The organism is Streptomyces virginiae, from assembly GCF_000720455.1.
Lineage (GTDB): Bacteria > Actinomycetota > Actinomycetes > Streptomycetales > Streptomycetaceae > Streptomyces > Streptomyces virginiae.
Genome location: NZ_JOAK01000030.1, coordinates 1 through 56,071, shown reverse-complemented (window position 1 = coordinate 56,071; position 56,071 = coordinate 1). Strand labels below are relative to the sequence as shown.

The 56,071-nt window shown below is 72.0% G+C and carries 52 protein-coding genes (1 of these 52 cut by a window edge); 16 read left to right on the top strand and 36 right to left on the bottom strand.

The features are described from left to right. Both alc and allB read right to left on the bottom strand, forming a co-directional pair. Positions 1-717, bottom strand: the 5' portion of a protein-coding gene (gene alc / locus IG86_RS0131985) for an allantoicase (protein WP_030822404.1). The gene continues 402 nt to the left of window position 1, outside the view; 717 of the gene's 1,119 nt are visible here — the first part of the coding sequence; it begins with the start codon at positions 715-717; its stop codon lies off the left edge, out of view. Between the two features lie 3 nt (positions 718-720). Further along, positions 721-2,055: an allantoinase AllB gene (gene allB, locus IG86_RS0131980; protein WP_385872321.1), complete on the bottom strand. Its 1,335-nt coding sequence runs from the start codon at positions 2,053-2,055 to the stop codon at positions 721-723. A gap of 337 nt (positions 2,056-2,392) precedes the next feature. On the opposite strand from allB, the gene IG86_RS0131975 reads away from it, so the two are divergent. After that, complete coding sequence (locus IG86_RS0131975) at positions 2,393-3,196, top strand: IclR family transcriptional regulator (RefSeq protein ID WP_030656658.1); 804 nt, start codon at positions 2,393-2,395, stop codon at positions 3,194-3,196. Positions 3,197-3,260: 64 nt separating this feature from the next. On the opposite strand, the gene IG86_RS0131970 is transcribed toward IG86_RS0131975, so the two are convergent. Then, positions 3,261-3,950: an ABC transporter ATP-binding protein gene (locus IG86_RS0131970; protein WP_030901544.1), complete on the bottom strand. Its 690-nt coding sequence runs from the start codon at positions 3,948-3,950 to the stop codon at positions 3,261-3,263. Continuing rightward, positions 3,947-5,032: an ABC transporter permease gene (locus tag IG86_RS0131965; RefSeq protein ID WP_030901542.1), complete on the bottom strand. Its 1,086-nt coding sequence runs from the start codon at positions 5,030-5,032 to the stop codon at positions 3,947-3,949. The genes IG86_RS0131970 and IG86_RS0131965 overlap by 4 nt, the downstream gene beginning before the upstream one ends. 134 nt (positions 5,033-5,166) lie before the next feature. On the opposite strand from IG86_RS0131965, the gene IG86_RS0131960 reads away from it, so the two are divergent. Both IG86_RS0131960 and IG86_RS0131955 read left to right on the top strand, forming a co-directional pair. Continuing rightward, positions 5,167-6,447, top strand: a complete 1,281-nt coding sequence (locus IG86_RS0131960) for a sensor histidine kinase (protein WP_078906104.1) — start codon at positions 5,167-5,169, stop codon at positions 6,445-6,447. Next, positions 6,444-7,073, top strand: coding sequence for a response regulator (locus tag IG86_RS0131955; RefSeq protein WP_030822389.1), 630 nt, complete (start codon positions 6,444-6,446; stop codon positions 7,071-7,073). The genes IG86_RS0131960 and IG86_RS0131955 overlap by 4 nt, the downstream gene beginning before the upstream one ends. Before the next feature lie 25 nt (positions 7,074-7,098). On the opposite strand, the gene yczR is transcribed toward IG86_RS0131955, so the two are convergent. After that, on the bottom strand, positions 7,099-8,586 hold the full coding sequence (gene yczR, locus IG86_RS0131950) for a MocR-like transcription factor YczR (protein WP_030901538.1): 1,488 nt from the start codon (positions 8,584-8,586) through the stop codon (positions 7,099-7,101). Between the two features lie 237 nt (positions 8,587-8,823). On the opposite strand from yczR, the gene IG86_RS0131945 reads away from it, so the two are divergent. Beyond that, the gene (locus IG86_RS0131945; protein WP_030822382.1) at positions 8,824-9,450 is read left to right on the top strand and encodes a nucleotidyltransferase family protein; all 627 of its coding nucleotides are present in this window, start codon (positions 8,824-8,826) and stop codon (positions 9,448-9,450) included. 251 nt (positions 9,451-9,701) lie between these two features. Next, positions 9,702-11,321, top strand: coding sequence for a malate synthase A (gene aceB, locus IG86_RS0131940; protein WP_030822379.1), 1,620 nt, complete (start codon positions 9,702-9,704; stop codon positions 11,319-11,321). A 123-nt stretch (positions 11,322-11,444) separates the two neighbouring features. On the opposite strand, the gene IG86_RS40295 is transcribed toward aceB, so the two are convergent. The 3 genes from IG86_RS40295 to IG86_RS0131925 all read right to left on the bottom strand — a co-directional run bounded on the left by IG86_RS40295 (position 11,445) and on the right by IG86_RS0131925 (position 15,521). Beyond that, positions 11,445-13,031: a serine/threonine-protein kinase gene (locus IG86_RS40295; RefSeq protein ID WP_157854947.1), complete on the bottom strand. Its 1,587-nt coding sequence runs from the start codon at positions 13,029-13,031 to the stop codon at positions 11,445-11,447. Between the two features lie 2 nt (positions 13,032-13,033). After that, the gene (locus IG86_RS43295; RefSeq protein ID WP_157854946.1) at positions 13,034-13,639 is read right to left on the bottom strand and encodes a hypothetical protein; all 606 of its coding nucleotides are present in this window, start codon (positions 13,637-13,639) and stop codon (positions 13,034-13,036) included. Between the two features lie 139 nt (positions 13,640-13,778). Next, the gene (locus IG86_RS0131925; RefSeq protein ID WP_157854945.1) at positions 13,779-15,521 is read right to left on the bottom strand and encodes an Hsp70 family protein; all 1,743 of its coding nucleotides are present in this window, start codon (positions 15,519-15,521) and stop codon (positions 13,779-13,781) included. A 323-nt stretch (positions 15,522-15,844) separates the two neighbouring features. Between IG86_RS0131925 and IG86_RS0131920 the strand changes: the two genes are divergently transcribed. Further along, positions 15,845-17,035: a GDSL-type esterase/lipase family protein gene (locus tag IG86_RS0131920; RefSeq protein ID WP_244306183.1), complete on the top strand. Its 1,191-nt coding sequence runs from the start codon at positions 15,845-15,847 to the stop codon at positions 17,033-17,035. A gap of 49 nt (positions 17,036-17,084) precedes the next feature. Beyond that, positions 17,085-17,672, top strand: a complete 588-nt coding sequence (locus IG86_RS0131915; RefSeq protein ID WP_030822365.1) for a 3'-5' exonuclease — start codon at positions 17,085-17,087, stop codon at positions 17,670-17,672. Positions 17,673-17,789: 117 nt separating this feature from the next. Here IG86_RS0131915 and IG86_RS0131910 read toward each other — a convergent pair whose 3' ends face one another. From IG86_RS0131910 to IG86_RS0131880, 7 genes are all read right to left on the bottom strand, one after another. Continuing rightward, positions 17,790-19,181: a nucleobase:cation symporter-2 family protein gene (locus IG86_RS0131910; protein WP_078906102.1), complete on the bottom strand. Its 1,392-nt coding sequence runs from the start codon at positions 19,179-19,181 to the stop codon at positions 17,790-17,792. A gap of 302 nt (positions 19,182-19,483) precedes the next feature. Further along, positions 19,484-20,884 carry an 8-oxoguanine deaminase gene (locus IG86_RS0131905; protein ID WP_030901528.1) on the bottom strand — a complete coding sequence of 467 codons (1,401 nt, stop codon included), beginning with the start codon at positions 20,882-20,884 and terminating at the stop codon, positions 19,484-19,486. A 194-nt stretch (positions 20,885-21,078) separates the two neighbouring features. After that, entirely contained in the window at positions 21,079-22,002 is a 924-nt protein-coding gene (pucL, locus tag IG86_RS0131900) for a factor-independent urate hydroxylase (protein ID WP_030822359.1), read from the bottom strand. A 1-nt stretch (position 22,003) separates the two neighbouring features. Then, positions 22,004-22,393 carry a hydroxyisourate hydrolase gene (uraH, locus tag IG86_RS0131895; protein ID WP_030822356.1) on the bottom strand — a complete coding sequence of 130 codons (390 nt, stop codon included), beginning with the start codon at positions 22,391-22,393 and terminating at the stop codon, positions 22,004-22,006. Positions 22,394-22,401: 8 nt separating this feature from the next. Further along, complete coding sequence (gene uraD, locus IG86_RS0131890) at positions 22,402-22,908, bottom strand: 2-oxo-4-hydroxy-4-carboxy-5-ureidoimidazoline decarboxylase (protein WP_030822354.1); 507 nt, start codon at positions 22,906-22,908, stop codon at positions 22,402-22,404. A 154-nt stretch (positions 22,909-23,062) separates the two neighbouring features. Further along, positions 23,063-23,446 (bottom strand): helix-turn-helix domain-containing protein, encoded by a 384-nt coding sequence (locus IG86_RS0131885; protein WP_030822351.1) that lies wholly within the window; start codon positions 23,444-23,446, stop codon positions 23,063-23,065. Continuing rightward, positions 23,443-23,694 (bottom strand): thiamine-binding protein, encoded by a 252-nt coding sequence (locus IG86_RS0131880; RefSeq protein ID WP_078848537.1) that lies wholly within the window; start codon positions 23,692-23,694, stop codon positions 23,443-23,445. The genes IG86_RS0131885 and IG86_RS0131880 overlap by 4 nt, the downstream gene beginning before the upstream one ends. Before the next feature lie 125 nt (positions 23,695-23,819). Here IG86_RS0131880 and IG86_RS0131875 point away from each other — a divergent pair, with 125 nt between their 5' ends. The 3 genes from IG86_RS0131875 (at position 23,820) to IG86_RS0131865 (ending at position 27,316) form a co-directional block, all read left to right on the top strand. Next, entirely contained in the window at positions 23,820-24,653 is an 834-nt protein-coding gene (locus IG86_RS0131875) for a TIM barrel protein (RefSeq protein WP_030656704.1), read from the top strand. A gap of 75 nt (positions 24,654-24,728) precedes the next feature. Next, positions 24,729-25,619: a 2-hydroxy-3-oxopropionate reductase gene (locus IG86_RS0131870; protein WP_030822346.1), complete on the top strand. Its 891-nt coding sequence runs from the start codon at positions 24,729-24,731 to the stop codon at positions 25,617-25,619. Between the two features lie 239 nt (positions 25,620-25,858). Beyond that, the gene (locus IG86_RS0131865) at positions 25,859-27,316 is read left to right on the top strand and encodes a catalase (RefSeq protein ID WP_030822343.1); all 1,458 of its coding nucleotides are present in this window, start codon (positions 25,859-25,861) and stop codon (positions 27,314-27,316) included. Positions 27,317-27,714: 398 nt separating this feature from the next. Here IG86_RS0131865 and IG86_RS0131860 read toward each other — a convergent pair whose 3' ends face one another. Both IG86_RS0131860 and gcl read right to left on the bottom strand, forming a co-directional pair. Then, positions 27,715-28,170 (bottom strand): hypothetical protein, encoded by a 456-nt coding sequence (locus tag IG86_RS0131860; RefSeq protein WP_030822340.1) that lies wholly within the window; start codon positions 28,168-28,170, stop codon positions 27,715-27,717. Between the two features lie 634 nt (positions 28,171-28,804). Then, on the bottom strand, positions 28,805-30,592 hold the full coding sequence (gene gcl / locus IG86_RS0131850) for a glyoxylate carboligase (RefSeq protein WP_030822335.1): 1,788 nt from the start codon (positions 30,590-30,592) through the stop codon (positions 28,805-28,807). Between the two features lie 266 nt (positions 30,593-30,858). Between gcl and IG86_RS0131845 the strand changes: the two genes are divergently transcribed. Both IG86_RS0131845 and IG86_RS0131840 read left to right on the top strand, forming a co-directional pair. Further along, positions 30,859-31,794 carry a hypothetical protein gene (locus IG86_RS0131845; protein ID WP_030901524.1) on the top strand — a complete coding sequence of 312 codons (936 nt, stop codon included), beginning with the start codon at positions 30,859-30,861 and terminating at the stop codon, positions 31,792-31,794. A 68-nt stretch (positions 31,795-31,862) separates the two neighbouring features. Further along, the gene (locus IG86_RS0131840) at positions 31,863-32,351 is read left to right on the top strand and encodes a glutathione peroxidase (protein ID WP_030822329.1); all 489 of its coding nucleotides are present in this window, start codon (positions 31,863-31,865) and stop codon (positions 32,349-32,351) included. A 54-nt stretch (positions 32,352-32,405) separates the two neighbouring features. On the opposite strand, the gene IG86_RS0131835 is transcribed toward IG86_RS0131840, so the two are convergent. Together IG86_RS0131835 and IG86_RS0131830 are read right to left on the bottom strand one after the other, a co-directional pair. Continuing rightward, entirely contained in the window at positions 32,406-34,118 is a 1,713-nt protein-coding gene (locus tag IG86_RS0131835; RefSeq protein ID WP_030901521.1) for an AMP-binding protein, read from the bottom strand. Between the two features lie 104 nt (positions 34,119-34,222). Next, a complete protein-coding gene (locus IG86_RS0131830) occupies positions 34,223-35,335 on the bottom strand; it encodes a winged helix DNA-binding domain-containing protein (protein ID WP_030901519.1) in 1,113 nt (370 codons plus the stop codon). A 175-nt stretch (positions 35,336-35,510) separates the two neighbouring features. Between IG86_RS0131830 and IG86_RS0131825 the strand changes: the two genes are divergently transcribed. Continuing rightward, on the top strand, positions 35,511-36,680 hold the full coding sequence (locus IG86_RS0131825; RefSeq protein WP_030901516.1) for a magnesium and cobalt transport protein CorA: 1,170 nt from the start codon (positions 35,511-35,513) through the stop codon (positions 36,678-36,680). A 103-nt stretch (positions 36,681-36,783) separates the two neighbouring features. On the opposite strand, the gene IG86_RS0131820 is transcribed toward IG86_RS0131825, so the two are convergent. Then, positions 36,784-37,341, bottom strand: a complete 558-nt coding sequence (locus IG86_RS0131820) for a hypothetical protein (RefSeq protein WP_157854944.1) — start codon at positions 37,339-37,341, stop codon at positions 36,784-36,786. Positions 37,342-37,662: 321 nt separating this feature from the next. On the opposite strand from IG86_RS0131820, the gene IG86_RS0131810 reads away from it, so the two are divergent. Further along, complete coding sequence (locus tag IG86_RS0131810) at positions 37,663-38,118, top strand: hypothetical protein (RefSeq protein ID WP_030822230.1); 456 nt, start codon at positions 37,663-37,665, stop codon at positions 38,116-38,118. A 283-nt stretch (positions 38,119-38,401) separates the two neighbouring features. Here IG86_RS0131810 and IG86_RS0131805 read toward each other — a convergent pair whose 3' ends face one another. Then, complete coding sequence (locus IG86_RS0131805) at positions 38,402-39,367, bottom strand: LLM class F420-dependent oxidoreductase (RefSeq protein WP_030822223.1); 966 nt, start codon at positions 39,365-39,367, stop codon at positions 38,402-38,404. A gap of 109 nt (positions 39,368-39,476) precedes the next feature. Here IG86_RS0131805 and IG86_RS44045 point away from each other — a divergent pair, with 109 nt between their 5' ends. Together IG86_RS44045 and IG86_RS0131795 are read left to right on the top strand one after the other, a co-directional pair. Further along, positions 39,477-40,067, top strand: a complete 591-nt coding sequence (locus IG86_RS44045; RefSeq protein ID WP_063761585.1) for a hypothetical protein — start codon at positions 39,477-39,479, stop codon at positions 40,065-40,067. Positions 40,068-40,164: 97 nt separating this feature from the next. Beyond that, positions 40,165-40,416, top strand: coding sequence for a hypothetical protein (locus IG86_RS0131795; protein WP_030901508.1), 252 nt, complete (start codon positions 40,165-40,167; stop codon positions 40,414-40,416). Positions 40,417-40,463: 47 nt separating this feature from the next. On the opposite strand, the gene hypE is transcribed toward IG86_RS0131795, so the two are convergent. The 15 genes from hypE to IG86_RS0131720 form a co-directional block, all read right to left on the bottom strand. Next, positions 40,464-41,453: a hydrogenase expression/formation protein HypE gene (gene hypE / locus IG86_RS0131790; protein WP_208864287.1), complete on the bottom strand. Its 990-nt coding sequence runs from the start codon at positions 41,451-41,453 to the stop codon at positions 40,464-40,466. A 70-nt stretch (positions 41,454-41,523) separates the two neighbouring features. Continuing rightward, the gene (gene hypD / locus IG86_RS0131785) at positions 41,524-42,663 is read right to left on the bottom strand and encodes a hydrogenase formation protein HypD (RefSeq protein WP_030822215.1); all 1,140 of its coding nucleotides are present in this window, start codon (positions 42,661-42,663) and stop codon (positions 41,524-41,526) included. Further along, the gene (locus IG86_RS39285; RefSeq protein WP_051734404.1) at positions 42,660-43,031 is read right to left on the bottom strand and encodes a HypC/HybG/HupF family hydrogenase formation chaperone; all 372 of its coding nucleotides are present in this window, start codon (positions 43,029-43,031) and stop codon (positions 42,660-42,662) included. Before IG86_RS39285 ends, hypD begins: the two co-directional genes overlap by 4 nt. Then, complete coding sequence (gene hypF, locus IG86_RS0131775) at positions 43,000-45,417, bottom strand: carbamoyltransferase HypF (protein WP_078906101.1); 2,418 nt, start codon at positions 45,415-45,417, stop codon at positions 43,000-43,002. The genes IG86_RS39285 and hypF overlap by 32 nt, the downstream gene beginning before the upstream one ends. Further along, complete coding sequence (gene hypB, locus IG86_RS0131770; protein WP_078906100.1) at positions 45,417-46,340, bottom strand: hydrogenase nickel incorporation protein HypB; 924 nt, start codon at positions 46,338-46,340, stop codon at positions 45,417-45,419. Before hypB ends, hypF begins: the two co-directional genes overlap by 1 nt. A gap of 3 nt (positions 46,341-46,343) precedes the next feature. Further along, positions 46,344-46,739 (bottom strand): hydrogenase maturation nickel metallochaperone HypA/HybF, encoded by a 396-nt coding sequence (locus IG86_RS0131765; RefSeq protein ID WP_030822206.1) that lies wholly within the window; start codon positions 46,737-46,739, stop codon positions 46,344-46,346. A gap of 118 nt (positions 46,740-46,857) precedes the next feature. Continuing rightward, positions 46,858-46,962, bottom strand: a complete 105-nt coding sequence (locus IG86_RS45625; RefSeq protein WP_385872315.1) for a DUF6893 family small protein — start codon at positions 46,960-46,962, stop codon at positions 46,858-46,860. Next, positions 46,959-47,522: a hydrogenase maturation protease gene (locus tag IG86_RS0131755; protein ID WP_030822204.1), complete on the bottom strand. Its 564-nt coding sequence runs from the start codon at positions 47,520-47,522 to the stop codon at positions 46,959-46,961. Before IG86_RS0131755 ends, IG86_RS45625 begins: the two co-directional genes overlap by 4 nt. Beyond that, entirely contained in the window at positions 47,519-48,952 is a 1,434-nt protein-coding gene (locus IG86_RS0131750) for a hypothetical protein (protein ID WP_030822201.1), read from the bottom strand. Before IG86_RS0131750 ends, IG86_RS0131755 begins: the two co-directional genes overlap by 4 nt. A 17-nt stretch (positions 48,953-48,969) precedes the next feature. Continuing rightward, the gene (locus tag IG86_RS0131745; RefSeq protein ID WP_030822198.1) at positions 48,970-49,671 is read right to left on the bottom strand and encodes a DUF6084 family protein; all 702 of its coding nucleotides are present in this window, start codon (positions 49,669-49,671) and stop codon (positions 48,970-48,972) included. Beyond that, on the bottom strand, positions 49,668-50,318 hold the full coding sequence (locus IG86_RS0131740; protein ID WP_030822196.1) for a DUF5947 family protein: 651 nt from the start codon (positions 50,316-50,318) through the stop codon (positions 49,668-49,670). Before IG86_RS0131740 ends, IG86_RS0131745 begins: the two co-directional genes overlap by 4 nt. After that, positions 50,315-50,842, bottom strand: a complete 528-nt coding sequence (locus IG86_RS0131735; protein WP_030822194.1) for a hypothetical protein — start codon at positions 50,840-50,842, stop codon at positions 50,315-50,317. Before IG86_RS0131735 ends, IG86_RS0131740 begins: the two co-directional genes overlap by 4 nt. Further along, the gene (locus IG86_RS0131730) at positions 50,839-52,623 is read right to left on the bottom strand and encodes a nickel-dependent hydrogenase large subunit (protein ID WP_030656765.1); all 1,785 of its coding nucleotides are present in this window, start codon (positions 52,621-52,623) and stop codon (positions 50,839-50,841) included. Before IG86_RS0131730 ends, IG86_RS0131735 begins: the two co-directional genes overlap by 4 nt. Before the next feature lie 69 nt (positions 52,624-52,692). Further along, positions 52,693-53,748: an NADH-quinone oxidoreductase subunit B family protein gene (locus IG86_RS0131725; RefSeq protein WP_030822191.1), complete on the bottom strand. Its 1,056-nt coding sequence runs from the start codon at positions 53,746-53,748 to the stop codon at positions 52,693-52,695. A 76-nt stretch (positions 53,749-53,824) separates the two neighbouring features. Next, positions 53,825-55,573: an enoyl-CoA hydratase-related protein gene (locus tag IG86_RS0131720; protein WP_045937174.1), complete on the bottom strand. Its 1,749-nt coding sequence runs from the start codon at positions 55,571-55,573 to the stop codon at positions 53,825-53,827. Positions 55,574-56,071 lie beyond the last annotated feature (498 nt).

Below are 56,071 nucleotides of genomic sequence, written 5' to 3'. Positions count from 1 at the left end.
CGGCGGGGAGTAGAAGCGGTTGGAGGCGTCCTGGACGGAGCCGCCGTTCTCCAGGGCCACCACGTCGAAGGAGCCGAGCGCGGCGAGCCACTTCGGGTCGGGCAGGACCTCGCCGTAGACGCGCAGGCGGGCGATGCCGCCGTCGGGGTGCTGGTTGACGCGCAGGTGGGTGAAGCGCTGCTCGACGTCGACCTCGAAGCCGTTGGCGGCGTGGCCGCCGACCGCCGTGCGGGGCACGACGGTCGTCCACTTCACGTCGTCGCCCTGGAGCTCCTCCGGGGTCGGCGCGAGGGCGCCCTCCCAGTTGGTGGCCTCGATGGAGACGGCCTGCGGCATGTTGCCGCGGAAGTGGGCGGTGTCGACGACGATGCCGCGGATGACGCCGGGGGCGCCGAGGCGTACGAGGGCCCAGTCGTGGTCCTCGGGGGTCGGCCACGGCTGGGTGGCGGAGACGCCGCGGCGGCGGCGGGTCTCCCAGCCGTCCATGACCTTGCCCTTGTGGCCGAAGTCCTCGGGGTCGAAGTGCGCGGCCTCGGAGATCAGCAGGTTCTCGCGCTGGGCGAAGAACTCGTCGTTGGCGGCGATGACACCGGCGCCCAGCTCACGGGCGGCGAGGTTCGCGTACTGGGTGAAGGGGAAGTCCGCGGTGCGGTAGTCCGCGTACGGGTCGCCGCCTCCGTACGGGTTCGCGTTGCCGGTGAAGGATTCAATCGCCACTGGTCAGTTCTGCCTTTCGAGGAGGAGGCCCGTGGGCTCGGTCGGGGTGCCGTGGTCGGCGATCTGCGTGCCGCGCAGCCAGGTGGACTTCACGACGCCGTGCAGGGTCTTGCCCGCGTACGCCGTGACCCGGTTGCGGTGGTGGAGTTCGGCCGGGTCCACAGTGAACGTTTCTTCGGGGGCGAGCACGGCGAAGTCGGCGTCGCGGCCGGCCTCGATCGCGCCCTTCTGGGAAAGGCCCGCGAGCTGCGCCGGGGCCGCGGACATCCAGCGGACCACGTCCTCCAGGGTCCGGCCGCGCTTGCGCGCCTCCGTCCAGATGGCGGGCAGGCCGAGCTGGAGGGAGGAGATGCCGCCCCACGCGGTGGAGAAGTCGCTGGTCTTCAGGTCCGCGGTGGAGGGCGAGTGGTCGGAGACGATGCAGTCGATGGTGCCGTCGGCGAGCGCGTCCCACAGGAGGTCCTGGTTGGCGGCCTCGCGGATGGGCGGGCAGCACTTGAACTCGCTGGCCCCATCCGGCACTTCCTCCGCGGTGAGGGTGAGGTAGTGCGGGCAGGACTCGACGGTGATCTTGACGCCCTCGGCCTTGGCGGCGGCGATCAGCGGCAGCGCGTCCGAGGACGACAGGTGCAGGACGTGGACGCGCGCGTTCAGGCGCTTGGCCTGGGCGATCAGGTTGCCGATGGCAGTGTTCTCGGCGTCGCGCGGCCGGGAGGCCAGGAAGTCGGCGTACTTGGGGCCCGGGACGACGGGGGCGGCGTCGAGGTGGTGGGGGTCCTCGGCGTGCACGATCAGCAGGCCGCCGAAGCCGGTGATCTCGGCCAGCGAGGTGGCGAGCTGTTCCTGGTCGAGCTCGGGGAACTCGTCCACGCCCGAGGGCGACAGGAAGCACTTGAAGCCGTAGACGCCGGCGTCGTGCAGCGGGGCGAGGTCCTTGACGTTGTCCGGGAGGGCGCCGCCCCAGAAGCCGACGTCCACGTGCGCCTTGGCGCGGGCGACTTCCTGCTTGACGCGCAGGTTGTCGACCGTGGTGGTGGGCGGGAGGGAGTTGAGCGGCATGTCGAGGATCGTGGTGATGCCGCCGGCCGCGGCGGCGCGGGTGGCCGTCCAGAAGCCCTCCCACTCGGTGCGGCCCGGGTCGTTCACGTGGACGTGGGTGTCGACCAGGCCGGGGAGCAGGACGTCGTCGCCGAAGTCCTCCAGCCGGGCTCCGGCCGGTACCTCGGCGTCGTGTGCCAGCACCGCCGTGATCTTCCCGCCGGCGACGGCGACCGAGGCGGCGCGCGTCCCCCCGGGGGTGATGACGCGCGTCGAGCGCAGTACCAGTTCCACAGCCACGTCGGCCACCGGAACCTCCCCATCTACTTCCACAGAGCGAAATTCAACGTTCTGTTGACGGAGTCTTCCCGGCGATCCGTACCCAGTCAAGAGCGCCCGGACGGACCACTGACACGCCAGCACCGCAATTGGAGGTTTCCACAGGATGGAATTAAGATTTCGCCATACAGAATGTAGCTACCACCACCGGGATGTGGGCGGATAACTTCCGGAGGACGTCCACCACCAGGACAAACCACCTCTGACCGGCGGCGACGGCCCCGACCCCAGCACTAGGGCCGACGCCGACCGCCGGGTAGGCTGCTCCCTTGCCTGCCAGCACCGAAAGGACCGCGCCGTGCCGACGTCCAGCGCCAGCACCACCGACGCTTCCTCAAAGACCCCTGCCGCCAGCGGTGGCGTCCAGTCCCTTGAGCGCGCCTTCGATCTGCTCGAACGTATGGCCGATGCCGGGGGCGAGGTCGGCCTGAGCGAGCTCTCCGCCGCCAGCGGTCTGCCTCTGCCCACGATCCACCGCCTGATGCGCACGCTGGTGGCGTGCGGGTACGTACGCCAGCAGCCCAACCGACGGTACTCCCTCGGCCCCCGCCTGATCCGCCTCGGCGAGTCCGCGTCGCGCCTCCTGGGAACCTGGGCCCGCCCCTACCTCGCCCGTCTGGTCGAGGAGACCGGGGAGACGGCGAACATGGCCCTGCTCGACGGGGACGAGATCGTCTACGTCGCCCAGGTGCCGTCGAAGCACTCGATGCGCATGTTCACCGAGGTCGGCCGCCGGGTGCTGCCGCACTCCACCGGCGTGGGCAAGGCCCTCCTCGCCTACACCCCGGCCGACGAGGTACGGGCCCTCCTCGCGCGCACCGGTATGCCGGCGGCGACCGAGAAGACCATCACCACGCCCGAGGGCTTCCTGGAGGCGCTGGAGCAGGTCCGCAGGGTGGGCTACGCGGTCGACGACAACGAGCAGGAGATAGGAGTCCGCTGCCTCGCCGTGTCGGTGCCGAACTCGCCGACCGCCGCCGCGATCTCCATCTCCGGTCCGGCCGGCCGCGTCACCGAGGCCGTGACCGAGTCCTTCGTCCCGATCCTCAAGAACGTCGCCGACGAGCTGTCGGTGGCGCTGGCCAACCAGAGCCCGGCGTAAGCAGCACGAACGGCCCCGGTGTCCCTCGGAGCGAGGGACACCGGGGCCTTGTCGTACGCCCGGCTCAGGGCGCCCGCAGCACCCCCTGGGCGGTCAGCCGGCCGTCGGCCATCGTCGCCGTGCGGTCCATCCGCTCCAGGTGGGCGTGGTCGTGGGTGACCACCACGGTGGCCGTGGAGCGCTCGCGCGTCAGGGTGACCAGCAGGTCCAGCACGGCCGCGCCGCGCTCGTGGTCGAGGGCGCTGGTGGGCTCGTCGACCAGCAGTACGGCCGGCTCGTTCATCAGCGCCCGGGCGATGTTGACGCGCTGGCGCTGCCCGCCGGAGAGCTGGTGGGGACGCTTGTCGGCCTTGTCGGCCAGGCCCACCGCGTCCAGCAGCTCCAGCGCCCGCCGGCGCAGGGCCTTCGCGGGCCGGCCCGCGACGTGCGCCATGACCTGGAGCTGCTCGGCGGCGGTCAGCGAGGCCAGCAGGTTCGGCTGCTGGAAGACGATGCCGATCTTCTCCCGGCGCAGGGCCGACTTCTCGGCGGGGCCCAGCCGCGTGGTGTCCTCGCCCGCGACGACGACCCGGCCGCGGTCCGGGGTGACGAGGGTGGCGGCGACCGCGAGCAGGGAGGACTTGCCGGAGCCGGAGGGTCCGATCACCGCCGTCAGGGTGCCGGCGGGCACCTCCAGGCCGACCGCGTCGAGGGCGGTGAGCCGGCCCTCCCCGTCGGGATAGGTGAGCGTGGCGTCGTGGACGAGGAGGGTCATCGGGCGCTCCCGAGGGCGGTCAGCGGGTCGACGGCGGTGATCCGCCGGATGGACAGGGCCGCACCCAGCGCCCCGAGCGCGATCATGATCGCTGCGGGGACGAGCACCGTGGCGGCGTCGAGGACGAAGGGCACGTCGCCGCCGCTGACGAGCGCGCCGAAGCCGGCGGCGAGCGCGGTGCCCAGCCCGGTGCCGACGGCGAGCATCACCACGGCCTGGCCGAGGGCGTCGCGCAGGAGGTACGGGGTGGAGGCGCCCAGCGCCTTCAGGACGGCGATGTCCGCGCTGCGCTGGATGGTCCACACCGTGAAGAAGGCCCCTATGACCAGGGCAGAGATGGCGAAGAGGAAGCCGCGCATCAGCTGGAGCGAGCCGTTCTCGGCCTGGTAGGAGCCAATGGCGCCCAGGGCCTCCTCGACGGTCTGAGCCCTGGTGGCCGCGGCCCGGTCGGCGGCGGCCAGGTCCATGGAGCTGCCGGAGACGGCGACGACGGTGGCGAGGGTGTCGACGGAGGTGCCGGGGTTGCCGAGGCGCTGCCAGTCGGCGAGGTCCGTCCAGACGACCGGGGTGTGGCTGTAGGCGGCGGTGCCGGCGACGGCGGCCACGGTCAGCTCCAGCGGGCCGATCCTGACCCGGGCCCCGGCGGTGAGCCCGCCCAGCTCCTTCGCCGCCTTCTCGGCGAGGACCACCCGGCCCTGCGTGAGGCCGGCGTTCCGCGGGGCGAGCCCGCCGGCCGGGTCCACCCCGAAGACCGACACCGCGGCGGTGCGCTCGCCCGAGACGGCGTTGGTGGTGCGGATGCCGAGGGGCTCCGCCGACCGCACTCCCGGCTGCGCCCGCCAGGCCAGCCACGCGGACTCGGGCACCTGCGAGTTGGCGAAGGACACCTTCTGGTCCCCGGCGGGCGCGGCGAAGGCCAGGTACGAGGCGGGCAGGCCGGTGACGGCCGAGACGTTCTCCCGGGCCAGGCCGGCGGTGAGCCCGGACAGCAGGCCGACCAGCAGCGTGATCAGCAGCACGACCGAGCCCATCAGGGCGAAGCGGCCCTTGGCGAACCGTAGATCTCTCCATGCGACGAACATGTCCCCCACCTTGGTCCTCCCCCTGGGCACGGGGCATCGCGCGGCAGTAGCGATCCTGGTGTCGAAGGGTGCACGCGGACATCGAACTTTCGGTTGACCGGGGCCGGCCTGGACCGCTCTACGCTGGTCGGGACATGACTGCTGCCGCTCCCCCCGCCCCGCCCGCCGCCTGCGCGCCCCCGCCCGCGCCCGCCGCCGCCCGGTCCCTGACACCCGTGTCCAAGGTGCTGAGGCTGTGCCTGCACGCCCTGTTCCTCGGGCTGCTCGCACTGGCGGCCGGCCGGGCCGTCGCCGACTCCGCGCCGCGGGCCGGCTGGGTGGTCGCCGCCTGCGCCCTGCTCGCCGCCGGGTACGCGGCCGGCGTACGGGCCCCCGCCGTGCACCGCTCGCAGCGGGCGGGCGCGCTGTGGCTGGCCGGGCTCGGCGCGGCCTGGGCGGGCCTGCTGGCGGTCTCGCCCGACGGGCTGTGGATCGCCTTCCCGCTGTACTTCCTGGAACTGCACCTGTTGCGGCTGCGCTGGGGTGTCGCGGCCGTCGCGGTGACCGCCTGCGCCGCCATCGGCGGCTTCCTCGCGCACAGCAGCGCGGTGACCCCGGGGGCCTTCCTCGGGCCGCTGCTGGGCGGCGCCGTGGCCGTGGCGACCGTACTGGGCTACCAGGCGCTGTACCGCGAGAGCGAGCGCCGCCGGGAGCTGATCGAGGAACTCATCACGACGCGGGCCGAGCTGGCCGCGGCCGAACGCGGCGCCGGGATCCTGGCCGAGCGGGAGCGCCTGGCCCGGGAGATCCACGACACCCTCGCGCAGGGCCTGTCCTCGATCCAGCTGCTGCTGCGGGCCGCCGAGCGGGCGCTGCCGGAGGGGGCCCCGGCGCTGGCGCACATCGCGCAGGCGCGGGAGGCCGCGCAGGACAACCTCGCCGAGGCGCGGCGCTTCGTACGGGCCCTCACGCCGCCGGACCTGGAGCACGGCTCGCTCGCCGCGGCCCTGGAGCGGCTGTGCGCGGGGGTGCCGGGCCCGCGGGTGCGGTTCTCGCTGAGCGGCCGGCCGCGGGTGCTGCCGACCCCGTACGAGGTGGCGCTGCTGCGGATCGCCCAGTCGGCCCTGGCCAACGTGGTGCGGCACGCCCGGGCCGGGCGCGCCGAGATCACGCTGACCTTCATGGACGCCTCGGTGACGCTGGACATCGTCGACGACGGCGACGGCTTCGACCCGTCGTCGTCGGCGCCGGGCCCGGGCGCCGGTTCCGGCTCCGCCGACGGGGGCTTCGGGCTGCCTGCGATGCGCTCGCGCGCGGAGACACTGGGCGGGCTGTTCACCGTGGAGTCCGGCCCGGGGCAGGGGACCGCCGTGGCCGTGACCCTCCCGCTGCCGCTGGAACACCTGGAGCACACGGAACCGGTGGAGGCCCTGTGACCATCCGTCTCCTGCTCGCCGACGACCACCCCGTGGTCCGGGCGGGCCTGCGCGCGGTGCTGGACACCGAGGCGGACTTCGCGGTGGTGGCCGAGGCGGCGACCGCCGAGCGGGCGGTGGAGCTGGCCGCCTGCGAACCGGTGGACGTGGTGCTGATGGACCTGCAGTTCGGGCCCGGTATGCACGGCTCCGAGGCGACGGCCCTGATCACGGCCCGCCCCGGCGCCCCCCGGGTACTGGTGCTGACCACCTACGACACGGACGCGGACATCCTCGCGGCGGTGGAGGCGGGCGCCTCGGGCTACCTGCTGAAGGACGCCCCGCCGGAGGAGCTGGCGGCCGCCGTACGCACGGCCGCCGCGGGCCAGTCCGCCCTGGCCCCGGCGGTGGCGCTGCGCCTGATGGACCGGATGCGGACGCCGGCGGAGGCGCTGACGAAGCGGGAGCTGGAGGTGCTCCAGCTGGTGGCGGACGGCCTGTCGAACCAGCAGATCTCCAAGCGGCTCTTCCTCAGCCAGGCCACGGTCAAGTCCCACCTGGTCCACGTCTACGCGAAGCTGGGCGTCGAATCCCGCACGGCGGCGGTGGCCGCGGCCGCCACCCGCCGCCTGATCCGCACGCCGTAGCGCGGCCTGATCCGCCGGACACCCCCTACGCCACCCAGTGCGGCCGGTCCACCGACGGGGGGAGCGGGACGCCGTCGTGGAAGGCGGTGGCGAGGCGGCGTACGCCCTCGTCCAGGCGGTCGGCGGGGAGGGTGTACGGGATGCGGAGGCGGTGTTCGAAGGTGCCGGGGTCCACGCCGAAGCGGGCGCCGCGGCCGATGTGCACTCCGGCGGCCGCGGCCCGTTCGGCCAGGGCGGAGCTGACCGGTTCGCCGAGGTCGACCCAGAGCGAGAGGCCGCCCGGCGGTATCTGCCAGGACCATTCGGGGGTGTGCCGCTGGAGGGAGTCCACCAGGGCCGAGCGGCGGCTGCGCAGCTCGGTGAGCCGTGCGGGCAGGGTGCGTTCCATGCCGTCCAGCAGCGGGAGCGCGACGAGCTGGTCGAGGACGGAGCCGGTCATGTCGGCGGAGACCCTCAGGGCCGTCAGCTCGGTGATCATCTTCGCGGTGGCCCGGACCCAGCCGACGCGCAGGCCGCCCCAGTGGGTCTTGCTGAGCGAGCCGATGCTCACCACGTGGTCCGCGCCGCCGCGCGGGGCCAGGGAGGCGAGGGGTGCGGGGGCCGGGACGTCCAGGGCTATGTCGGCGATGGTCTCGTCGACGACCAGCCAGGTGCCGGTGCGCCGGGTCGCCGCGAGCAGCCGCAGCCGCTCCTCCTCGGGCATGAGGGCGCCCGTCGGGTTGTGGAAGTCGGGGATCACGTACGCCAGCCTGGGCACGGTCTGGCGCAGCGTGGACTCGGCGATCTCCATGTCCCAGCCGGTGTCGGAGACGGCGATGGACCCGGTGCGCAGGCGGGCGTGGCGCAGGGCGTCCAGGGCGTTGGCGTAGGTGGGGTTCTCGGTGACGACCCGGTCCCCGGCGCGGCAGAGCAGGCTGGCGACCAGGGCGAGGGCCTGCTGGGCGCCGGAGGTGACGAGGATCTGCTCCGGGCGGGTGGGCAGGCCGCGCCGGGTGAAGCGTTCGGCGACGGCGGTGCGCAGGTCGGGCAGGCCGAAGGGGTGGTAGCCGGGGGTGCGGGCGGCGTCGGGCAGACGTGGCGCGGCCCAGGTGAGGGCGTCGGCGAGGGTGCCGTCGGGAGCGCCCATGGCGGCGATGGCCAGGTCGATGCCGGGATCGCCGTCGGCGCTGTAGCCGCCGGCGCCGAGGAGGGCGTGTGCGCCGACGGGGCGGTGGCCCTCGGGCAGCTCGGTCCAGGTGCCGGAGCCGCGCCGACTGCGGACGTAGCCGCTTTCGCGCAGCAGGTCGTAGGCGCCGGTGACGGTGGCCCGGCTGGCGCCGACGGCGTCGGCGAGTTCGCGTTCGGCGGGCAGGCGGACGTGCAGGGCGATACGGCCGTCGAGGATCAGCGTGCGGACGGCGTCGGCGAGCGCCCGGTAGCCGGGGCGCGCCAGCACCTCGGCGGGGAGCAGCGCGGCGAGCTGGCGGCTGCCGATGGTTCTGTCCGCTGTCTGGACCACTCGCCCGTTTGCCATGCCAACCTCCCCTGATTGGCTCTGACGGCCAGGCCAATCGAGGACCAGACTCGCGGTATTGGCCCCCGATTGGCAAGGAGACACCGAGATGTTGACCGACCGTGACGAACGTGCCCTGCTGGCCGCCGCCGAGGACCGGATCGCGCGTCCGCTGCGGATCGGGGCCGCACTGGCCCGCGTACGGCGCACCTTGGCGCGGCGGCCGCAGGACCGCGTGCAGGAGCGAGAATCGGTGGCATGTCAGCCAACACGCACTCCGACGACACGCGCTCCGATCCACCCGTGATCGCGGGACTGCTCCTGGCCGCCGGCGGCGGTCGCCGGCTCGGCGGCCGGCCCAAGGCCCTGCTGCCCTACCGCGGCCGCCCGCTGGTGGAGAACGCCGTACGGGTGCTGCGGGAGGCGGGCTGCGGCCCGGTGCACGTGGTCCTCGGCGCCTCGGCGGCCGAGGTCCGCGAGCGGGCCGATCTGAGCGGCTGCGTGGTCGTGGACAACCCGGACTGGGCGGAGGGGATGGGTTCCTCGCTGCGGGTCGGCCTCGCCTCCCTGGCCGGTACGGACGCCGGCGCGGCCCTGGTCTCGCTGGTCGACCAGCCGGGCATCGGCCCGGCGGCGGTGGCCCGGGTGCGGGAGGCCTACCGCTCCCCCGCGAGCCTGGTGGCGGCGGCGTACGGCGGCGAGCGCGGGCATCCCGTGCTGTTCGGCGCGGACCGCTGGGCGGACATCGCGGCGACGGCGACGGGCGACAAGGGCGCGCGGGTCCACCTGGCGCGCCACGCCGGGGAGCTCATGCTGGTGGAGTGCTCGGACGTCGCGGAGGCCTTCGACATCGACACGCCGCCCGACCTGGCACGACTCGCCTGAGCACCGCGTGACGGCAGTGGCACTGAGGGCCACCGGAAAGTGGAATCTGTCGACTCAGAGAATCTCGACGTCAACAAACCATTGAACTTCCACCATGAGGAAATTACTATCCACTGGTCAGAAGCGCCCTGAACCCACAGACGGCGCCCGCGACCGTATTTCGGAACTCTCCACACCCGACGGCACTGCGTGCCGTCTCGCGCGAGCATTCCCCGCGGCCGCCAGGCACCGCCGCTGAAGGAGTGACAGTTATGTCCGCACCAGCGCCGTCCCCGCTGGCCATCGTCGATGCCGAGCCCCTGCCGCGGCAGGACGAAGTCCTCACCGAAGCGGCCCTCGCCTTCGTGGCCGAGCTCCACCGGCGGTTCGCCCCCCGCCGCGCCGAGCTCCTCGCCCGCCGCGGCGAGCGCCGTGCCGAGATCGCCCGGACCTCCACCCTCGACTTCCTCCCGGACACCGCACAGGTCCGCGAGGGTGACTGGAAGGTGGCGCCGGCCCCGGCCGCGCTGAACGACCGCCGTGTGGAGATCACCGGTCCGACGGACCGCAAGATGACCATCAACGCCCTGAACTCGGGCGCGAAGGTCTGGCTCGCCGACTTCGAGGACGCCTCGGCTCCCACCTGGGAGAACGTCGTCCTCGGCCAGCTCAACCTGATCGACGCCTACGAGCGCCGCATCGACTTCACCGACGCCCGCACCGGCAAGTCCTACGCCCTCAAGGCCGCCGAGGAGCTCGCGACCGTCGTCATGCGCCCGCGCGGCTGGCACCTGGAGGAGCGCCACCTGCAGTTCGAGGGCGGCCCGGCCTCCGGCTCGCTCGTCGACTTCGGCCTGTACTTCTTCCACAACGCCAAGCGCCTGATCGGCCTCGGCAAGGGCCCGTACTTCTACCTGCCGAAGACGGAGTCGCACCTTGAGGCGCGCCTCTGGAACGACATCTTCGTCTTCGCCCAGGACTACGTCGGCATCCCGCAGGGCACCGTCCGCGCGACCGTCCTGATCGAGACGATCACCGCCGCGTACGAGATGGACGAGATCCTCTACGAGCTGCGCGACCACGCGGCGGGCCTGAACGCGGGCCGCTGGGACTACCTCTTCTCCATCGTCAAGAACTTCCGCGACGGCGGCGAGAAGTTCGTCCTGCCGGACCGCAACGCGGTGACGATGACCGCCCCCTTCATGCGGGCCTACACCGAACTGCTGGTCCGCACCTGCCACAAGCGCGGCGCCCACGCCATCGGCGGCATGGCGGCCTTCATCCCGTCCCGCAAGGACGCCGAGGTCAACAAGATCGCCTTCGCGAAGGTCAAGGCCGACAAGGACCGCGAGGCGGGCGACGGCTTCGACGGCTCCTGGGTCGCCCACCCCGACCTGGTCCCGATCGCCATGGCCTCCTTCGACGCCGTCCTCGGCGACAAGCCCAACCAGAAGGACCGGCTGCGCGAGGACGTCTCGGTGGCCCCGGGCGAGCTCATCGCGATCGACTCCCTCGACGCGAAGCCGACCTACGAGGGCCTGCGCAACGCGGTCCAGGTCGGCATCCGCTACATCGAGGCCTGGCTGCGCGGCCTCGGCGCGGTCGGCATCTTCGGCCTGATGGAGGACGCGGCCACCGCCGAGATCTCCCGCTCGCAGATCTGGCAGTGGATCAACGCCGGAGTCGTCTTCGAGAACGGCGAGAGGGCCACCGCCGAGCTGACCCGCGAGATGGCGGCCGAGGAACTGACCGCCCTGCGCGCCGAGGTCGGCGAGGAGGCCTTCGCTGCCGGCAAGTGGCAGCAGGCCCACGACCTCTTCCTCAAGGTCTCCCTGGACGCCGACTACGCGGACTTCCTCACGCTCCCCGCGTACGACCAGCTCGTCGGCTGACACCCCGGATCCGGCCGACACGCACAGCGGCCCGACCCGGCCGGCTCCGCCCCCGCTGCCCACGGCACGGGGGCGGAGCCGCGTCCGCCCCACCGACCGCCACCCGCCACCCGCGGTCAGCGGTCAGCGCTTGCGCTTCACCCGCAGCCGCGCGTTCTCGATGAGCGCGCGGGCGTGGTCCGGCGGCCGCTGGTTCGGGATCCAGCCCCGGTCGAGGGCGGCTTCGAGGGGCTCCAGCTGCGCGAGGGCCTCTGCCGCCCCCTCGTGCTCCAGCAGTACGGCTCCCAGCAGGAGGGATGTCTCCAGCGTCTCCGGGGCCTCCGCGCCGAGCAGGTCCGTACGCCCGGCCACCACGCCGCGCAGCAGCGGCGCCGCCTCCTCGCCGCGGCCGCACGAGAACAGGCACAGCGCGAGGTCGTAACTGGCCCGGTGGTACTCCGGGGAGTAGTCCCCGTGGGTGTCCGCGCGCGCCTCCGCTATCCGCCGCAGCGGCACCAGGGCCTCGGTGAGGCGCCCCAGGTGCCACAGCCGGCTGGCCCACGCCCGCAGCGACATGATCGCCTCGTCGTTGTACGGGCCGAGCACCGCGACCCGCTGTTCGGCGAGCTGCTCGCTCAGCTGCAGCGCCTCGCCCACGTCCCCCAGCGCCCACAGGCAGTCCGCCTCCACCCTGCGGGCCCGCAGGGTCGCGTCGGCGTTCGGGCCGTTCACCAGCACCCTGCGGCGGACGACCTCCCGGCTGGAGGCGAGCCCCGCCTCGGGCCGGTTCGACAGCCAGTTGCTCTCGGCGTCCCGCAGCATCCGGTCGGTCTCGGCGTCGTGGGCGGCGAGCCGCTGCCTGGCCCACTGGGTCCCGCGGGCCTCCAGCGGGAACACGTCCAGGACCACGGCGGCGAGTTCGGCGGAGGCCGGCCGGTCCCCCGGGCGCTTCTCCAGCAGTGCGGACACCAGGAGGTCCAGCGCCGCCGGCAGGTCGGGGCGCAGGGCGGAGAGCCGCTCGGGCCGCTGCTCCAGGTGGGCCCTGCGGTAGTCCTCCCGGTCGATGCACGGGCCGAAGGGGCGTACTCCGGTGAGCAGCTCGTACGCGAGGCAGCCGAAGGAGTAGAGGTCCCCCAGGTAGGTGACCGGTCCCCCGTTCCACTGCTCCGGGGGCATGTAGGGGGCGCTGCCGATGGCCTGGCCGGGGGCCGTGAGCTGGGTGAAGGGCTCGGACCCCAGGAGCTTGGCGATGCCGAAGTCGCAGACCTTGACGGAACCGTCCGAGGTGAGCAGCACGTTGGACGGCTTGATGTCCCGGTGCACGATCTCGGCGCCGTGCACGTCGGCGATGCCCTGGACGATCCCGCGCAGGACGGGCGCCGCCCAGCGCCAGGTGCGGTCGGCGATGAAACGGCCCGCGAGTTCCCGGTCCAGGCCGTGCCCCGCCACGTACTCCATCGCCAGGTAGTCGACGTCGCCGTCGGAGCCGGATCCGAGCAGCCGCACGGTGTAGGGGCTCACGACGCGTTCGAGGGCCCGCGCCTCGTGCCGGAAGCGGGCCCGCGCCTCGGGAGAGCCCAGGGACTGCGCGAGGATCGTCTTCACGGCGAGGCCGGTGCCGTTCCTCAGGTCAGTGGCCTGCCAGACCTCGCCCATGCCGCCGCGCCCGAGCAGCCGGTCCAGCCGGTAGCGGCCGTCGAGCGGCCTGCCCTCCAGTGGCCGGCCGGGCACCGTCACACCCGGCCGATCACGGTGTGGACGAGGGGCCGGACGTGCGGGGGCCGGCCGACCACCTGGTAGGCGGGGGCGACGCAGAGGCTGAGCGGCTCGTGCTCGTCGGACCGGGGCCACACCTCGTGCAGGCGGGGGTCGGGGACGTGGCCCAGGCGCAGCTCGAAGTTCCACCGGTGGACGCCGCCCAGTTCCGCGATGCGCGCGCGCAGTTCGGCGGTGTGCCGGTGCAGGTCCGTGACCGGGCCCAGGGGCACCTGCGCGCCCAGCACCCCGGCCGCCGTGCGGTGCCAGTCCTCCTCGGCTGCCGGATGCTCGCCGAGGACGGTGCGGAACAGGGCCGCGGAGAGCCGTACGTGGGCCTCCGCCCGGTAGTGGGGCTGCTCCGCGGCGGCTTCCGCTGCGGAGCGGCAGTGGCCGATGATCCGGTCCCGCAGGGCGCTGTAGGCATGCGAGGTCTCGTGGTGGGCGCTCTCCAGTTCCGTGGTCCGGTCGGCGCGCAGGCCGTGCACCACCTCGTACAGCTTGTCGAGCCGGCCCTTCGCCTCCTCCTGTTCTGCGCGCAGGGACCTGACTTCCGCCCGCAGGGCCTTCACTTCCTGGAACACCCGCCACGGCATGCGCGCGCCGTCCGGCGCGGGGGCGGGGGGTGTGGGCGCGGCGGACGGCACGGGGGGCGTGCCGCCGGGCCACGGGCCCGGTCCTGAGCTCTCCATATCGCGTACCTCTTCTCGTGCTGCCTGCTGCCTACTGCTCGGGGATTCCGGCGAACTCGACGACCGTCTCGCGGCGTTCTCCGGTGCGCGGGTTGACCGCGGCCACACCGATCTCGGTTCCGCCGAAGGTGAAGTACAGGTCCACGCGGCGGTCGTCGACCTTCTCCTCGCCGATCGATTCGGAGATGTCGACCAGGACCGTGCCCAGGCGCCGGGCGCCGGGCGTGTTGACCGTGAGGTCCTTCACCTCGGGTACGGCGTACAGCGCGACCTCCACCTCCGGCTGGTCGGTGGTGAGCGGGACGAAGGTGTAGGTCCGTTCGCTGCCGACCTGTACGGACTCCCCCATGAAGACGAGCGGGTCGAGGACGCCGTCGCGGAAGGCGCCCTGCCCCTTGACCTTGGTGATGGTGAGCGCGCGTACGGCTTCGGACTCCCGGAACACGGCGCCGAACCTGCGCCGCTCGGAGATCTCGACGGCGTAGGTGTTGGACGCGCGCCGGGCGTGCACGACCTCGGGGCGGCAGGCGTAGTGCACGGCGCCGCCGAGCACCGCGCGGGAGGGGTTCGGCGGGATCATCAGCTGGACCCCGGCCGGGAACTCCCGCTCCAGGTGCAGACCGAGCCGGGTCTGGACGTAGTGGGACTGGGCGAATCCGCCGACGAGGATCACGCGCAGGCCGTCGGCGGCGACGACAGGGTCGGCGAGCAGCTCGCGGATCTGGGTGTCCACCAGCTTCACCAGGGGCTCGGTCGTGCCGTGGAAGAGCCCCCGCATGACGTCGGGTTCGATGACGATGTGGTCGTCGACCCCCTGCTGTTCCGCCGCGAGGCGGTCGGTGCCGCCGTGGGGGTCGATGATCCGGCTGGCCTTCAGCGAGATCGGAATGCTGACCGGGCTCTCGCTGTCCCCGCGGAAGTGGGTCTTCATCCGTTCGAAGTCGTCCATCAGCTCCAGGAGCTGGGCCGGGGCCGCCTCCAGGGCCTTGAACGCGGCCTGCCCGAGGCGTGGGGCGAGCACCTGGACCTGGAACCGGCGGTTGATGTAGTTCGAGCCGAGTTTTCCGCCGGAGGGCCGGCGCAGCTGTTCCAGGGACCCGTCGGCCGTGCACCGGTAGGCGGCGATGTCGACCGTGCCGCCCCCGCAGTCGACGACGAGCGTGGCCCTGGAGCCGAGGCCGCCGATTCCGGCGGCGCTGTCCTGGGCGCAGTAGACGGTCGCGGCCTCCGGTTCGGTCACGAGGATCAGCCGGTCGCGGTCGTCGGCGGGGAATCCGGCCAGGCGGGCGGCGTCGCGCATGAGGTTGCGCTGCTCGGGCTCCCAGATGGCGGGGACGGTCAGGCACCAGCGGATGTCCGACTCCATGAATCCGCCGCCGACGACGCGGTCGAGGGCCGCGGCGCGCAGGCGGCGCAGATAGGCCGCGATGAGCGGGACGGCCTGTTCCGGAGTGCCGACGAGCCCGGCCCCGGGGCCCTGGGCGGCGTCCCGGCCCTCGGGGCTCAGCCACATCTTGAAGCCGTGCTCCAGCCTGCCGGGCTCGCCCGCGGCGCCGGCGCGCCGGGCGGCGTACCCCCAGTCCCGGTCGTTGCCGTCGGGGTCCAGGAAGAGGGCGGAGAGGTTCTTCGGGTAGGTGAGGGGCGCGTCGTCCCATTGGTCGGGATAGTCGATCTGGCGCTGGTCGGGCCCTTGCGCGCCGGCCGGCAGCACCGCCCAGGCGAAGCCCGAGCCGTGCGTCCCGAAGTCGATGGCAGCCACAACCCTGTACTTCATGCGTGCCGTCCCCCTCGTCCTCCCCGGTGCCTGCGCTCGCCCGGAAGGGTGCTCATTGTTACACAGGGTGCATGATCTCCGGACTGTCCGTCAGCTGTTCCACGCAGAAGGGGAGTTGACGTGCACCCGAGGGGCTCCGACCCGAACGACCGATCGGTCGTTACTGGTTCGTAACTTGCATGTACCTAGCGGTAACAAGCGGGCCCGTGTCACCTTTCCGATGCCACCGGCCGGCGGTACCCCCACTTCCCAGCCACACGAACGGCGACGCATCCGATACGGACGTTGCCGGCTTCGGCGTGGCCGAGCGCAGGAGTTCCGCAGTGATCGGATTCCGCAACGTCAGCAAGGACCGGGACGCCAGCCGCGTGCGACGGCTGGCCTGTGCCGCCGTGACCGTGCCGCTCGCCGCCGGCGCGCTGCTGGCCGGCGGCCCCGGGACCGCCGTCGCCGCCCCCGGTACCGGGCCCACCGCCGTGGTGTCCATGGGCGACAGCTACATCTCCGGCGAGGGCGGGCGCTGGAAGGGCAACAGCCTGACCAACACCGGCAACCGCAACGGCACCGACCGGGGCTGGGTCAGCGGCAGCACCTACGACCCCGCCAAGGTGTACGGGGCCACGGCCGGGGGCTGTCACCGGTCCGACTCGGCCGAGGTCCGCAGCGCCGGTGCGATCGCCGACGTCGCCGTGAACCTCGCCTGTTCCGGTGCCGTCTCGCAGAACGTGTTCCGCGCCTCCAACGGCGGTGTCTCCTACAAGGGCGAGGCCCCGCAGGCCGACCAGCTGGCCGCGGTGGCCGCGAGCAACAACGTCAAGGTCATCGCCCTGTCCATCGGCGGCAACGACCTGGGCTTCGCCGACATCATCAAGGACTGCGCCCTCGACTTCGTCATCTGGAACTCGTACTGCTACGACGACCAGCAGTACGGCGTCGACCAGAAGATCGACGCGGTCATGGCGGACGTCGGCAAGTCGGTCGACGAGATCCGGGCCGTGATGCGTGGCGCCGGGTACGCCGATTCCTCCTACCGGATCGTGCTCCAGTCCTACCCGTCGCCGATCCCGCGCGGCGCCGAGAACCGGTACACGCAGAGCGACTGGAGCCGGCTCAACACGGGCGGCTGCCCCTTCTGGAACCGGGACTCGGACTGGGCGCGCGACTCGCTCGTGCCGCAGATCGCGAACCGCATCAAGGGCGTCGCCGCCGCCAAGGGCGTGCAGTTCCTGGACCTGCGGGACATGCTCCAGGGACGCGAGGTGTGCGCGAAGTCGAGCAAGCCGGTGAGCGCCACCGTCCCGGCCTCGGGGAAGACGAGCGAGTGGGCGCGGTGGATCGACAACAACGAGTCGCAGGGCCTGATCCAGGAGTCCATGCACCCCAACTACTACGGCCAGCTGGCCGCCGGCCGCTGCCTGGCCCTGGCCGTGGCGCAGCCCGCGGGCTCCGCCTCCAGCTGCAAGAACACCGCGGGCGGCGACCACACCGGGATGTTCCTGACGCCCGCGCCATAGCGGTGAAAACCTGATGATCGACGGCGGTGCGGCTGGCATGCTCTCGCGCATGGCAGTTCGCACCGCACGTCCCAATCTCTACATCTCCGTCGACATCGAGGCCGACGGACCCATTCCAGGACCGTATTCGATGATCAGTTTCGGGGCCGCGGTCGCCGGCCGGCAGGAGGGGGAGACGTATACGGCCGCGGATCCGCAAAGGCGGACCTTCTACCGGGAGTTGCGGCCGATCAGTGACGCGTACGTGCCCGAGGCGCTGGCCGTCAGCGGGCTGGACCGCGACCGGCTGGTCCGGGAGGGCGCCGACCCGGCGGCGGCGATGGCCGAGTTCCGCGCGTGGGTGCGGAAGGTGTCCGCGGACGCCCAGCCGGTGATGTGCGGCTATCCGGCGTCCTTCGACTGGACGTTCCTGTACTGGTACCTGATGCGGTTCGGCGGGGACAGCCCCTTCGGCCACTCCGGGTGCCTCGACATGAAGACCCTCTACGCGACGAAGGCGCGGGTGCCGCTGCGGGCCGCGGTCAAGGGGCGGATGCCCCGTGAACTGCTGTCCCGGCGGCGCCACACGCACCACGCACTCGACGACGCCATCGAGCAGGCCGAGCTGATGAGCAACCTGATGCTCTGGCGGCCCTGACCCGGCGCGCCGTCATGTACGTACGGGCGCACGGCGGTTCGCTCGTACCGGACGCGGCGGTGCGCTCGCCACACCCGCAGTGGGTGGCGAGCGCACCGCCGTGCTTCCCTCTGCCGGTCAGTGGACCGGCACCGGTTCGGGTGCGGCCCCCGAGGCCGCGCCCTTCCTGGCTCCGAGGTGGTTGAAGGCCAGGTTCAGCACGATGGCCACCACGCAGCCGGTGCTGATGCCGGAGTCGAGGACGACCAGCAGGTCCTTCGGGAAGGCGTGGTAGAACTCCGGCGCGGCGATCGGGATCAGGCCGATGCCCACGGAGGCGGCGACGATCAGGGCGTTCTCGCCCTTCTCCATGGCCGCGCCGGCCAGGGTCTGGATGCCGCTGGCGGCCACCGAACCGAACAGGACGATGCCGGCGCCGCCGAGGACGGGCAGCGGGACCACTCCGATGACGGAGGCCGCCATCGGACACAGGCCCAGCAGGATCAGGATGCCGCCGCCCGCGGCGACGACGAAGCGGCTGCGCACCTTGGTCATGGCGACCAGGCCGATGTTCTGGGCGAAGGCGCTGCACATGAACCCGTTGAAGAGCGGGCTGATCGCGCTGCCGAGGGTGTCGGCGCGCAGGCCTCCCGCGATGGCCTGCTCGTCCGCGGGCCGCCCGACGATCTTGCCCAGTGCCAGGATGTCGGCGGTGGACTCGGTCATGCAGACGAGCATGACGATGCACATCGAGACGATCGCGGCGACCTGGAACTGCGGGGCGCCGAAGTGGAAGGGGGTCGGGAAGCCGACCACCGAGGCGTTCTTGACGGCGTCGAAGCTGGTCATCCCCAGCGGAAGGGCGATCAGGGTGCCCGCGACCAGGCCGAGCAGGATGGAGATCTGCTGGAGGAAGCCGCGCAGGAACTTGCGCATGAGCAGGACGATCACCAGGGTGACGGCGGCCATGCCGATGTTCTGCATCGAGCCGTAGTCGGTGGCGGTGCGGTTGCCGCCCTGCGACCAGTTGAAGGCGACGGGCAGGAGCGAGACGCCGATCAGGGTGATGACCGTACCCGTGACGACGGGCGGGAAGAAGCGGACGAGCTTGCCGAAGTAGGGGGCGGCCACGAAGCCGATGGCCCCGGCGACGGTGATCGCTCCGAAGATGACGGGGAGGGCGTCCGCGCCCTCCCCCTTCCCTATCGCGATCATCGGGGTCACGCCGGCGAAGGAGACGCCGTTGACGAAGGGGAGTCTGGCGCCGACCTTCCAGAACCCGAGGGTCTGCAGGAGGGTGGCGAGGCCGGCGGTGAAGAGCGAGGCGCCCATCAGGAAGGCGGTCTCGGTGGCGGAGAGTCCGACCGCCGGTCCGACGATCATGGGCGGGGCGACAACACCCGCGTACATGGCGGCCACGTGCTGGAGGCCGCTGGTGAACATCTTCAGAGGAGGCAGGGTCTCGTCGACCGGGTGCTTCTCCTCCGGTACTGCGACTGCGTCTTTGCGAAACCTGGGCGGGTTGGCCACGGCTTCCTCCGGTCGGGTAACACGTCGGCAGGGACGTGGGTGTCATGGAGGTGGTGCGAAAGCGGTGCGAGTCGAGCGCTTATGAAGTTGTGGGTGGAGCCACTTCTTGTCCCAAGGGGTGCAGAAACGATTCGCCCAATCGCCGCTTCCGCGATGCGCCATGGCGCTGGTGGCACGAGTCACCGCTCCCGGGGACGCCTTCGGATTTCCTCGGGCGCCTCCCGGGAACGGCTGCCCACGGACCCCGCTCGGGTCCGCGGCGGCCGGCCGGGGGCCGTCCCCCCCGGCCGGACTCCGGGGGATCAGGCCTGCGCGATCCGCGCGAGGCGCTGGGCCTCTTCCCGCGTGGACACCGCGATGGCGTCCTCGTCGGCGAAGAGCAGCCGGTCGTTCTCGACGATCTGCTTGCCGTTGACGAACGAGGCCGTCACCGGGGCGGCCGCACCGAAGACCAGAGCGGTCACCGGGTCGGCGATCGAGGAGTGCAGGAAGGTGTTCAGGTTCCACAGGACCAGGTCGGCGCACTTGCCGACCTCCAGCGAACCGATGTTGTCGGCGCGGCCGAGGACCTGCGCGCCGCCGTAGGTGCCGAGGCGCAGGGCCTGGCGGGCGTTGAGCGCGGCCTCGCGGTGCACCGGGTTCAGACGGTTGATCAGCAGCGCGTTGCGCAGCTCGGTGTGGAGCTCACCGGACTCGTTGGAGGCGGTGCCGTCCACGCCGAGGCCGACCGGGACGCCGGCGGCCAGCATGTCCGGGACGCGGGCGATGCCGGCGGCCAGACGGGCGTTGGAGGACGGGCAGTGCGCGACACCGGTCTTGGTGCGCGCGAACGCGGCGATGTCGGAGTCGTTCATGTGGACGCTGTGCGCCATCCACACGTCCTCGCCGAGCCAGCCGGTCGACTCGAAGTAGTCGGTGGGGCCCATGCCGAAGAGCTCGTGGCAGAACTTCTCCTCCTCGACCGTCTCGCTGCCGTGGGTGTGCATGCGCACACCGAGGCGGCGGGCCAGCTCGGCGCCCTGCTTGAGCAGCTCGGTGGAGACCGAGAAGGGGGAGCAGGGGGCGACGGCGACCTGGGTCATCGAGTCGAAGGAGGCGTCGTGGAACTTCTTGACGGTCGCCTCGGTGTCGGCCAGCGCGCCTTCGAGGGTCTCGACGGCGTGGTCCGGCGGCAGGCCGCCGTCCTTCTCGCTGCGGTCCATGGAGCCGCGGGCGAGGGTGAAGCGGACGCCCATCTCGGACGCGGCGCGGATGATCGAGCCGGAGAGGTCGCCGGAGCCCTTGGGGAAGACGTAGTGGTGGTCCATCGCGGTGGTCACACCGCCCTTGGCCATCGCGGCGAGGGAGCCCTGCGCGGCCGTGTACGTCATCTGCTCGTCGATGCGCGCCCACGTCGGGTACAGCGCGACCAGCCAGTTGAAGAGGTTGTGGTCGGTGGCCAGACCACGCGTGATCCACTGGTAGAAGTGGTGGTGCGTGTTGACCAGACCGGGGGTCACGAGGTGCCCGGTGCCGTCGATGCGGCGGACCACGTTCTCGAGGTTCTCGGGGGCCTTGCCCGCACCGATGAACTCGATCTTGTTGCCTGCGACGACGATGTGGCCCGAAGCGTATTCGGTGTCATTGGCGTCGACGGTCGCGATCGCACAGTTCTCGATGACGATGCGCTCGACGGCGCTGTCATGGGCTGCCGATGCTGCCATGGGACTTCCTCGTGCTTTCAGTGGCGGTACGGGCACGGCAAGACCCAGGGGATTTGAGTGCCGGAGCCGGGGCCTTGGCAGCTGACAGTACTGCCGCCCCATGTGGTGCGTCCGGGTGCCGATTCAGGAAGTTGGGTCGTGTCGCGCGGTCCCGGGGCCACTGCGGAGAGCCCCGGGACGCGCGTGCCGCGCTCTTAGAGGTTGGTCATGTCCACCGGGATGCGCGCGTCGGCGCCGTCCCGCAGGATCGTGGCCTCGATCAGACCGTACGGACGGTCCGCGGCGAAGTACACCTCGTTGTCGTTCTTGAGGCCGAAGGGCTCCAGGTCGACGAGGAAGTGGTGCTTGTTCGGGAGCGAGAAGCGGACCTCGTCGATCTCCGAACGGTGGTTGATGATGCGCGAACCCATCTGGTACAGGGTCTGCTGCAGCGACAGGGAGTAGGTCTCCGCGAAGGCCTGCAGCATGTGCTTGCGGGTCTCGGCGTAGGACTTCTCCCAGTTGGGCATCCGCTGCTCGTCGTCCGACCAGTTGAAGCGCCAGCGGCTCGACACCTGGGTGGCCAGGATGCGGTCGTACGCCTCCTGCAGGGTCGTGTACTTGTCCTTCACGTAACCCCAGAACTCGGAGTTCGTGGAGTTCATGACGACCAGGTCCTTGAGGCCGGAGATGACCTCCCAGTTCTGGCCGTCGTACGTGATCTGGGTGACGCGGGTCTCCTGGCCCTGGCGGACGAAGGAGTGCTTCACCTCGTCGGCGCCGATGAACTTCGAGTTGGCGTCGGACGTGGCGATCCGGTCCCAGCCGTACTCCTCGATCCGGATGCGCGCACGCTGGATCGGCTCCTGGCTGTTCACGAACCAGCGCGCCAGGTGGATGCCGAACTGCTCGGCGGACTCGATGCCGTACTCCTTGGCGAACGCGTACACCGTGTTCTTGGTGGTGTCCGTCGGCAGGACGTTGGCGTTCGAGCCGGAGTAGTGGACGTCGTCCATGTCGCCGGAGAGGGCGACCGAGACGTTCAGGTCCTTGATGTGGTGGGTGTCGCCGTCCCGCGTGATCTTGACGACGCGGTTCTCTGCTTTGCCGTACTGGTTCTGGCCCAGAATCGTGGCCATGCTAGCTCCCTCGGTAAACGGAGTAGCCGAACGGGTTGAGCAGCAGCGGTACGTGGTAGTGCTCGCCCGGGTTCACCGCGAACGTGATGGTGACCTCGGGGAAGAACGTAGCGCTGTCCCTTACGCGGGGGGCGTCCTGCTGCGCCTCGGCTTGCTTCTTTGAGAAGTACGTCTCGGTCTCGAAGTCGAGACGTACGTGGGTGGTGCCCTCCGGCAGCGCCGGCAGGTCCTTGCAGCGCCCGTCCGCATCGGTGGCGGATCCGCCCAGGGCCGCCCACTCGCCGTCGAGTCCCGTACGGGCCGACAGGGAGATGGCGACGCCCTCGGCGGGCTTGCCGATGCTGGTGTCCAGGATGTGCGTGGACACCGACGCGGTGGTCTCGGTGCTCATGGTCGGTCTCACTCTCCTTCTACGAGGCGGGTCAGGCGGATCCGGTTGATCTTGACGAGCTCGCCGCGGGCGGTTTCCCGCTCCTGCTCCGGCGAGTTGCCGATCCGGACCTTGACCGCGTCCCGCATGAACTCACCGGTCGCACCGGTGGCGCAGATGAGGAAGACGTGGCCGAACTTCTCCTGGTAGGCCAGGTTCAGTTCGAGGAGTTCGTTCCTGAGCTCCTCAGAGGCACCGGCCATACCGCGCTGCTCGCGGGCGGAGGTCGGGTCTCCCGGCTTCGGCCGGCCGATCGGCGCGTGGCCTCCCATCGCTTCGGCCAGGTCCTCCGCGGTGAGCTCCGCCATGGCGGTCTCGTTCGCGGCGAACAGGGATTCCACGGTGGCGAAGGGGCGCTGGGCGAGCATCTTGCTCCCCCACGCCGAGCTGGCGCACACCTCGTGCAGCTCGGCCGTGGCCGCACTGTCGTCCAAGGTGTTGATCCGGGTGAGACCCGGGGTCGGACTCGAAGTCACGGTAGGCCTCCGTGGCCTGTTGTTGCTTTGACGGGCTGCGCATAGCTAACGCTCTCCACAACACGGCGTCAACACTTTGTTGAAACTTCCCGTACACAAAAGCCGCCGCCCGGGTGAATTGGGCGGCGGCTCGTCACTGTGGGTCAGGCGATGTTCACGCTTGGCTGTTTTTGCTGGGGTTTTCCCTGTTCAAGTAGTTGTAAACCGTGAAGCGGCTTACCCCCAGGGCGCCCGCGACCGTTTCCACACCGTGCCGGACGGAGAAGGCGCCGCGCGCCTCCAGTATCCGCACGACGTCCTGCTTGGACTTCCGGTCGAGCTGCGACAACGGTACGCCGTGCCGGCGCTCCAGCGCGGCGAGGATGTGGTCGAGCGAGTCCGAGAGCTGGGGCAGGCGCACCGCGAGCAGGTCCTGACCCTCCCAGCTGAGCACGACGTCGTCGGGCGTGGCCTGGGCCGGGTCCATCAGCTCGCCGCCCATGGCGTCCACGAGCGGCTTGACCGCGGTGACGAACGGGTGGTCGCGGGGCTCGGTCATGGCGTCTCCTCGCCGATCACGTTGACCTGGAGGGTGACGCGCGTGGCCCCGGCCTCCAGGGAGTCGCGCAGCAGCGCGGTCACCGCGGACAGCACCCGGTCGGCCTCACCCTCCGCGGTGTTGCCGAACGGGCCGACGTCCACCGCCTCCAGCTGGGCCTTCTGGATGACCTCGCGAGCCGCCACGGCGTGGTCGGGGGCCTCTTCGAGATCGAAGGGCTCGGTCGTGAACTCCACTCTCAATCGCACGCCGTCAAGCTACCGCGCTGTCTCGATTTTTCGGGAGTCCGCACTTGACATCCGCGCGGAACCCCATGCAGTCTTCCATCAAGCAGAAAATAACTTCCGCAATACGGAAGGAGCGCACACCCCTCATGGGATACACGGACCAGCGCTTCGATGTGAACCTGTCGATCCTCTTCACGGAACTCCCGCTCCTGGAGCGCCCCGCGGCTGCCGCCGCGGCGGGCTTCACGGCGGTCGAGCTGTGGTGGCCCTGGATCGAGACCCCCACCCCCGCTCAGGAGGAGCTCGACGCCCTCAAGAAGGCTCTTGAGGACGCCGGCACCCAGCTGGTGGGCCTGAACTTCTACGCCGGCCAGCTGCCGGGCCCGGACCGCGGCGCGGTCTCGGTACCCGGTGAGGAGTCGGAGCGCTTCAACGCCAACATCAACGTGGCCGCGGACTTCGCCGCCTCGGTCGGCTGCAAGGCGCTGAACGCCCTCTACGGCAACCGCGTCGAAGGCGTGGACCCGGCCGTCCAGGACGAGCTGGCCCTCAAGAACCTGGTCGTGGCCGCACAGGCCGCCGACCGTGTGGGCGCGATCCTCCTGATCGAGACCCTCAACAAGCCCGAGTCGCCGCTCTACCCGCTGGTGAGCGCCCCGGCCGGCATCGAGGTGGTGGACAAGGTGAACGAGGCCACCGGCCTCGGCAACGCCAAGTTCCTGCTCGACCTGTACCACCTGGCGATGAACGATGAGGACCTCTCCGAGGTCATCGAAAAGTACGCCGCCAAGACCGGGCACGTCCAGATCGCGGACAAGCCGGGACGAGGTGCTCCGGGCACCGGCGAGCTGCCCCTCGAGGAGCTGCTCGACCAGCTGAAGAAGGCCGGATACGAGGGCTACGTGGGCCTCGAGTACAAGGCCGCCGATGCCGCCGCCTCCTTCGCATGGCTGCCGGCCGAGGCCCGCGCCGCCAAGTAAGAGGACGAAGTCCGGGCGATCAGCCAGGCACCTCACGCACTTTTCGTACGAAGCATTAAGAGAAGGACCCTCATCATGAGCAACCTCCCCAAGATCGCCTGGATCGGTCTCGGAATCATGGGCTCCCCCATGGCCGAGAACCTGCTGAAGGCCGGCTACTCGGTCACCGGCTTCACCCTGGAGCAGGACAAGCTGGACCGCCTGGCGGCCGCCGGCGGCACCGCGGCCGGCTCGATCGCCGAGGCCGTCAAGGACGCCGACGTGATCATCACAATGGTGCCCGCCTCCCCGCAGGTCGAGGCCATCAACTACGGTCCCGAGGGCATCCTCGAGAACGCCAGGTCGGGCGCGCTGATCGTGGACATGTCCTCGATCACCCCGCAGACCTCCGTGGACCTGGCGAAGAACGCCGCCGAGAAGGGCATCCGCGTCATCGACGCCCCGGTGTCCGGCGGCGAGGCCGGCGCCATCGAGGCCGTCCTGTCGATCATGGTGGGTGGCGAGAAGGCCGACTTCGACTCGGCGCTGCCGATCCTGGAGGCCCTCGGCAAGACCATCGTCCTGTGCGGCCCGCACGGCTCCGGCCAGACGGTGAAGGCCGCCAACCAGCTCATCGTCGCGGTCAACATCCAGGCGTGCGCCGAGGCCGTCGTCTTCCTCGAGAAGTCGGGCGTGGACCTCCAGGCCGCCCTCGACGTCCTCAACGGCGGTCTGGCCGGCTCCACGGTCCTGACCCGCAAGAAGGACAACTTCCTGAACCGCGACTTCAAGCCCGGCTTCCGGATCGACCTGCACCACAAGGACATGGGCATCGTCACCGACGCCGCCCGCAACGTCGGTGCGGCCCTCCCGGTCGGCGCGGTCGTCGCCCAGCTGGTCGCCTCGCTGCGCGCCCAGGGTGACGGCGGCCTGGACCACTCGGCCCTGCTGCGCGCCGTCGAGCGCCTCTCCGGCGCCCAGGTCTGAGGTCCCCCGCCGGGCCCTCGCAGGGCCCGGCCCGTCCCCTCGTAGGAGGGGGCACTGAGTCTCCGGACGGTGCCGGTGCTGACACCTGTCCTGTCGCGCCCAAGCGCCGGCACCGTCCGGGTCACCTCTCCCCACAACTTCGTTCAACAAACTGTTGACGTTTAGTTCTTGCCGAATTTAGGCTGTTCCGCATGACGGAAGACGCTTTCCGTCAGCAGTTACCCGTACGGAAGGTCACCATGTCGAAGCGCACGCTGACGACCGAGTCCGGCGCCCCGGTCGCCGACAATCAGAACTCCGCCACCGCCGGCGTCGGTGGCCCGCTCCTGATCCAGGACCAGCAGCTCCTGGAGAAGCTCGCCCGCTTCAACCGCGAGCGCATCCCGGAGCGCGTGGTGCACGCCCGCGGCTCGGCCGCGTACGGCTACTTCGAGGTGACCGACGACGTCACCGCGTACACCAGCGCCGCCTTCCTGAACACGGTCGGCAAGAAGACCGAGACCTTCCTGCGGTTCTCCACCGTCGCCGACTCCCTCGGCGGCGCGGACGCGGTGCGCGACCCCCGCGGCTTCGCGCTGAAGTTCTACACCGAAGAGGGCAACTACGACCTCGTCGGCAACAACACCCCGGTGTTCTTCATCAAGGACCCGATCAAGTTCCCCGACTTCATCCACTCCCAGAAGCGCGACCCCTTCACGGGCAAGCAGGAGCCGGACAACGTCTGGGACTTCTGGGCGCACGCCCCCGAGGCCACGCACCAGATCACCTGGCTGATGGGTGACCGCGGCATCCCCGCGTCGTACCGTCACATGAACGGCTACGGCTCCCACACCTACCAGTGGACGAACGAGCAGGGCGAGGCCTTCTTCGTCAAGTACCACTTCAAGACGAACCAGGGCATCCGCTGCCTCTCCGGCGAGCAGGCCGCCGAGCTCGTCGGCAAGGACGCCAACTCGCACCAGACCGACCTGCTCCAGGCGATCGAGCGCGGTGTGAACCCGAGCTGGACCCTCTACGTCCAGATCATGCCGGCCGCCGAGGCCGCGGACTACCGCTTCAACCCGTTCGACCTCACCAAGGTGTGGCCGCACGCCGACTACCCGCTGCAGCGCGTGGGCCGCCTGGTCCTCGACCGCAACCCGGACAACGTCTTCGCCGAGGTCGAGCAGTCCGCGTTCTCCCCGAACAACTTCGTCCCGGGCATCACCGCCTCGCCGGACAAGATGCTCCAGGGCCGCCTGTTCGCCTACGCCGACGCCCAGCGCTACCGCCTCGGTGTGAACCACACCGTGCTGCCGGTCAACGCCCCGAAGGCGACGAAGGCCGACAACTACGGCCGCGACGGCGTCATGGCGCTGCGCAACGGCTCGCGCCACGACAAGAACTACGAGCCCAACTCGTACCAGGGCCCGGCCGAGACCGGTCTGGCACTGGGCGCCCCGAAGGCCGTCTCCGGCTACACGGGCACCCACGAGGCCCCGGCCCACACCAAGGACGACGACTTCTTCCAGGCCGGTGAGCTCTACCGCCTGATGTCGGAGGCCGAGAAGCAGCGTCTGGTGGCGAACATCGCCGGCGGCCTGTCTCAGGTCACCCTCGAGGACGTCATCGAGAAGAACCTGGCTCACTTCCACGCCGCCGACGCCGACTACGGCCGTCGCGTCGAGGAGGCCGTCCGCGCCCTGCGCGACGCCTGAGCCGCACAGATGTACCGGGGGCCTGACGGGAGGTCAGGCCCCGGGTGCTGAGCCCGACCCGTGGACCCGGATGAGGGGTGGTACGCGGCGAGGGCAGGACGAGGACCGTGGCAGGCGTGCGAGCCAGTGCGGTGGTAATGGGTTCCGAGGCCCGTCTCTTGACCTGAGGGAGACGACGCCGGAGTTCTCGTCGCCCGCCCGCCACGGTCCCAGCCACTCCTCTTCTCACAGGGGCTACGCACAGAGCCCCCTGCGGGAAGAGGAGACCCCCCTCCCCACACACTCCGCCCGGCGGTGCGAACGTCCTGTCGCGCCAGCCTCGCACCGTCGGGCGGTAACAACCAGAGCGCCGAGTCACGGACGGTCCCGTGACTCGGCGCTTTGTCGTGTCCCGGCGCTCAGCGTGCCGGCGGCACGAAGGTGGGCCGCAGGGCGGGCGGCAGGTCGGAGTTGCGCCCGAACACCTGGATGTGGTCCGGATTCATGTCGTCGTTCTCCCACGTCGCGAGGAACCCCTCCGACAGCAGGAGCACGATCAGCGCACCCTGCATACGGGTACTCGTCGTTGCGAAGCGCCGGACGGCCGGCGCCTCGACGTCGCCGGCGAGGAAGGCCTCCCTCGCCGCTTGGGCCATGCCGGAATCGGGCGTCCAGCTGACGGAGACGGCCGCCGACGCCAGCTCGGCGTCGGCGTCGACCATGACCCTCGGACCCGTCCGGCCCGGGCCGTCGGGCGCGTCCTCGCGAAAGGCGGGCAGGCCGGCGTCCCGCAGGACCCGGACGACCTGGTCGGCCAGCTCTCTGCGGACGGCGAGGACCTCCTCGCAGGCACGCGGGTGTCCGAGCTCGGTCATGTCTCCCCCTCGTCAGGCGTCCGGCCCGGCCGGGCCGGAGCCCGGTCAGCATCGCACGGTCGGCAGGGCCGGGGCGGGGCCGCTGCCAGTCGGTGTCGGCGCCGGGTTCGGTGTCCAGGCAGCGGCGGTCGAAGAGCAGCATGCCGAGGAAGAACCGCCCTCCCAGGACCAGCAGGCCGGCCACGACCACGACGGGGACCAGCGCCTCCCGCGGGGTCACGAGGACGAACGGCGCGAGCAGGGTCCAGGCCGGCGCGCAGACCGCGACCGGCAGTTCGAGGCGGCCCAGGTCGAAGGCTCCCTCGCGGCGGCCCGGCCGGCGGCGTACGGCCAATGGTCGCGCCGCCCGGTCGCCGGGAGCGGCGTCCGGGTACGGGGGTCCACCCGCCGCAGCACCCGGTGCGCGGGGGACGCTGCGGTGGGGGTCCTTGGCCTCCTCGGCCAGGCGCGCGGCGGCGGCCGGGCCCGGCCAGTGTCCGACGGCGGGCCGCCGATCCCCGGCCGGTGGCGGCCGACGCACGTGAGGAGGCCCGAACGGACGCGGCGACCGGCCCCGTACGGCGGCGGAACGCGCTGCGACCCCCGCCCTCCTCACGGAGGGACGGGGGTCGCAGCGTACGGCCGGAGCCGGTGATCAGACCTGCAGGGCCTTGATCGCGGTGGGGGCGTGACCGGGCTCGGTCGCCAGCTCCTCGAACTCGGTGACGTCGCTCATGTCGACGGTCTTGCTCATCGAGATGTTGGTGACGCGCTCCAGGATGGCCTCGACGACGACCGGGACCTGGAACTCCTGGGCCAGCTTCTTGGCCTGCTCGAAGGCGGCGCCCAGCTCGTTCGGGTCGGTGACGCGGATGGCCTTGACGCCCAGGCCCTCGGCGACCTTGACGTGGTCGACGCCGTAGACGCCGATCTCCGGGGTGTTGATGTTCTCGAACTCGAGGTTGACCTCGAAGTTGATGCCGAGACCGCCCTGCGCCTGACGGATCAGGCCCAGGTAGGCGTTGTTCACGAGGACGTGGACGTAGGGGACCTTGTGCTGGGCGGCGACCGCCAGCTCCTCGATCATGAACTGGAAGTCGTAGTCGCCCGAGAGCGCGACGATCGGGGTCTCCGGGTCCGCGGTGGCGGCACCGATGGCGGCCGGGATCGTCCAGCCGAGCGGGCCGGCCTGGCCGCAGTTGATCCAGTGGCGCGGCTTGTAGACGTGCAGCATCTGCGCGCCGGCGATCTGGGAGAGGCCGATGGTGGTGACGTAGCGGGTCTCGGGACCGAACGCCTTGTTCATCTCCTCGTAGACGCGCTGCGGCTTCATGGGGATGTTGTCGAAGTGCGTGCGGCGCTGCAGGGTGGCCTTGCGCTCCTGGGCGGAGGCGGCCCAGGCGGAGAAGTCCGGCAGCTTGCCCCCGGCCTTGAGCTCCTTGGCGACCTCGATGAAGAGCTCCAGCGCGGCCTTGGCGTCGGAGGCGATGCCGAAGTCCGGGGCGAAGATCTTGCCGATCTGGGTGGGCTCGATGTCGACGTGGACGAACTTGCGGTCGCCCAGGTACGCGTCCAGGTTGTAACCGGTGTGGCGGTTGGCCCAGCGGTTGCCGATGCCGAGGACGACGTCCGACTCCAGGAAGGTCGCGTTGCCGTAGCGGTGCGAGGTCTGGACGCCGACCATGCCGGCCGCCAGCTCGTGGTCGTCCGGGATGACGCCCCAGCCCATGAGGGTGGAGATGACCGGGATGTTGGTCAGCTCGGCGAACTCGACCAGCAGGTCGGAGGCGTCGGCGTTGATGATGCCGCCGCCGGCGACGATCAGCGGGCGCTCGGACTCCAGCAGGAAGCTCAGGGCCTTCTCGGCCTGGGCGCGGCTGGCCTGCGGCTTGTAGACCGGCAGCGGCTGGTAGGTCGCCGGGTCGAACTCGATCTCGGTCAGCTGGACGTCGATCGGCAGGTCGATGAGGACCGGGCCGGGACGGCCGGAGCGCATGAGGTGGAAGGCCTGCTGGAACACGCCGGGAACCTGCGCCGCCTCCAGGACCGTCGTGGCGGCCTTGGTGACCGGCTTGGCGATGGAGGCGATGTCGACGGCCTGGAAGTCCTCCTTGTGGAGCTTCGAGACCGGAGCCTGACCGGTGATGCACAGGATCGGGATGGAGTCCGCGATGGCGGAGTACAGGCCGGTGATCATGTCGGTGCCGGCCGGGCCCGAGGTACCGATGCAGACGCCGATGTTGCCCGCCTTGGCGCGCGTGTACCCCTCGGCCATGTGCGAGGCGCCCTCGACGTGGCGGGCGAGCGTGTGGTTGATGCCGCCCACGTTCTTGAGCTCGCGGTAGAAGGGGTTGATCGCAGCACCGGGAACACCGAACGCTTGTTCGACACCCTCAAGCTTGAGGATCTCAACTGCAGCAGCGGCGGCTGTCATACGAGGCATCAGGTTCTCCTGCGGGTCTGGCGGTCAGGCTTTTCCGTCATCCGGAAGTTTTGTTCTGCTATACGGAACAAGCTAAGCGGCGTCTTCTTCGGCGTCAAGGCGGTGGGGGACCCCGGAAGGCACCAAAAGCCGCATCTCGCTTGACGACTTGTACAAATCACCGATCCGCCGGCGGGAACGGGGCTGAATTGGCGCGCACGCTCCCCCCGGCGGTCGCCGGTGGTGGAGCATGGACCTACGCAGGGCGACGGAGGGGGTCAGGGGTCATGGCGGAAGCGGTACCGGTGCGCTGCCCGGCGTGCCTGCGCGAGAACGGCTACACCGCGCCGGTCTTCCCCTGCGCCTGCGGTAGCCCTGTCCATCCCCCGCTGGACCTGTCGGCGCCACCGGTGCTGCTGACCCACCGCACCTGGTCGGACAGCTGGGTGGCGGTGCGGTGCACGACGTGCGGCCGGGAGAGCGAGTGGCCGCACCCCGAGCTGGGGTGCGGATCGTGCGGCACGGTGGTGCGGCTCCCGGTGCATCCGCTGGAGCGGCCGGAGCCCGGTACGGGGCCGGGTGCCGGGCCCGGTGCCGCGGCGGATCCCGCGGGCGCGGCGGGCCGGGCGGCGGGCCGTCGCGGCGACGGCCTGGCGGACGCCCGGGACGGCGACCCGGCCGGTGCCCCGGGCGACGCCCGGGCAGAGGTCCGGGGCGGTGCCGCGGCCGGTGCTCCGGGCGACGGGCGTACGGGTGGGCCCGGGGGCGGCGGCCCGGCGGCGGGGCCCGACGTGAACCCGGCGCACATACCCCTGCCGCCGACCGCGGCGGTGCCCCGGCCCGCGTTCCGGCCGGTGACCATCCGTACGGCCCGGGACGCGGTGGCCACCGCCGCGCTGTACCTGCGCTGGCTCGGCTTCCAGGACGTACGGCAGCCCGACGGGCGTCCGATCCCCTCGGCGGCGGTGGACCTGCGGGCTCCGGGGCTGGTGGCCCAGGTCGACCCGACCACCGCGCCGGCCGGGCTGCGGGCGGTGGAGTGTGTGTGGCTCAACGGACTCACCGCTTCCGCGACCAGCGTCTACTTCTCCCTCGCCGGATACACGGCGGACGCCCGCGACCGCGCGGACGAACTCGGGATACCGCTGTTCGTCATGGACCTCACCGGCATGCCGCAGCCGGTCAACGACCCGGCGGACGAGCTGGTCGGATCGGGGGCCTGACCGGCGGGACACCCCCTGACCACCCTTTAGGCTCGTGGCACTACCCGCTGCCTGCCGAGGAGAGTTCCGTGAGCCTGTACGACATCCCGCTGACCACCCTGTCCGACGAGCCCACCAGCCTCGCGGCGCACAAGGGCAAGGCGATCCTCCTGGTGAACACCGCGTCGCAGTGCGGGCTCACCCCGCAGTACTCGGGACTGGCCCGCCTGCAGTTCGCGTACGAGGCGAAGGGCTTCACGGTCATCGGCGTGCCCTGCAACCAGTTCGGCGGGCAGGAGCCCGGCAACGCCGACGACATCCAGACCTTCTGCGCGGCGGGCTTCGGCGTCACCTTCCCGATGCTGGAGAAGTCCGAGGTCAACGGCGAGAACCGGCACCCCCTGTACCAGGAGCTGGTGAAGACCCCCGACGCGGAGGGCGAGGCGGGGGACATCCAGTGGAACTTCGAGAAGTTCCTGATCTCCCCCGCCGGTGAGGTCGTGGCGCGCTTCCGTCCGCGCACCGAGCCGGAGGCGCCCGAGGTCATCGCCGCGATCGAGGCGCACCTGCCCGCGTAGGGACGCGTGTACCGGCGGGGCGCCCCGCCGGTCCGGCCTGCCCGCCCCGCCGCATCAGCCCAGGTCGGACTCCCGGTACTCCGCGGCGGAGCCGGCCGCCGTGAGCTCCCGCAGCTCCACCCGCCGGATCTTGCCGGACACGGTCTTCGGCAGCTCGGCGAACTCGATGCACCGGATCCTCTTGTACGGGGACAGCACGGTGCGGGAGTGCTCGAACAGCACCCGGGCGGTCTCCGGGCCGGGCTCCCATCCCGCCGCGAGGGTGACGTACGCCTTCGGTACCGCCAGCCGCAGCTCGTCCGGGGCCGGGACGACGGCGGCCTCGGCGACCGCATCGTGCTCCAGCAGGGCGCTCTCCAGCTCGAACGGGCTGATCTTGTAGTCGGAGGCCTTGAAGACGTCGTCGGAGCGCCCGACGTAGGTGAGGTACCCGTCGGCGTCCCGGGCGGCGATGTCGCCGGTCCGGTAGAGCCCGTCCGCCATGGCCTCGGCGGTGCGGTCCGGGTCGTCCCGGTAGCCGGTCATCACCCCGGCGGGCCGGACGCGCAGGTCCACGCAGAGCTCGCCCTCGTCGGCGGACTCCTTGCCGGTGACCGGGTCCAGCAGGACGATCTCGTAGCCCGGTGCCGGCCGGCCCATGGAGCCGGGCTTGACGGGGACGCCGGGGAAGTTGCCGACCTGGAGGGTGGTCTCGGTCTGGCCGAAGCCGTCGCGGATGGTGACGCCCCAGGCCTCGCGGACCTTCTCGATGACCTCGGGATTGAGCGGCTCGCCGGCGGCGACCGCCTCGCGCGGGGGCCTGGCCAGCCTGGTGAGATCGGACTGGATCAGCATCCGCCAGACGGTGGGCGGGGCGCAGAAGGTGGTCACGCCGTGCCGGTCCATCTCGGCCATCAGCCGCTCCGCGTCGAAGCGGGCGTAGTTGTGGACGAACACGGTCGCGCCGGCGTTCCAGGGAGCGAAGAGGTTGGACCAGGCGTGCTTGGCCCAGCCGGGCGAGGCGATGTTGAGGTGCACGTCGCCGGGGCGCAGACCGAGCCAGTACATGGTCGAGAGGTGCCCGATGGGGTACGAGGCGTGCGTGTGCTCCACGAGCTTGGGGCGGTCGGTGGTGCCGGAGGTGAAGTAGAGCATCAGGGGGTCGGTGGCGAGGGTCTCCCCTTCGGGGGTGAAGCCGCCGACGGCGTCCGGGGCGTCGGCGAGCCGCAGCCAGCCGGCGGGGACCTGGTCGACCCGGTCCCCTGCGGCGATCCGGGTGTAGTCGCCCGGAACCTCGTCGAACTTGGCCGTGTCCTCGATCCGCGCGACGACGTGGCGCACGTGTCCCCGCTCGACCCGGTCGCGCAGGTCGGCCGGGCCGAGGAGGGGGGTGGCGGGGATGACGACGGCGCGCAGTTTCATCGCGCCGAGCATCACCTCCCACAGCTCGCGCTGGTTGCCGAGCATGACGAGGATCCGGTCGCCGGGCGCGACGCCCTGGCCGCGCAGCCAGGTCGCGGTCGCGTCGGAGCGTACGGCGAGCTGCGCGAAGGAGAGGGCCTCGCTGGTGCCGTCCTCCTCCACGATGCGCAGGGCGTCGGCGTCGTTGCCGGCGGCGATGTGGTCGAACCAGTCGAGGGCCCAGTTGAAGCGGTGGGGACGGGGCCAGGTGAATCCGGAGTGGGCGGCTTCGTAGTCGCCGCGCCGATCCAGCAGGAAGTCCCGCGCGGCGAGGAACTGTGCGGTGGGGTCGGCGGTGGCGCTGCTGCGGGCACTTTCGGTCGTCATGGCAGGTATCGTGCCGCGTTCGGTGTACGGACCACCAGGGTTGCGTCAGCCGTGAGTTGACCGTCGCGGGGCGACGAGGCTGCGGGTCGGCGGCCCGGCGCGTGTCAGCGGCGGATCGGCGCGAACCGTACGGGGGACGCGGCGGTCCCGGCCGGCAGCCCGCCCATGTCGGCGATCAGCTTCTCCCCCTCGGCGACGATCTCCTCCTGCGCCGCCTTCGGCACCCGGCCGAACAGCTCCACGGTGAGCACCCCGCCCTCCAGCCTCCACAGCCCGGCCAGGAACCCGTCGACGAGCAGGGTGCAGTGGGCCTGGTTCCCCGTCCAGCTGCGCCCCTTGACCTCGGGCGGGACCACGCGGGTGCGGTCGGCGTGCGACAGCAGGAGGTTGTCGAACTCCGGGAGGAAGCGGGGCGGCGCCGGGGTGTCGGCATCGGGGCGGGGCGCGTCGGGCAGGTCGAAGAGCTCCACGCCGTTCTCGTCGCGGAAGACGGCCAGCTGGGGCCGCAGCCGTTCGAAGGCCTCGCGCAGCCGGGTCACCCCGGCCCAGGTCTGCATGTCCTTGACGGAGGCGGGCCCGAACGCGGCGAGGTAGCGCAGTACGACGTCGTCCACGGGCTGCGCCGCCCCGGCGGGCTCGCCGAGCCAGTTCTCGACGGTGGTGAGCCGTACCTGCCCGCTGCGCCCCCACACCCCGCGGGGCGTGACCTGGACCAGCGGCAGCAGGCAGCGCGCGGCGACGGACAGGGACTGCGGGTCGGCGTCGGGCCATTGCCGGAGCAGGTCCTCGCGGATCTCGGCCATGGTGCGCGGCTCGCCCTCGACGAAGGCGCGGGCCCGGTGCGCCAGCCGGTCCAGGTCCACGCCGTCGAGACCCTTGCGGAAGTAGGTGACCTCGCGGTCGCGGGCCGGCTGGACGAGGGGGCGCAGGGTGAGGGCGTCGTGCGCGGTGTGCGTGTGGATCGTCGACCGCATGGTGACCATCCGTACGACCTCGCGGGACTCCATGAGCCCGGCCAGTTCGGCGGGCTCGAAGCCGACGAGGCGGGCGTGCAGCTGGAAGTACGGGGGCTTGACGTTCTGCGCCTGCAGCCCGAGGAGGTGGGCGACGGCGTCCCGCGCGGACATCTCGGCGCGGCCCAGCAGCAGCTGGCGGGCGAGCGTGGCACGGTTCAGTGCGCGGGTGTCGAGTACGGGATGTGTCGTCCTGGAAGCCATGACAGCAAGCTAGCCCTCCTTGCGGACACCTTCTGTCCGCAACTCCACATCGAGGGTCGGCGGGAACTCGACCGTGCCCGCACCGTGCCCGCACCGCGCCCGCACCCCGACGCCTTTTCCCCCTATATCCTGCCCCTTGCCCGTAAACACACGTTCGACCGGGAGCTGACCTGCGATGCCGGAGCGCCCTCACCGCCGCCCCTCGCCGCCGTCCGGCGCGAAGCGCTCGGGCTGGCGGCGCCCCGCCTCCCCGGCGGATGCGTCGCCGTCCGTACCGCCGTCCGCACCGCGACCGGCTCCGGCCGCCCCCACTCCCCCGGACCACCGCAGCGTGATCGACTCGGCCGTCTACCGCGACGGCCGCCGGGTCGCCTCCCCGGCCACCCTGGCCGAAACCTTCCGGCAGCTGCGCGAGGAGCCCGACGGGATGGCCTGGATCGGCCTGCACCGGCCGACGGAGCCGGAACTGCACTCCCTCGCGGCCGAGTTCAACCTCCACGAACTCGCCGTCGAGGACGCCCTCGAAGCCCATCAGCGCCCCAAGCTGGAGCGTTACGGCGACACCCTCTTCGTCGTGCTGCGCGCCGCCCGCTACCTGGACGCCCAGGAGGAGGTGGAGTTCGCCGAGCTCCACGTCTTCGTCGGCCCGGACTTCCTCATCACGGTCCGCCACGGCAGCGCCCCGGACCTCTCGGCGGTGCGCCGCCGCATGGAGGCGAACCCGGACCTCCTCTCCCTGGGCCCGGAGGCCGCCCTGTACGCCATCCTCGACGCGGTGGTCGACGGCTACGCCCCGGTCGTGGAGGGCGTCCAGACGGACATCGACGAGATCGAGACGGAGGTCTTCCGCGGCGACCCGGCGGTCTCCCGCCGCATCTACGAACTCTCCCGCGAGATGGTCGAGTTCCAGCGCGCGACCCGCCCCCTGGTCGGCATGCTCCACGGCCTGATGGCGGGCTTCGCGAAGTACGGCACGGACGAGGAACTCCAGCGCTACCTCCGCGACGTGGCGGACCACGTCACGCACACGAGCGAACGCGTCGACGGCTTCCGCCAGGCCCTGACCGAAATCCTCACGGTGAACGCCACCCTGGTCTCCCAACAACAGAACGCGGAAATGCGCGCCCTGGCCGAAGCCGGCTTCGCACAGAACGAGGAGATCAAGAAGATCTCCTCGTGGGCCGCCATCCTCTTCGCCCCCACCCTGGTCGGCACGATCTACGGCATGAACTTCGAGGACATGCCGGAACTCAAATGGGCCGGCGGCTACCCCTTCGCGATCCTGCTGATGGCAGTGGTCTGCACGAGCCTGTACGTCATCTTCAAGAAGCGGGACTGGCTCTAGACCAAGCAAGCAACCAACCGCATCGCCTGCCGCAGCACGCGCCCGACGGGCTCCTCACGGACGGCCAAGCGGCCTCGACGGAACGGGTACGCACGGGAGATCCTCAGTCGACGGTGAAGCTCCAGAAGATGCCGACTTCCGTGGCGGAGAGAGCGATCACACCACAATCCAGTACGCGGCTGGTGAAGCACTCATAAGCACCCTCTCGGCGGAACATATCGGCATCGGGATTCTCTCGCGCCGTCGCCGCGTTGGTGAAAAACAGCGCGTCTTCTCCGAATCTTTCCAGGATCGTTCTCGCGTGCGAGGTCAGCTCGGCTTCTCGCGCATCAAAATCCGGAATGTCCTCTGTTTGGAACCAATCACCTTGGAGAGTGACCAGGATCTGTTCGGCGCCCCTCCTGGACACAGGGAATGCCGTGGTGAAGTCTCCTCGCGTGACAGCAGCGAACGGGCTGCCCGGGCCGGTGCCGTCATCGCGCCCTCCCGGTGCCGCGGCAGCCTTCGACCAGCCACGCGGATCGTCCGTCCGCAGCTGCATGACGTCGAGGGCGTCCAGGCGCCAGTCATCGCGCCGCCGCGCCCCCACGGCCGCGAACATGCCCTCCCCGAAAAGGGTCCGCACCGAACGGCTCCACGAGGTGGCGTCAATCTGAGTCAAGGGCCTTACCCCGGTTCTCCACGTGCGCACTCTCAGAACGACCCACACATTGCCACGACGTCAGACCTGACGGTGGCCGCGGGTCGCAGCATGGATCCTGGCCGCCGGCGGGAGACGTCCGAGGTCCTGACGGGCCGCACGGAACTCAAGTGGGCCGGTCGGAACTGACGCGTGGTCACCTGTCACGACCTGCGGCATTAAGCTGACGCAGCACACGAGTTCCTTCCAGAACGTGAGCCTGGACAGCCGGGAGCACATCGCGAAGAGGAACGGGGGCGAGCAGCGCATCCGCATCGTCCGTCCGGAACCGGATGGGTACTGATGACAGCCGCCCCCTCCTCCCCCGCACACGTCCACGACGGCGACGGCGACGGCGCTGCACGCCCGCGTGCCGTCACGTTCGCCACCGTGGCCGCGGCACTGGCGGTGCCGTTCCTGGTCGTGGCCGGTGTGGTGACCTCCCTGTACACGCAGGAGATCCAGCACGAGTGGGCCGACCGGCAGCGGGAAGCCTGTCGGGAGCTGCCCTTCCCCGTGGCGGAGTACGCCGCCGGGTGGGCCGGTGTTGTCCTCGGCGTGGCGGCGGTGGTGGTGTACGCGCTGCTCGCGCGGCGGCTGCGCGGCCGGTACGGCCTCCGGCTCGGGGAGACCTGGCCGGGCCTGCTCGCCGGCACCACCGTCTGGTTCGGCGTCCTGGCGATTCCGATGGAGCTGGTCCAGCTGTACGCCGTCCACTCGGCCGCCGCGGCGGGGATCAACCTCGGCGACGGGTGCTAGGGGCTCTTGCCGATCAGGCCGGATCAGGGAGCGTCGGATCGCGCCGTGGGGTCTCCCCAGGCCCGAAGGGCCGAGGGGAAGGATCGCGAGGCGGACGAGGGAGGCGACGCGGAGCGTCGTCGACCGAGGACGACGCGGCGAGGCGCGGCACCACCCGCGACGATTTGCCCGGATTCTCGGCAGGCAAGCGCCGGGGGTAAACCTGCATATAGCGGACGGCGTATCGATCCAGACGACCTTGTGAAACAACCTTTAGGCCGGGGCCGGCCAGGCACGCGGCGGTTCAGAGCTTTCGGAGGGCGGGGAGCAGGGTCGAGTGGGCCCAGGTGAGGAAGGGCTGCTGGTGGTCGCCCCCGATCTGGATCAGGGCGACCTCGGTGAAGCCGGCGTCCGCGTAGTTGCGGACCGCTTCGGTGACGGCCTCCACGTCATCGCCGCACGGGACGTTCTCCGCGACGTCCTCGGGGCGGACGTGCCGGGTCGCCTCGGCGAAGGCTGCCGGGTCCGGGAGTTCGGCGTTGACGTGCCAGCCGCCCAGTGCCCAGCGGAACTGCTCGTGGGCCCGGCGCAGCGCGGTGTCGCGGTCGGGGTCGTAGCTGATGGGCAGCTGCCCGATGCACGGCTTCCCGGAGCCGCCGTGCTCGCCGAACGCGGTCACCAGGTCGCGTTCCGGCGCGACCGCGACGAGGGCGTCGCCGAGGCGTCCGGCCAGTGCGCAGGAGGTGGGGCCCGAGGCCGCGATGCCGATCGGCGGCGGTACGTCGGGGAGGTCCCACAGTCTGGCGTCCTCGACGTCGAAGTGGGTGCCGTGGTGGTTGACGCGGTCGCCGTCGAGGAGGGAGCGGACGATGCCCACCGCCTCTTCGAGCCGTTCCAGGCGTACGTGGGCGGCCGGCCAGCCCGGGCCGACGACGTGCTCGTTGAGGTTCTCGCCGGAGCCGAGCCCGAGCCGGAACCGCCCCTGTGACAGGAGCTGCATCGTGGCGGCCTTCTGCGCGACCACCGCGGGGTGGTAGCGGAACGTCGGGCACGTCACGTACGTCATCAGCGGGATCCGGGTGGTGGCCTGCGCGGCGGCTCCCAGCACGCTCCACGCGTACGGGGCGTGGCCCTGGGAGTCCAGCCAGGGGAAGTAGTGGTCCGAGACGACCGAGAAGTCGAAGCCCGCACGCTCGGCCGCCACCACGTGGTCGACCAGGTCCCGGGGGCCCGCCTGCTCGGTCATCATCGTGTATCCGATGCGCACCATGCCCCGGCGCCTAACCGCTGCCGCCGCGCCGAAACCTGCCGGCTCGCGGCGGGCGGGCATGGGGACGGCGTTCCTGGGGAGCCGCACCGTAGGAAGGCGGTGAGCGGCCATGGCACACGTGACGGTGGAGGGGACCGAGGTCGTCGTGCGGCTGGGGCTGCGCGAGGGCCTGGCCGCGCGGCGGCGGCAGGTACGCGTACCCGTGTCGGCGCTGCGGGAGGTGCACGTCGAGAGGAGCTGGTGGCGCGTGCTGCGCGGCCGGGCCGGTCACGGCACGTGGGCCCCGGGACGGTGCTCGGGGGTGCGCAAGAGGCCCGACGGCGAGGACTTCGTCGCGGTGAGGGCCGAGAGCACCGTGCTCTGCCTGGAACTGGACGCCGGGGCGCCCTACCGCCGGGTGGCGGTCTCCGTCCCCGATCCGGAGCGGGCCGAACGCGCGGTGCGCGCGGCCATGCCCGGGGGCCAACCTCCGGAATCGCCGGACCCGCAGCCGGACCCGCCGCAGCACCGGCCGCCGCTCCAGCACGAGGGCGGTACGGCCGACGATCACGGCAGGCCCCCGGGGGTCGGCTCGCGGACCGGCAGCGGCGCGGGGCAGCCGCCGCTCGACGACGAACGGGCACTGCGTGCCAACGCGGACCGGGTGCGGCGTGAGCACGTCGTCCCCCGCCACCCGGACGGCCCCGAAGAGGCGCCCTAGAGAATGGCCGGCGGCCCCGCGGCGAGGGCGTTTGGGCGGCGTCGGAGGGGTAGCCGCAGGACAGGGACCGGCACGCACGGAAGGAGTGTGAGCGGTCATGGGCGGCAGCAGCAGCAAAGACGACGGGACCATGGGCGGCGGCACGCGGGACGCGGGTCCCACGCCGGGCAGGGAGCGCGACGAGCGGATCCGCGGCCGGTCGCCGGATCCGGAGCGGATGAGGACGGGCGGCCGGCCGCGCACCCCCGACGAGGTCGCGCACGAGAGGGGCCGGGAGGACGCGACCATGCGGGACGTGATGCGGGACCTGGACGAGCAGGACCTGGACGACATGCGGGACGACCGCTGACCGGCCCTTTCCCTCGCCGTCCCCCACCGTCCCCACCGTCCCCACCGTCAGCAGATGCGCGGCAGCTGCTCGCCGACCGGCAGGTCGACCACGCGGGTCCCGCCGAGGGCGGTACGCGCGACCACCAGGCCCGGGTGGGCCTCCACGGCCTCCCCGATCACCGCCGCGCCGCGGCCCAGCGGGTGCGCCCGCATGGCGTCCAGAACGGCCTCGGCGTGCTCGCGCGGCACGAACGCGACCAGCTTGCCCTCGTTCGCGACGTACAGCGGGTCGAGGCCGAGGATCGCGCAGGCGTTGGCGACGGCCGCGGGGACGGGGACGCTCCGCTCGTGGATCACCACACCGGTGCCCGAGGCGGCCGCGATCTCGTTCAGTGAGGCGGCGAGGCCGCCCCGGGTGGGATCGCGCAGGACGTGCAGGTCGGGGGTGACGGCGAGCATGCTCTGCACGAGACCGCCGAGGGCCGCGCAGTCGCTCTCGACGTCCACACCGAACTCCAGGCCCTCCCGGACGCTCATGATCGCCACGCCGTGGAGCCCGATCCCCCCGCTGACGATCACGACGTCGCCCGGCACGACCCGCTGGGGGCGCAGGTCCACGCCGTCGGGGATGATCCCGATGCCGGCCGTGTTGATGTAGACGCCGTCACCGTGACCCGACTCGACGACCTTGGTGTCGCCGGTCGCGATCTCCACGCCCGCCGTGCGTGCGGCGGCGCCCATGGTCTCGGCGACCCGCGCCACCACGGACATCTCGACGCCCTCCTCCAGGATGAAACCGCAGGACAGGTACGCCGCCCGTGCTCCGCTCATGGCCAGGTCGTTCACGGTGCCGTTGACCGCGAGGTCACCGATGCCGCCACCCGGGAAGAACAGCGGGCGCACCACGTAGGAGTCGGTGGAGAAGGCCAGCCGGACGCCCCCGAGGGAGACGGCCGCCGAGTCCCCCAGCTGGGCCAGCACCTCACCGCCGAAGGCGGGGGCGAACAGGTGCTCGACCAGCTCGGCGGAGAGTGCGCCACCGCCTCCGTGGCCCATCACCACGCGCGGGCGGTCGCGCAGGGGGGCCGGGCAGGTCCAGCCCGTGATGTCGAGGGTGGTACCGGCGTCAGACAACGGGGCTCGCCTCCTGCGGGGTGGTCGCGGCGGGCACGTTCTTCAGCTCCAGCCGGCGGTAGAGGTAGTACGCGGCGCAGGCCCCCTCGCTGGAGACCATGGTGGCGCCGAGCGGGCTGCGCGGGGTGCACAGGGTGCCGAAGGCCTCGCACTCGTGCGGTTTCAGCAGCCCCTGGAGCACCTCGCCGCTACGGCACTCCGCGGGCTCCCGGGTGTTGATGCCGCTGACCGAGAAGCGGTGCTCGGCGTCGAAGTCGCGGTAGCGGGCGGACAGCCGCCAGCCGCTGTCCGGGATGACGCCGATGCCGCGCCAGGCCCGGTCGGTGACCTCGAAGACGTCCTCCAGCATGGCGAGGGCCGCCGGATTGCCCTCGGGGCGGACCGCGCGCGCGTAGGCGTTGTCGACGGTGTGCTCGCCCCGTTCGAGCTGCCGCACGGCCCGGCGTACGCCTTCCAGGATGTCCAGCGGCTCGAATCCCGTGACGACGATGGGCACGCGGTGGCGCGCGGCCAGCTCGGGGTACTCGCTCACGCCCATCACGCTGCACACGTGCCCGGCGGCCAGGAAGCCCTGGACGCGGCAGCTCGGCGACTGCATGATCGCCTCGATCGCCGGGGGCACCCGGACGTGGGAGACCAGCAGGCTGAAGTTGTGGATGCCGAGCTTCTTCGCCTGGTGGACCGTCATGGCGTTGGGCGGGGCGGTGGTCTCGAAGCCGATGCCGAAGAAGACCACCTGGCGCTGCGGGTTGTCCTGGGCGATGCGCAGGGCGTCGAGCGGGGAGTAGACGACGCGTACGTCGCCGCCCTCGCTGCGCACCTGGAACAGGTCGCGGCCGGTGCCGGGCACGCGGAGCATGTCCCCGAAGGAGCAGAAGATCACGTCGGGGCGGGAGGCGATCTCCAGTGCCTTGTCGATGACCTCGAGCGGGGTGACGCACACCGGGCAGCCCGGGCCGTGGATCAATTCGACCTGCTCGGGCAGGAGTTGGTCGATGCCGTGCCGGATGATGGTGTGGGTCTGACCGCCGCACACCTCCATCAGGGCCCACGGGCGGGTGACGGTGGCGTGGATGTCGTCGAGGAGCCGGCGCGCGAGGGCGGGGTCCTGGAACTCTTCGATGTACTTCACTGCCGGCCTTCCTGGGCTTCCTGGGGTGCGGTGGCCTCTCCCGCGTACGGCCCGTCGGCGTACGGCCCGTCGGCGAAGGGCCAGGGGGAGTCGGCCCCGGCCTGGGCGGCCGCCTGCTCCCACGGGTCGCCGAACTCCTCCTGGAGCATGCCGAGTTCCTCGAAGAGGGCGAGGGTCTGCCGGGCCGACTCCTCGTCGAGGCGCTGGAGGGCGAACCCGACGTGGACGATGGCGTACTCGCCGACCTGGAGGTCCGGCAGGTACTCCAGGCACACCTCCTTCTGCACGCCGCCGAAGTCGACGGTAGCCATGCGGGTGCCGTCCTTCTCCCCGATGTCAAGCACTCTGCCGGGTACCGCCAGGCACATGGGTTTCTCCTTGCTGTGGGTGGTGCGGGTGCTGCTCGGGGGTGGCGGCCGCCGCCACCATGAGCTGGCCGAGGGACAGCCCGCCGTCGTTCGGGGGGACCCGGCCGTGACGCAGGACGGTGAACCCGGCTGCCCGCAGGGTGCGGGCGCACGCCGAGGACAGCAGGGTGTTGGCGAAGACGCCGCCGGTCAGGGCGACGGTGTCCAGCCCGTGCCGCTCGCGCGCGAGCCCGCAGAGCTCGGCGACGAGGGCGGTGACGCAGGCGTGGAAGCCGGCGGCGATCAGCCCCGGGCCGGTGCCCGCGCGTACGTCGGCCACGACGGCCGCGAGCAGCGGCGCCGGGTCGGCGACCACCGGTCCGGTGGCGGGGTGCGGCGGGACGCGCAGCCCGAAGGCGTAGCCGGGGCCGGTCCCGCCGGCGCCGAGGGCCGCGGCCTCCAGCTCGATCGCCGCCTGGGCCTCGTAGCCGGCGTGGTGGCAGACGCCCGCCAGCGAGGAGACGGCGTCGAAGAGCCGCCCCATGCTGGAGGTCGGGACGCAGTTCAGGCCACGTTCCAACTGGCGTTCCAGTAAGCGCAGTTCGTCGGCGGGGCAGGCGGCGACGCAGGGCAGGTCCGGGGTCCGGGCCAGGCCCGCCGCCCGCAGATGGGCCAGGGCCATCCGGTACGGGCGATGCACGGCGGCGTCACCGCCGGGCAGCGGCGCGTAGCCGAGGTGGGCGAAGCGGGTGTACCCGGCGTAGTCGGCGAGGAGGACCTCACCGCCCCACACCGCACCGTCGTCGCCGTAGCCGGTGCCGTCGAAGGCGACGCCGATCACCGGGTGTTCGCCGTCGAGGCCGTGTTCCGCCATGGCGGAAGCGATGTGGGCGTGGTGGTGCTGGACGCGGACGAGCGGGCGGGATCCGGCGGTGCGGCGCGCCCACTGGGCGGAGCGGTAGCCCGGGTGCCGGTCCGCCGCGAGGAGTCCGGGGCTGACGCCGGTGATGGACTCCAGCTGGCGCTCGGCGCGTTCGAGGGCGTACTGGGTGGCGAGGTCGTCCATGTCGCCGATGTGGGCGGACAGCCAGGCCCGGCGGCCCTCGCCGAGGCAGAAGGTGTTCTTCAGGTCGCCGCCCGCGGCGAGGGTCGCGGGGACCGGTACCGGCAGGGTCATCGGCAGCGGGGCGTAGCCTCGGGCGCGGCGTACGGTCAGCGTCTCGCCGTCGCAGACCCGCACGACGGAGTCGTCGCACGGCACGTGGATGGGGCGGTCGTGGGTGAGCCAGGCGTCGGCGAGGCCGGCGAGCCGCTCCAGGGCCTCGTCGTCGTCGGTGACGATGGGCTCTCCCGCAAGGTTCCCGCTGGTCATGACCAGCAGTCGGGGGCCCGGCGGATCGCCGGGCAGCCCGAGGAGCAGGTGGTGGACCGGGGTGTACGGGAGCATCACGCCGAGGTCGGGACAGCGCGGGGCCACGCCCTCGGCGAGGTCTCCCGCAGAGTCCGCGGTGCCGTGGCCGGCGCGGCCGTCGCGGCGGCGCAGCAGCACGATGGGCCGTACGCCGCCCTGCAGCAGGGCGCGTTCCTCGGGGCCGATGTGCGCGAGCCGCTCGGCGTCGCCGATGCCGCGGGCCATCAGGGCGAAGGGCTTGTCGCCGCGGGCCTTGCGGCGGCGCAGCTCGGCGACGGCGCCCGGGTGGGTGGCGTCGCAGGCGAGGTGGTAGCCGCCGAGGCCCTTGACGGCGAGGATCGCCCCGGCCGCCAGGAGCCGGCGGGCTGCGGCGATCGGGTCGGCGTCGCCGTCCGGGGTCTGGCGGGGCGGCCGCCCGGTGAGCAGGGCCAGCCGCGGGCCGCAGGCCGGGCAGGCGACCGGCTGTGCGTGGAAGCGCCGGTCGGCGGGATCGCCGTATTCGCGGGCGCAGTCGGGGCACATGGGGAAGCGGGCCATGGTGGTGTGCGCGCGGTCGTACGGCAGCCCGGTGACGATGGTGAACCGGGGCCCGCAGTGGGTGCAGGTGATGAACGGGTGCCGGTGGCGCCGGTCGGCCGGGTCCGCGAGTTCGGCGAGGCAGTCGGCGCAGGTGGCCACGTCCGGGGAGACGAGCGTGCGGGCGGGGCCGCCGCTGCGCGAGGCGATGATCGTGAATCCGGCGCCGCCCGCGACGGGGACCTCGTGGTGGTCGACGGCGTCCACGACGGCCAGCGGCGGCGCGTCCGCCGCGAGGTGCTCGCAGAACCGTGAGACGGCGGCCGGGGCGCCCTCGACCTCGGCGACGACGCCCTCCGGGGTGTTGGTGACGTGCCCGGCGAGGCCGAGTCCGGTCGCGCGCGTGTAGACGTAGGGGCGGAAGCCGACCCCCTGGACCACGCCGCGGACGGTGACCCGGCGGCGCTGCACCGGCTCCATCAGCGGGTCTGCGCGGCGGGCTGGACCTGCGGGTGCTCGTGATCGCGGTCGTGATCGTGTCCGTGATCGTGTCCGTGATCGGCACCGGGGGCAGGGGTGTGGTCGTGGGCGTGGCCGGGCCCGTGGTGGTGATGGTGGTCGGACTCGTGATCGGCACCGTGGCCGTGGCCGTGGCCGTGCAGGTGTCCGTGATCGTGGCCGTGCACGGGTGCGTGATCGTGGCCGGTCGCCTGTTGCCGGCGGGCCATCACCGGGGTGTGCGTCCCGGTCCCCGCTCCCGCCGCCAGTGACCGGTCCAGCAGGAGGCCCAGGCCCTCGCCCTTGCGGGCCGAGGTCATGACGATCTCCACGCCGGGATTGACCCGTTCGACGTTGGCGCGGAAGGCGGCCTCGTCGAATTCGACGGCCTGCGCGATGTCGGTCTTGGTGACGACCACCAGCTGCGCCAGTCCGAAGGCGGTCGGGTACTTCAGAGGCTTGTCCTCGCCCTCGGTCACCGAGGCGAGCACCACCCGCAGCGACTCCCCCAGGTCGTAGCCGGCCGGGCAGACCAGGTTGCCCACGTTCTCCACGAAGAGCAGCCGGGTGTCCTCGGGCAGCCAGCCGTCCAGGTGCCGGCCGAGCATCCCGGCCTCCAGGTGGCACAGCCCGTCCGTGAGCACCTGCTTGACGGGTACGCCCGAACGGGCCAGCCGCACCGCGTCGTTCTCGGTGGCCAGGTCCGCCGTGAGCGCAGCGACCGCCACCGAGCGTTCTCGCGCGAGGAGCAGTTCGCGCTCCAGGAGCGCCGTCTTCCCGCTGCCGGGGCTGGAGAGCAGGTTGACCACCGTCGTTCCGCGGGCGGTGAGTTCGTCGCGCAGGGCCTGGGCGGCGCCGTCGTTCTTGGCGAGTACCGCCTGCCGCAGATCGACCACTCGGCACATGGTTCAGGCCTCCTCGGGAATCGGTTCGCGGGTACGGGGGCCGGCGGGGCCGTCTTCCCAGCGGACGCTGAGGATCTCCAGCTCGCGCCCCGACAGCAGTTCCACGTCCGTGGCCCTGCCGCAGCCGGGGCAGCACAGCTCGGGTGGCATCCCGACGGCCCAGGTGCCGGGGCAGGTCCCGCAGCGGGCGCGGGCGGCCACGGATTCGGTGATCAGCTCCGCGCCGTCGAGAACGGTTCCGGCACAGGCCAGTTCGAAGCAGAAGGCCAGCGCGTCGGGCACCACGCCCGCCAGCTCGCCCACTTGGAGCCGTACGGACGTGACGGCGTGCGCGCCGCCCGCCCTGGCGGCTTCTTCCACCTGGCCCACGACGGCCATGGCGATCGACATCTCGTGCATCGGACTCCGTCCTGCCGGGGCTCATTACACCGGCGGGACGGGTGTGCGGCGGTCGGGCACGCCGGTGCGCCGCACCCCCCGTACGCCGTTCGGCGGGGGGGGTGCGGCGGCAGCGGGATCACATCCGGCGCATGCGCAGGTAGCGCCTGATGTCGGGGAAGACCTGCAGCGCGACGGCGGCGAGTGCGGCGATGGCGACCCCGCTGATGACGGCCTTCTTCATGGGGTTCTCCTCAGTTCGTGGCGGGGTGCGCCGGCTTCGTCGGGGGCCGGACGGTCGAGCAGGTCCAGGGCCATGCGGACGGCCCCGGGTACGGCGGCGGCGACGGGGGCGCTCAGTCCGATCCCCTCCTCGACGCTGGCCGGTTCGCAGCCGAGGACCAGCGTGCGGCGCGGCGGGGTGGCGCCGGTTCCGGCGCACAGGGCGTCCAGGAGCGCGAGGACGGTGTCGGGCGACATGTGGTGGCCGTCGAGGACGGGACCCTCACCGGGACCGTCACCGGGCCCGTCACCGGGACCTTCGACGGGACCGGACCGAGCATCCGCCTCGATGAGGTAGAGCGTGCCCGGTGCGCCGCCGCGGGCGGTGGCGTCGACCAGCACGAGCGTGTCGTAGCCGTCGAGGAGCTGGTAGGCGAGGTGGACCCCGCGCACGCCGAAGTCCACCACCTCGACCCCGTCGGGCAATGGGTGCGCGGACAGGGCCCGTACGGTCTCCACGCCGAAGCCGTCGTCGCCGAGGAAGACGTTGCCGATGCCCGCGATCAGGACCTTGGGGTTCACGCGTCCTCCAGCAGGGTGACCTCGTCGGGCTGGAAGTAGAGGAAGCGGCCCTGTTCCCGCCGGATGTCCGCGCCGGGGTCGTCCTCCACCGTGACGGCGAGGTGCACTCCCCCGTCGACGTCGTGGAGCACGGCTTCGACCAGGGCCGCGCGGCCGTGGAGGAAGAGGTCCTGGGCGTCGGTGCGGCGCGGGCCGGGGCGGAGCAGGACGCGACTGCCCGGGCCGACGGGGGCGCCGTCGATGGTGATCCGGTCGCGGGCCGGGTCGGCGGTGTCGGCGCCGGCGGGGTCCCACCAGGGGGTGTCCGGCCTGAACACCGCTTCCTCGTCGGGGATTTCGGTGATCTGCTCCGGCCCGTCCGGGCCGGTGACCTCCCGCAGGGAGCGTACGGCGCCGTGCAGGCGCTCCAGCACCTCGGGGGGCAGGGAGTCGGCGAGGTCGATGACGGCGGCCGCCCGGGCGTCGGTGCCGCGCGCCTCGCGCTTCTCCTGGTCGGTCAGGGCCGCCGTGCGCAGCGCGAGGATCTCGTCGATCTCGGTGGCGTCGTACATGGCGCCCGCGCTCTCGGGCGCGATGGCCGGGTGGTCCTCCAGGATGATCGGGGAGGACAGGACCACGTCGGCGCGGCCGGCCTCGCCCGCGAGCACCGGCCAGGTGTGGAGGTTCTCGCAGGCGGCGACGGCCTCCCGCGCCCACTCGGGCGGGTCGGTCATGGACAGGAAGGAACCGGAGTCGAGGCCCAGCAGGAGGTGGGCGGCGACCAGCGAGCGGGGCAGGGCCGCCTCCCGGTCGGCGGCGACGGCGTCGGAGCCGGGGCCGGGGCCGGGGGTCCACGGGCTGGTGTTCTCCACGACGGCCGTGAGCCGGAACACCCGGTAGGCGCCGTCGAGTTCCACGGCGCGCAGCCGCAGTACGCCTTCGATCTCCTCGGTGCGGCGGACCAGCCGGCCCGCCGTCCGCCCGTCGTCGCCGACCACGTTCTCGATGTCGTCGCGGGCGGGACGGGTGAACGGGACGGTGATGCCTTCGCCGGTCAGCTCGGCCACGGGCACGGTCAGTTCGACGTGCTCCTCGGTTCCCTCGTCCCAGGGGACGAGGACCCGGTCGGCCAGGTGCAGCTCGTCGACCTCGGCGAATCCCCCGCCGTCCAGGGCCCGCTGGACCGTACGCCGCTGCGCGTGCAGGAAGCGCAGCTCCAGGGCGAGCGTCGCGTCGCCCCTCGGCTCCATCAGGACCTCGGTCCGCTGGCAGGCGTGCTCGCCGTGCGCGGGGCCCCAGGCGGGTGGTACGAGGACCCCGAACTGCCAGCGCAGCCGGTTCTTGGCCGCGGAGGCACGGTAGGGGTAGAGGACGTACCCCTCCAGGAGGACGGCGTCGGCCACCTGCCGGGCGGCGGCGAAGCGCGGGTCCGCGGTCGCGGTCGTCGCCACGGAGCCGTCCGTCGCGGTCACGGGGCCGTCCTCTCGGTGAGGCGCGGGCGCAGCGCACTCAGCCGGACGGCCCCGGGCGGGGGCGGCTGCGCGGGATCGGCCGAGTCCAGCAGGGCGCGTACGGTCGCCTCCCAGGAGGCGAGCGCGTGGCGGGAGCGGTAGGCGAGCAGCTCGGCCATCGTGTCGCGGGGCAGCCGGAGCCAGCCGCAGCCGGGGAAGTGCTGCTCGACCATCTCGCGCCAGACGGCCACGGGCATCCGGTACGAGGCTTCGCGGTCCCAGGGCACCGGCTCGACCCGGAAGCCGCCGTCGCCGGTGAAGGCGGTGCCGGAGAACAGCAACAGCAGCGGTACTTCGCCGTCCTGGAGGGCTTCGAAGTAGCGGGTCGCGGCGATGTCCATGTCGTAGGTGCAGGGCACGACCAGGTCGGTCTCGGTCTCCCCGGTGAAGCCGGGCACCATGACCGACACCTGGGCGAACTGCACGGGCTGGAGCGTGGTGCCCCACCGGGAGCGTTCGCCGAACAGGTCCGCGAGGCCCTCCGCCTCGGCGGGGCCGTAGCCGCGCCGGGCCGGTTCGATGCGGATCTGGCAGCGCAGGGCGAGGGCGTGCACGCGGCTGTCCGGGTCGGCGGTGATGCGCAGCCGGAAGACGAGGGTGGGGCCGGCCGCGTACGGGTCGGCCCGCACGCCGGTGACGGAGAAGCCGAAGCCCGTCATGAGCGCTCCCCCGCGGGCGTGACGGGCCTGGCCCGCCGTTCGACGTCGTCGAAGAAGGCGCCGAGCGCGGCCCGCGCCTCGGCCCCTCCGTCGAAGCCCTGCCACAGCATCCGCATCCGGCCCACCAGTTCGTAGCAGACGTCGATCGGCACCAGGTAGCAGCCGGATCGGCCCTCCCAGCGGTGCACGAGCAGCGCTTCCGTGTCGGGTTCGAGCAGGGCGGCCAGCGGTCCGGCGTCCAGGACCTGCTGCCAGGTCTGCGGATCGAGTTCGCTCTCGGTCGCCCCGGCGGGGCTGGGGTAGAGCGCGACCAGCCGGTCCAGCGCGGCGTTGCGGAAGAAGAAGGCGACGCCGACGGGGATCTGGAGCCGTTCCCACACCCCGTCGTCGAGCCGGTGCTCCGGGTCGGTCAGGTAGCGGTCGGGGACCGCCCGGTAGCGGCCGGTCCGGGTGCCGGGGCGGTCGAACAGCAGGGAGCAGGCGGTGCAGGCGCAGACCAGTGTCCGCTTCTCGGTCTCCACGAGGTGGCGGTGCCCGGCCGGCACCGCCACCCCGCACAGCTCGCAGGTCTCGGGCCGGGGCGGGCGCGGGCCGGCGAAACGGCGCAGCCCGCGCGGGCCCTGCGTACGGGTGGCGGGCCCGCTCACGACACCCGCGCCGGGCTGTGCGGCCGGGTGCCGATCTGCAGCAGTGCGGGCTGCGGCTCCGGGGCGGGCTCCATCTCCACGCTCGTCACCTCGGGGGCGAAGCAGGTGAGCGTGTCCTCCAGCGTCCGCCGGGCGGTTTCCGCTCCGCCGGAGCCGCAGCCGCAGCCGGTGGGTGCGGCCGCGGGGCGCAGCCGCAGGACACCGGTGGTCTCGTCGAAGCCGAGCAGTTCCACCGGGTCGGGCGCACCGGCCAGGGCGCGGGCGATCCGGGTGTGCACGTCCTCGGGGTGCAGGCCGTGCAGGGAGAGCAGGCTCGCGACGAGCTCGTCGTCCGCGGCCGCCGCCAGCGGGCCGTCCCCCAGCTTGGCCGCGATCCGGGCGAGCCCGGCACCGTAGAACTCCATGAGCACCCGTACGAGTTCCTCGGCGGCCTCGCACGCCTCGCGGTCCCCGGTGGCGGCCAGCCGGTCGAGTACCTCCTCGACGCGGCGGCCCGTCTCCCGGGCGTCGACGGCCGCGCTCATCCGCCCAGTCCGCTCAGGCCGGTGGGTACGTGCATGGTCTTCACGGTCTTGCCGCCGCCGACGTACATGTGGACGCCGCAGGGCAGACAGGGGTCGAAGCTGCGCACGGCGCGCATGATGTCGATGCCCTTGAAGTTCTCCGGGGTGTTCTCCTCGAAGATCGGGGTGTTCTGCACGGCGTCCTCGTACGGTCCGGGTGTGCCGAAGGTGTCGCGGGTGCTGGCGTTCCACGGGGTCGGCGGGTAGGGGTGGTAGTTGGCGATCTTGCCGTCGCGGATGACCATGTGGTGCGAGAGGACGCCCCGGACGGCCTCGGTGAAGCCGACACCGATGGACTCGTCCGGCACCTCGAACTTCTCCCAGGTCTGGGTGCGGCCGGCGCGGACCTCGGCGAGGCCCTTCTCGGCGCAGTGCAGGGCGATGCCGGCCGCGTACGCCTGGAAGTACGTGCGGGCGCGGTTGCGCTCCAGCGCGTTGCTCCACTTCGGGATCTTCCACTCGAAGCGGGTCTCGGGCTTGGTCATGGTGCGGGGCAGGTTGATGACGACGCTGTGCCCGGTGGCCTGGACGTAGCCGACGTCGACGAGGCCGGAGAGGGCCGTGGACCACAGGCGGGCGATGGGGCCGCCGCCGGTGTCGAGGGCGAGGTGGTCCTTGCCGTCGAACCAGCGGGGCGACATCACCCAGCTGTACTTGTCGTCGAAGTTGCGCTTCTGCGGGGCCGGGATGGTGTGCTGGTTCCACGGGTGGCGGGGGTCGACGGGGTTGCCGAGCGGGTCGTGCGTGACGAACTGCTCCTTGCCCTCCCAGTCGTCGTAGTACGAGCTGCCGAGCAGGATGCGGATGCCGAGGTTGATCTGCGTGAGGTCGTTGGTGACGAGTTTGCCGTCCACGACGACGCCCGGGGTGACGAACATCTTCCGTCCCCAGTCGGTCATGTTGGCGTAGGTGAAGTCGCAGTGCTCGGGGTCGTTGAGGGCGCCCCAGCAGCCGAGCAGCACCCTGCGCCGGCCGACCTCCTCGTACCCGGGCAGGGCCTCGTAGAAGAAGTCGAAGAGGTCGTCGTGGAGCGGGACGACGCGCTTCATGAACTCGACGTACCGCATGAGGCGGCTCATGTAGTCCGTGAAGAGCTGGACGGAGGCGACGGTGCCGACGCCGCCCGGGTAGAGGGTGGAGGGGTGCACGTGGCGGCCCTCCATCAGGCAGAACATCTCGCGCGTGTACCGGCTGACCTGGAGGGCCTCGCGGTAGAACTCGCCCTCGATGGGGTTGAGGGAGCGCATGATGTCGGCGATGGTGCGGTAGCCGTGGTCGCCGGCGTGGGGGGCCTCGGTGCGCTCGGCCAGTTCCAGGACGCCGGGGTTGGTCTCGCGGACCATCTTCTCGCAGTAGTCGACCCCGACCAGGTTCTCCTGGAAGATGTTGTGGTCGAACATGTACTCCGCGGACTCGCCCAGGTTGATGATCCACTCGCCGAGGTGCGGCGGCTTCACCCCGTAGGCCATGTTCTGCGCGTAGACGGAACAGGTGGCGTGGTTGTCGCCGCAGATCCCGCAGATGCGGCTGGTGATGAAGTGCGCGTCGCGGGGGTCCTTGCCGCGCATGAAGACGCTGTAGCCGCGGAAGACCGACGAGGTGCTGTAGCACTCCGCGACGCGCTTCTGCTTGAAGTCGATCTTCGTGTGGATGCCGAGACTGCCGACGATCCGGGTGATCGGATCCCAGGCCATCTCCACCAGGCCGCTGCCGTCGCCGGCCGCCTTCGTGTTCGGTGCCATCGTGTCTGCCGTGACCCTTCTTCGGTGCGTTCGGGGCGTGTCTGCGGGGTGGGGGGGTCGAGCGGGGCGTCACCAGGGCGGGCGGTAGCCCGTGGTCAGGCTGCGGCCGGCCCGCCGCCACTTCGGCTCCTCGTCCACGGTGTGGGCGGTGAACGACCGGAGCTTGCGGACCAGCGCCCCGTACGCCCCGCTCGCGGTGGTGGAGACCTTCGCGCCGGGGGGCTCGTCCATGAAGGGCATGAACTTGTCGGGGAAGCCGGGCATGGTGCAGGCGATGCAGATGCCGCCGACGTTGGGGCAGCCGCCGATGCCGTTCATCCAGCCGCGCTTGGGGACGTTGCACTTCACGACGGGGCCCCAGCAGCCCAGCTTGACCAGGCACTTCGGGGAGTCGTAGGTGTGGGCGAACTGGCCCTGCTCGTAGTAGCCGGCGCGGTCGCAGCCCTCGTGGACGGTCGCGCCGAACAGCCAGGTGGGGCGCAGCTTGTCGTCGAGGGGGATCATCGGGGCCGAGCCCGCCGCCTGGTAGAGCAGGTAGGTCAGGGTCTCCGAGAAGTTGTCCGGCTGGATGGGGCAGCCGGGCACGCACACGATGGGGATGCCGGCCTGCGACTTCCAATCCCAGCCCAGGTAGTCGGGCACGCCCATGGCACCCGTCGGGTTGCCCTCCATCGCGTGGATGCCGCCGTACGTGGCGCAGGTGCCGATGGCGACGACGGCGAGGGCCTTGGGGGCCAGCCGGTCGATCCACTCGCTGGTGGTGATGGGCTGACCGGTCGCGGGGTCGTCGCCGAACCCGCACCAGTAGCCCTCGGGCTTGATCGACTCGTTGGGGATCGAGCCCTCGACGACCAGGACGAAGGGGTCGATCTCCCCGCGCTCGCCCTTGAAGAACCATTCGATGAAGGTGTCCGCGCCACCGACCGGTCCGCATTCGAAGTCGATCAGGGGCCAGTGCACGGCGATCTTGGGGAGACCGGGCAGGGTGCCGGTGACGATCTCCTCGATGCTCGGCTGCATCGCCGCCGTCAGGGACACGGAGTCGCCGTCGCAGCTCAGACCCGCGTTGATCCAGAGGATGTGGATGAGGGGGTCTTCGACCGGGTCCTTCGTCACTGCGGCCATGCGCTGCCTCCTCGGGGAGGGGATCAGGGTGTGAAGGGGGGTGGGGAGGCGGTCTGCCTCGGCCCCACGTTTCTTGCTAACAGCTGCCGGGGCCCGGCGCCGCGTCTGATACGGCCAGTCCAGTGACGCCGCGCCGGTCCGCGGCCGCGCGGGTGAGGTGGGCCGGGGTGGCCGCGGGGCTCTCCTTTCGCACGAAGGCGCGGCGCAGGGCGTGGTAGGAGGCGTCCGGGTCGAAGAAGGTCCGCCGCATCCGCGCCAGCTCGGCCGCCCGGTAGGCGGCCAGCGGGCGGCGCGCCTCGTGGAGCTCGCGGGCGGCCTTCTTCGCGGCGATCCGGGACGCGGTGGCGGGCAGGGCGGCGAGCCGGACCGCGAGGTGCTGCGTCTCGTCGGCGAAGTCCCCTGGCGCGCACGGGACCGTACGGTCGACCAGTCCCAGCCGGTGCGCGGCGGCGGCCCCAAGCGGCAGCGCCTCGGAGGTGAGGCGCACCGCCAGGCCGGAGCCGACGCGCAGCGGCAGGGTGTACGTCCAGTACTCGGAGCCGTACAGCCCCATCAGGCGGTAGTGCGGGTTCAGGACGACGCCGGAGCGGCACCAGACCTCGTCGGCGGCGAGGGCGAGCATGGCGCCGCCGGCGGCGGCGTTGCCGCCGAGGGCGCTGACGACGAGGCGGTCGGTGGTGGTGAGCACCGCCTCGACCAGGTCGTCCATGGCGTTGATGTTGGCCCAGGACTCCTCGGCGGGGTCGTCCGCGGCCTCGATGACGCCGAGGTGGATGCCGTTGGAGAAGAAGTCGCGGCCGCCGCCCAGGACCAGGACCGTGGTGGGGCGGGCGCAGGCGGTCCGGTAGGCGTCGAGCAGGCGGCGGCAGTGCGAGGTGCTCATCGCGCCGCCGGGGAAGGAGAAGGTCAGGAATCCGGTCTGGCCTTCCTCGTGGTAGCCGATGTCGGACCACGCGGGGCGGTACGGGCCGCCGTCCGGCGGGGCGGGGAGTTCGGGGAGCGGGGGCAGCCGGTCCGCGCGGGCGAGGGCGAGGGTCGCGGGGAGCCTGGGGGTGGGCGGAGCGTCCGGTGTGCGGGGGGCGCGGAGCTCCGGGATCCAGACGGCACCGTCGGCCGTGGCGCGGCAGACGGCGCCGGCCCGGGTGGCGAGCAGCTCGCCGGGGCGGCCGCGCAGGTCGTCCTCGCGGTGGCCGCCGTGCAGGTACCAGTCCGCGCCGAGCAGGTGGTCGCGTACGCCGGGCTGCGAGTCGGCGGCGCGCAGCACGCGCAGGACGCGCTCGGTGGTGTCCGCCTCCCAGTCGATGCGGCGCTCGTCCTGGCGCAGGAACGGCCGGGCCGGGCCGGGCTCCTGGGGGCGCGGGACGTAGGTACCGGAGGCGAAGCGCTCCACGGCCAGCAGGACGGCCTCCAGCGCGGCGTCGGCGATCTCGCCGCGGTAGAGGTCGCTCTTGCCGACGGGTGGCACCGGGCAGTCGGCGCTGGCCCAGACGTCCCCGGCGTCCATCTCGGCGTTGGCCTGCAGGACCGTGACCCCCCATCGGGTCTCGCCGTCCTGGACGGCCCGGTCGAGGGAGGAGGGGCCGCGGTCGCCGACGGGTCCGGGGTGGACGACGAGGCAGGTGTACGCGGCCCAGACCTCCTCGGGGATGGCGGTGCGCAGCATCGGCGCGAGGACGAGGTCGGGGTGGTGACGGCGCACGGTGTCGGCCAGCGGGGTGTCGGGCGCGGCCAGTTCGACCGCGACCCGGTGGCCGTGGTCGCGCAGCTCGGCGTGGACTCGCTGGGTGAGGCTGTTGAACGCGCTCGCGACGAGCAGGACGTACACGTGGTCTCCCGGCGGCGGCCCGGAGCCGCCGCGGTCGCGGTGCCCGGCCTGTTCGGCGGCTGGTGACCGGAGCACGACCGGCCGCCTGCGATGCTCGGCCACGGCGGGGCGGCGGCGGCCGAGGCGGTGCGGCGTTGTCACTCGAAAGCGCGGCGGGGGCGGCCGCTCGGCCCATCCGCTCCCGCGGCGGGTGGCAGTTCCGGGGCGGCCCGGGGCCCGGTGCTGCTGGGGCTCCGCCCCAGACCCCGCGCCTCAATCGCCGGCGGGGCTGGGTTTGGCTGCGCCTGCCCGGTATGGGTTGGGCGGACCGGGATACGGGCACGGTGCGGGCGAGTCGCGGGGCCGGGGAGGGGTGTCTCCTCGGCTCGGCGCGTCCGGGCCATCGCGGCAGTACCCGGTGGTCGCGCGCTCGTCCTGCGGGGACACCCCTCCCCGTCCCCGCTCCCACGCGTCGGGCGGGCTTCGGGGCACTGTCGGAGCGCTGCCGTGGGGTGGGGG

What these genes read in the sequence shown, in the direction of transcription:
- pucL (WP_030822359.1), bottom strand. Translation starts at nt 22,002, where the DNA reads ATGGCCACGATTCTGGGCCAGAACCAGTACGGCAAAGCAGAGAACCGC.
- IG86_RS0131915 (WP_030822365.1), top strand. Translation starts at nt 17,085, where the DNA reads ATGGCAGTTCGCACCGCACGTCCCAATCTCTACATCTCCGTCGACATC.
- IG86_RS0131725 (WP_030822191.1), bottom strand. Translation starts at nt 53,748, where the DNA reads ATGGCCGCAGTGACGAAGGACCCGGTCGAAGACCCCCTCATCCACATC.
- IG86_RS0131825 (WP_030901516.1), top strand. Translation starts at nt 35,511, where the DNA reads ATGCCGGAGCGCCCTCACCGCCGCCCCTCGCCGCCGTCCGGCGCGAAG.
- IG86_RS39285 (WP_051734404.1), bottom strand. Translation starts at nt 43,031, where the DNA reads ATGTGCCTGGCGGTACCCGGCAGAGTGCTTGACATCGGGGAGAAGGAC.
- IG86_RS0131830 (WP_030901519.1), bottom strand. Translation starts at nt 35,335, where the DNA reads ATGGCTTCCAGGACGACACATCCCGTACTCGACACCCGCGCACTGAAC.
- IG86_RS0131845 (WP_030901524.1), top strand. Translation starts at nt 30,859, where the DNA reads ATGGCGGAAGCGGTACCGGTGCGCTGCCCGGCGTGCCTGCGCGAGAAC.
- IG86_RS0131875 (WP_030656704.1), top strand. Translation starts at nt 23,820, where the DNA reads ATGGGATACACGGACCAGCGCTTCGATGTGAACCTGTCGATCCTCTTC.
- IG86_RS45625 (WP_385872315.1), bottom strand. Translation starts at nt 46,962, where the DNA reads ATGAAGAAGGCCGTCATCAGCGGGGTCGCCATCGCCGCACTCGCCGCC.
- hypB (WP_078906100.1), bottom strand. Translation starts at nt 46,340, where the DNA reads ATGTGCCGAGTGGTCGATCTGCGGCAGGCGGTACTCGCCAAGAACGAC.
- IG86_RS0131765 (WP_030822206.1), bottom strand. Translation starts at nt 46,739, where the DNA reads ATGCACGAGATGTCGATCGCCATGGCCGTCGTGGGCCAGGTGGAAGAA.
- hypF (WP_078906101.1), bottom strand. Translation starts at nt 45,417, where the DNA reads ATGGAGCCGGTGCAGCGCCGCCGGGTCACCGTCCGCGGCGTGGTCCAG.
- IG86_RS0131795 (WP_030901508.1), top strand. Translation starts at nt 40,165, where the DNA reads ATGGGCGGCAGCAGCAGCAAAGACGACGGGACCATGGGCGGCGGCACG.
- IG86_RS0131925 (WP_157854945.1), bottom strand. Translation starts at nt 15,521, where the DNA reads ATGAAGTACAGGGTTGTGGCTGCCATCGACTTCGGGACGCACGGCTCG.
- IG86_RS0131970 (WP_030901544.1), bottom strand. Translation starts at nt 3,950, where the DNA reads ATGACCCTCCTCGTCCACGACGCCACGCTCACCTATCCCGACGGGGAG.
- IG86_RS0131960 (WP_078906104.1), top strand. Translation starts at nt 5,167, where the DNA reads ATGACTGCTGCCGCTCCCCCCGCCCCGCCCGCCGCCTGCGCGCCCCCG.
- uraH (WP_030822356.1), bottom strand. Translation starts at nt 22,393, where the DNA reads ATGAGCACCGAGACCACCGCGTCGGTGTCCACGCACATCCTGGACACC.
- gcl (WP_030822335.1), bottom strand. Translation starts at nt 30,592, where the DNA reads ATGCCTCGTATGACAGCCGCCGCTGCTGCAGTTGAGATCCTCAAGCTT.
- IG86_RS0131860 (WP_030822340.1), bottom strand. Translation starts at nt 28,170, where the DNA reads ATGACCGAGCTCGGACACCCGCGTGCCTGCGAGGAGGTCCTCGCCGTC.
- IG86_RS44045 (WP_063761585.1), top strand. Translation starts at nt 39,477, where the DNA reads ATGGCACACGTGACGGTGGAGGGGACCGAGGTCGTCGTGCGGCTGGGG.
- yczR (WP_030901538.1), bottom strand. Translation starts at nt 8,586, where the DNA reads ATGGCAAACGGGCGAGTGGTCCAGACAGCGGACAGAACCATCGGCAGC.
- IG86_RS0131905 (WP_030901528.1), bottom strand. Translation starts at nt 20,884, where the DNA reads ATGGCAGCATCGGCAGCCCATGACAGCGCCGTCGAGCGCATCGTCATC.
- IG86_RS0131865 (WP_030822343.1), top strand. Translation starts at nt 25,859, where the DNA reads ATGTCGAAGCGCACGCTGACGACCGAGTCCGGCGCCCCGGTCGCCGAC.
- IG86_RS0131730 (WP_030656765.1), bottom strand. Translation starts at nt 52,623, where the DNA reads ATGGCACCGAACACGAAGGCGGCCGGCGACGGCAGCGGCCTGGTGGAG.
- IG86_RS0131835 (WP_030901521.1), bottom strand. Translation starts at nt 34,118, where the DNA reads ATGACGACCGAAAGTGCCCGCAGCAGCGCCACCGCCGACCCCACCGCA.
- IG86_RS0131870 (WP_030822346.1), top strand. Translation starts at nt 24,729, where the DNA reads ATGAGCAACCTCCCCAAGATCGCCTGGATCGGTCTCGGAATCATGGGC.
- IG86_RS0131810 (WP_030822230.1), top strand. Translation starts at nt 37,663, where the DNA reads ATGACAGCCGCCCCCTCCTCCCCCGCACACGTCCACGACGGCGACGGC.
- aceB (WP_030822379.1), top strand. Translation starts at nt 9,702, where the DNA reads ATGTCCGCACCAGCGCCGTCCCCGCTGGCCATCGTCGATGCCGAGCCC.
- hypE (WP_208864287.1), bottom strand. Translation starts at nt 41,453, where the DNA reads ATGGGCCACGGAGGCGGTGGCGCACTCTCCGCCGAGCTGGTCGAGCAC.
- IG86_RS0131805 (WP_030822223.1), bottom strand. Translation starts at nt 39,367, where the DNA reads ATGGTGCGCATCGGATACACGATGATGACCGAGCAGGCGGGCCCCCGG.
- IG86_RS0131965 (WP_030901542.1), bottom strand. Translation starts at nt 5,032, where the DNA reads ATGTTCGTCGCATGGAGAGATCTACGGTTCGCCAAGGGCCGCTTCGCC.
- IG86_RS0131945 (WP_030822382.1), top strand. Translation starts at nt 8,824, where the DNA reads ATGTCAGCCAACACGCACTCCGACGACACGCGCTCCGATCCACCCGTG.
- IG86_RS0131745 (WP_030822198.1), bottom strand. Translation starts at nt 49,671, where the DNA reads ATGACGGGCTTCGGCTTCTCCGTCACCGGCGTGCGGGCCGACCCGTAC.
- IG86_RS0131885 (WP_030822351.1), bottom strand. Translation starts at nt 23,446, where the DNA reads ATGACCGAGCCCCGCGACCACCCGTTCGTCACCGCGGTCAAGCCGCTC.
- IG86_RS0131735 (WP_030822194.1), bottom strand. Translation starts at nt 50,842, where the DNA reads ATGAGCGCGGCCGTCGACGCCCGGGAGACGGGCCGCCGCGTCGAGGAG.